Source organism: Delftia sp. (assembly GCF_059499305.1).
On sequence record NZ_JCABYI010000022.1, the window covers coordinates 280,765 to 332,265 of the forward strand.

The window sequence follows — 51,501 nt, forward strand, 5'->3', positions numbered from 1 at the left end:
CAAAAGCGCAGCGAGAGCGAGGCCTTCTACGGGCCGCGCAGCCAGCGCAGCTACACGGCAGGGCTGTCGGCCAGCTGGGAGATCGACGTGTTCGGCCGCGTGCGGCGCAACATCGAGGCGCGGCGTGCCGACCTGCGCGCCGACGCGGCCGATCTTGCGGCGCTGCAGGTGGCCATCGCGGCCCAGGTCGCGGGCAGCTATGCCGACCTGCGCGGCTGGCAGCAGCGCCTGGCCCTGGCCCAGGCCAACGCGGCCAACCAGCAGGACACGCTGCGCCTGGTGCAGCTGCGCCTCACACACGGCAGCGGCACCGAGTTCGACCTGGCGCGCGCCCAGGCCCAGCTGGAGGCCACGCGCTCGCGCATCCCGGCACTGCAGGCGCAGATCGCCATGGCCCAGCACCGGCTGGCCGTGCTCACGGGCCAGGTGCCCGAGGCGCTGATCGCCGCGCTGGATGTGCCTGCCGCCCTGCCGCAGCTGCCGCCGGCCATCGACCCCGGCACGCCGGCCGGCCTGCTGCGCCGCCGTCCGGACGTGGCCGTGGCCGAGGCACGGCTGCATGCGGCCACGGCGCGCATCGGCGTGGCCACGGCCGACCTGTTCCCGCGCCTGTCGCTGGGCGGGCTGCTGGGCAGCACGGCGCTGCACGGCGGCGCGCTGTTCGAGGGCGGCAGCGCCACCAGCAGCGTGTTCCTGGGCGTGGACTGGTCCTTCCTCGACGTGGGCCGCGTGCGTGCGCGCATCGCGGCCAGCGAGGCCGGCGCCCAGGCCGCGCTGGCCCAGTACCAGCAGACCGTGCTGCTGGCGCTGGAGGACGCCGAGAACGCCCTGGTGCGCCTGCAGCGCACGCGCACCGAGGATGCCCACCTGGCCCAGGCCGCCGAGCAGCGCCAGCGCGCAGAACAGCTGGCGCTGCGCCGCTACCACCTGGGCAGCGTGGGCCTGTACGAAGTGCTGGATGCGCAGCGCGACCTCTACGCGGCCCAGGACGCCGCCGCCGACAGCCGCGCACGCGGCCTGCGCGCTGCCGTGGCGCTGTACCAGGCCCTGGCCGGTGGCTGGGACGGGAAGCTGCCGCCAGCCTGAGCACAAGGCGTGCGTTGCAAAAAGGGACGGCCAGGCGCCGTCCCTTTTTTTTGCTTGTGCGGACCCCCGGTGAAAACCAGGAGTCAGAAGGGCTTGCCTCATTTTTTTCTTATCGGATAATTTTCTCATTGGAAAAAAATGGAGCGATGGATGATGGAAAGCCAGGTTCTGGATTTCGCCGTGATCGGTGCCGGCATGGCCGGCGCCTCCGTGGCCTGGCGGCTGGCCGGTGCGGGCGCCTCGGTGCTGGTGCTCGAGCGCGAGCCGCAGCCCGGCTACCACGCCACGGGCCGCTCGGCCGCCATGTTCATGGAAAGCTACGGCACCGCGCAGATACGCGCGCTGACACGCGCCAGCCGCGCCTTCTACAGCGCGCCGCCCGAAGGTTTTTGCGAGCACGCGCTGCTGCAGCCGCGCAGCGTGCTCTACATAGGCACGGCCGGCCAGGAGCCCCTGCTCGACGATGCCCTGGCCATGTACCGCCGCGACGGCCTGCGCGCCGAGCGCATCGACGCGCGCCAGGCCTGCACCCTGGTGCCCTGCCTGGACGAGAGCCAGCTGGTGGGTGCCGTGCATGACCTGGACGCCATGGACATCGACGTGGCCGAACTGCACCAGGGCTTTCTGCGCGGCATGGCGCGTGCCGGTGCGCGGCTGCGCTGCGGCGCCGAACTTTCCGGCGCCGAGCGCGAGGTGGATGGTGATGGCCAGGGCCTGTGGACCCTGGTGCTGCAGGACGGGTCGCAGGTCCGTGCCCGCGCCGTGGTCAATGCCGCAGGCGCCTGGGCCGATGCCGTGGCCCGGCTGTGCGGCGCGCGGCCGCTGGGCATCGAGCCCCGGCGCCGCTCGGCCTTCACCTTTGCCGCACCGGAGGGCGAGGACATCCACGGCTGGCCTGCCGTGATCGGCGTGGACGAGAGCTTCTACTTCAAGCCCGATGCCGGCCAGCTGCTGGGCTCGCCCGCCAATGCCGATCCCGTGCCGCCGCATGACGTGGTGGCCGAGGAACTGGACGTGGCCATGGGCATAGACCGCATCGAGACACTGACCCGCCTGCGCATACGCCGGCCGCGCCATGTCTGGGCCGGGCTGCGCAGCTTTGCGCCCGACGACGACTTCGTGATCGGCTGGGACGCGCACCGTGAAGGATTCTTCTGGCTGGCAGGGCAGGGCGGCTACGGCATACAGACGGCCGCCGGCGCCTCGGCCGCCGCGGCCGCGCTGCTGATGCGCGAGCCGCTGCCCGCCGAGCTGCTGGCCCAGGGCGTCGATGCCCGGCGGCTGAGCCCGGAGCGCTTCGCGGCCTGAGACGCCTGCCTTTTCGCTTTTTCAGCCCCCGCAACACACAACAATCCAAGGAGACAGGCATGGGTGCATTCAAGGAAGTGAGCAGGATTGCCGGCGCCTTCGTCGGCGTCATCGTCGGGGCGGGCTTCGCCTCGGGGCAGGAGATACTGCAGTTCTTCGCGGGCTTTGGCGCCATCGGCCTGGCGGGCTGCCTGGTGGCGGCCCTGGCCTTCGTCTTTCTGTCCATGGCGTTCTCCACCATGGGCCAGCGCCTGCAGGCCGGCTCGCACAAGGAGGTGGTGCAGGCCCTGCTGGGCCGGCATGTGGGCATGGTGTTCGATGTGCTGATCACCTTCTTCCTCTTCGCCATCACGGTGGTCATGCTGGCGGGCGCGGGCTCGCTGCTGCACCAGTGGCTGGGCCTGCCCGAGGTCTGGGGCAGCGTGCTGGCCACCGTGGCCACGGTGCTCATCGTCTGCCTGGACGTGGGCCGGGTGATCGCCTTCATCGGCGCGGTCACGCCGCTGCTGGTGTTCATGACCGTGGTGGTCGCAGGCTACGTGCTGGTGACGCCCCAGGGCGAGCCGGCCGCGCTGGAGGCCGCCACCGCCGCCCAGCCCCGGGGTGCGGGGCACTGGCTGGTGGCGGCGCTGCTCTATGTCTCCTACAACGTGGTGGCGGGCATGCCCTTCCTGGTGATCATGGGCGGCCAGGCCAGCTCGCGCCGAGTGGCGCTGTGGGGCGGCGTGGCCGGCGGGCTGCTGCTGGGCCTGCTGATGCTGCTGATCGCGGCCGCCATGGTCTGGCGCATGGACACGCTGGGCGGCCTGTCCATGCCCATGCTGGCGCTGGCCACGCAGATCTCGCCCTGGCTGGGGCACCTGATGTCGCTGGTCATCTTCGGCATGATCCTCAACACCGCCGTGGGCATGCTCTATGCCTTCGTGGCCCGCATCCTGCCGGCCGGCACGCCGCGTTTTCGCTGGGGCACGGGCGTGGCGGGCGTGGTGGCACTGGGCGGCAGCTTCGCGGGTTTCATCACGCTGGTGGGCATGGTGTACCCGGTCTATGGCTACATCGGCTTCGCGCTCATGGCCTGCGCGCTGGCAGGCTGGCTGCGCATGGGCCGCAGGCCGGCGCCCCAGGCCGATCTGCGCGGCACCTGAGGGGCCGGGCCTGACCCTAGAATCGGGCGGTCGCCAGCCCCGATCGCCCGCTTCATGCCCAGCCCCCGTCCTCGCACCAGTCCCGCCCCTGGTCCCGGCCCCAGCCCTCGTTCCAGTCCGCTTCCCACGGCAGACCAGGTCCTTGCCGCCGTGCTGCCGGGCGCCCGCACGGCCGCCGCCCTGCCCGCAGGCAAGCACGAAGTGGGGGCCAAGCTGCGCAAGGCCCGCAAGGAGCGCGGCCTGACGCTGCAGCAGGTGGCCGAAAGCAGCGGCCTGGCCGTGTCCACCATCTCCAAGGCCGAGCGCGGCCAGATCGCGCTGAGCTACGAGAAGGTGCTCATGCTGGGCAATGCGCTGGACATCGACATGACACGGCTGTTCATGGTCGGGGACGCCCAGCAGGCGGCCGGCGACACGCCCACCGTGGTCAAGGACCGTTTCGAGGACGTGCAGCGCTACGAGACCGACCAGTACCTCTACAGCGTGCTGTGCGGCGCCTTCCCGGGCAAGAAGATGCAGCCCCTGGTGGCCGTGATCAATGCGCGCGAGGCCGGGGAATTCTCGGAGACCATCCGCCATGCGGGCCAGGAGTTCGTGATGGTGCTCTCGGGCCGGGTGCGCATCCTGTTCGAGAACGGCGAATCGGTGGAGCTGGGCCGCCATGAGGCCGCGTATTTCGACAGCGGCGTGGGCCATGTGTATGTGAGCCTGAGCCGCCAGCCGGCTCAAGTCGTCTCTGTCTGCAGCTGAAATGGTTAGCACCCCCTGAGCGGCTGCGCCGCTTCCCCCGTGTGCACGGCGCCCTCTCTCGCTACGCGGGAGGGGGACGACACCCTCGGTGCGGGGCGGCGCGGCCGGCATAGGCCCTTCCTCGGTGTCTCTGGCGTGGGGGTGCGCTAGTTTCATAGGTCGCGCCTCTTGTTTGGGGCGCAGGCCGTTTTTCTGGGGGAATCCTCGTGCCCGGCACGGCCGCCCCGGAATTCCTACAATCGCTGCCCATGAGCCTGCCCCAGTACACCCGCGCCAAAGAGCTTCCCGCCATCCTTGCCAAGCGCCTCGTCATTCTTGACGGCGCCATGGGCACCATGATCCAGCGCTTCAAGCTGGGGGAGGCCCAGTACCGGGGCCAGGGCTACACGGGCCCGGGCAGCGTGGGCGACCGCTTCAAGGACTTCCCGCATGACGTCAAGGGCAACAACGAGCTGCTGTCGCTCACCCGCCCCGACGTGATCCGCGACATCCATGAGAAGTACCTGGCCGCCGGCGCCGACCTGATCGAGACCAATACCTTCGGCGCGACCACCATCGCGCAGGACGACTACCACATGGCCGATCTGGCGCGCGAGATGAATCTCGAGAGCGCCCGGCTGGCCCGCGCGGCCTGCGACAAGTACAGCACGCCCGGCCATCCGCGCTACGTGGCCGGCGCCCTGGGCCCCACGCCCAAGACGGCCAGCATCAGCCCCGACGTGAACGATCCGGGCGCGCGCAACGTGAATTTCGAGCAGCTGCGCCAGGCCTACCTGGAGCAGACGCTGGCGCTGATCGAGGGCGGCGCCGACGTCATCCTGGTCGAGACCATCTTCGACACGCTCAACGCCAAGGCCGCGCTGTTCGCGGTGGACGAGGCCTTCGAGCAAAGCGGCGAATGCCTGCCCATCATGATCAGCGGCACGGTGACCGATGCCTCGGGCCGCATCCTGTCCGGGCAGACGGTGACGGCCTTCTGGCACAGCGTGCGCCATGCCAACCCGCTGTCCATCGGCCTGAACTGCGCGCTGGGCGCGGCGCTGATGCGCCCCTACGTCCAGGAACTGAACAAGGCCGCGCCCGAGACCTTCATCAGCTGCTACCCCAACGCCGGCCTGCCCAATCCCATGAGCGACACGGGCTTTGACGAAACGCCCGAAGTCACCAGCCGCCTGGTGCATGAGTTCGCGGCCGAAGGCCTGGTCAACATCGTGGGCGGCTGCTGCGGCACCACGCCGGACCACATCGGCGCCATCGCCAAGGCCGTGGGCAGCACGCCCACGCGCCGCCTGTTCTACCCGGAATCGGCCTGATCGCGCGGGCGGAGCCTCTGACATGAGTTCGCCGCTGCCGCCCGTTCCGTCTCCAGCCGCAGGGCTGCCGCAGCCCGTGGCGGCGCCTGTGCCCGGCCCGGCCGCTGGTGCGCCGGTGGCGCCGGCTTCACCCGCGTCATCCGCCTCGCCATCCGTTCCCGTCACGCCGCCGGCGGCCACGGCCGTGCGCTGGTCGCCCGAGATGCTGCAAAGCCTGCGCCTGCAGGCCTTCGAGCAATTGGTGGCCCAGCTGGCGCGCCAGGTGCAGGCCAGCCCCGGCGCGCCTGCGCCGCAGTGGCCGGCCAGCGGCGTGTCCGAGGCGCTGGGCCGGCTGCTGCAGGCCCTGCTGGCCCAGGTGGGCACCCAGCAGGGCCAGGCCCTGCAATTGCTGGCGGCCCAGCCGGGCTCGGCGGCATTGCTCCAGGCGCTGGCGGCAGGCACGACGGCGCCTGGCGGGCAGGATCCCCGGAGCGCTCCATCGGCCCAGGCCGGACCGCCCATCCCGTCTGCATCGACAACGCCTGCGGCCTCCATGCCGCCCGCCGCTGCCGCAGTGACGCTGGCCGTGGCGGCTGCCAAGGGCAAGGTGATGGATGCGCTGCTGGCCGGATCCGGGCTGGCGCCGCAGGCCGGGGCGCGCCCAGCAGGGGGCATTGCAGGCGGCGCTGCCGGGGGGGCCACACAGACCCTGCCCGCCCTGCAAAGCTGGTGGGTGCAGCAGGGCACGCTGCTGACGCCGCAGGGCGAGCGCGGCTTCACGCTGAGCCTGCAGGTGCCCCAGGCCTGGGCCCAGGCGCAGGGCGCGGCCATGGCGCTGGCGGCCGCATCGGCTTGCGCGCCGGGTGCGGCCCCTTTCACGGCGGCGGCCCTGCCTGCGGGCGCTGCGCTGCCCTTGGCGGGCGCGCAGGCCACGGAGCCGGGCCTGCGCCTGCCGCTGGATGCATCGCTGCAATCGCTGGCCTCGGGGCCGGTGGCCGTGGTGGTGCAGCCGCGCGGCGCCGATGCGCTGCGCACCAGCGCCCTGCTGCTGCTGGAGTTGCAGCCGCTGCGCCAGCCCGGTGGCGCCATGGCATCGCCGGCCGGGCTGGCCTCGGTGGCGTCGCTGTCGCCCGCGTTCGCGCAGGAGGTGCAGCAGATGCTGCAGCAGCGCAATGATCCCTGGCTGCACATGGCGGCGGCCCAGGCTTCGGGCGCCCTGCCGCGCGAGCGCCGGGCCTTCGAGCACCAGTCGCATTTCTGTACCACCGAAGGCTGCCAGTACGAGGGCCGCGCGCCCTGTGCCCAGCCCTTTTGCAGCGAGATGAACCGGCTCTGGGACGTGTCGCGCACCGAGCGCAGCCGCTGAGACCGGCCTTGCGAAACTGACCGGGCCTGACGGTGGCGTGGTCATCGCCGGCCCCTGCTTTCATAATGCCGCCTGTTGCCCGCCACCTGCGCGGTTGACGTCTTTGGCCGGGATGTTTGACGAATGTGCAGCGATCATGCTGCGATCTGCATCCTGGCTGCCTCCAAGTCGCGGCTGGCCACCAGCCCGCCGCGCACCTTTCCAGCCACCCCCGTTGTGGCAGCCCCCGTCGCCGTTCGCGCATGCCCCCGGGCCGCGCCGGTGTTGTGCCATCTTTCATTTCAGGAACCCGTTCAGGATGCGTTGTACCTCCCGCTTGACCCTTGCCTCTCTCGCCATCGCTGCCGCCCTGCCGGTGGCCGCCCAGTCATCTGGCGCCGGCTCCAACGTCACCATCAGTGGCTATCTGGACGCGGGTGTGTTCCGGGATTTCGACAAGACCAGCAAGCTGGGAACGATTCAGCGCAGCAACCTGGCCATTGCCGGCTTCGAGGACCTGGGCGGCGGCCTGAAGGCCACCTTCCGCCTGAGCACGCGCTTCGACCTGGACACGGGCCTGACCGAGGACTATCCGAAGAAGCCCTTCTGGCATGACGAGTCCACCGTGGGCCTGCAGGGCAACTGGGGCCACCTGCGACTGGGCCGTGCGCTCAGCGCCATGTGGAGCCAGGAGTGGCAGTTCGATCCCTGGGGCAACTTCAACCGCATCGCCTCGCCGGCCTGGCACATGGCCCACTACCTGACGCCCACCGACCGCGCCAGCAACAACGGCTCGCCCGAATACGGCCGCATGTCCAACGGCGTGTTCTACGACTCGCCCAAGTTCGGCGGCTTTTCCCTGCACCTGAGCGCCTCGCCCGAACGCACCCAGGCGCCCGGCCGCCAGGGCCGTGCGCGTTCGGTATCGGTCAACTACGACCAGGGCGCGGTGGCGGCCATGGTGGCGCACGAGCGCAACGGCAGCGGCGACACCGACCTGTACATGGGCGGCAAATACCGCATCGGCACGGCAGCGGTGATGCTGGCCTATGACCGCAGCAAGTCGGGCACGCCCGGCACCGGCCCCGACAAGTCGCGCATGGTCTCGCTGGGCGCCACCTACGGCATGGGCGCGACCACGCTCAAGGCCAGCTATGCGCGCCAGCGCCTGGACCGAGACACCAACAACATGCTGTCGCTGGGCGCCGAGTACGCGCTGTCCAAGCGCACCATGCTCTACACCAGCCTGGGACACCAGCGCTACGAGAACCAGAGCTCGCGCACGGCCTTCGGCGTGGGCATGGCCCATTCGTTCTGATCAATGCGCTTCCCAGCGGCCTGACTGGGCTGCGCTGGTGATCCTGGCCAGGTCTGGAGCCGGCATGGGCTGAGGGGTGGCGGGCAGGGCGGTGAGTTCCATGCCGCGCTCCAGCTTGAAGACGCTCACGGCCTGCTGCAGGCCGTAGGCCTGTTCCTGCAGGGACTGTGCTGCTGCGGCGGCTTGCTCGACCAGGGCCGCGTTCTGCTGGGTGACCTGGTCCATCTGGGAGATGGCCTGGTTGATCTGCTCCAGGCCCGCCGTCTGCTCCACGCTGGCAGCGGTGATCTCTCCCATGATGTCGGTCACGTTGCGCACGCTGCTGACGATGTTCTGCATGGTCTGCCCGGCCTGGGCGACCAGGGCAGAGCCGGTGCTGACCTTGCCGTTGGAGTCCTCGATGAGGAGCTTGATCTCCTTGGCTGCATCGGCGCAGCGCCGCGCCAGTGCGCGCACCTCGGCCGCCACCACGGCAAAGCCCCGGCCCTGCTCGCCCGCGCGCGCCGCCTCGACGGCGGCGTTGAGCGCGAGGATGTTGGTCTGGAAGGCGATGGCGTCGATCACGCCGATGATGTCGGCGATCTTGCGCGAGGAGGCATGGATGGCGTCCATGGTGTCCACCACCTGGGACACCACCTCGCCGCCTTGCTGGGCGACGGTCGAGGCCGAGGCTGCCAGCTGGTTGGCCTGGCGCGCGTTGTCGGTGTTCTGGCGCACGGTGACGGTGAGCTGCTCCATGGAGGCGGCCGTCTCCTGCAAAGAGCTGGCCTGGTGCTCGGTGCGCAGCGACAGGTCGTTGTTGCCCGAGGCGATCTGGCTGGAGGCCGTGGCGATCGAGTCCGTGCCGTTGCGCACCTGCCTGACGATGTGGATGAGGCTCTGGTCCATGCGGTGCAGCGCGTGCAGCAGCTGGCCTGTTTCGTCGGTGGTGGTGGCCTGGATGCGGCGCGTCAGGTCGCCTTCGGCCACGGCCTGGGCTACGCCCACGGCCTCGATCAGCGGCCGCGCCACGATGCGCGCCAGCGCCAGCGCCAGCGCCAGTCCCAGCGCGATGCTGGCGGCCAGCAGCCCCACCACCCAGGCGCGCGCGCTGCGGTACAGATCATTGGCGTGCCTGTTGGCCTCCTGGCCGGCATCGTGGTCGATCTGCACCATGCGGTCGATCTGGTCGTACAGGCGCCGGCTCAGCTCCAGCGATTCACCCTGCGCCAGCACCAAGGCTTCGTCCTTTCGGCCGTTGCGTGCCAGGGTCATGATCATGGCGTGCTCCCTGGCATATGCGCTGCGCAGCCGGCCCAGCTCGTCGTAGGACGCCCTTTCCTGCTCGGTTTGGATGAAGCTGGCGTAGTTGTCGTAGTTCGTCTGGATCTTGCTCCACAGGTCGCTCATGATGGCGTCGAAGGCCTTGATATCCTGGTCGCTGGTGGAGATCAGGTACTGAAGCTCGTTGGCGCGGTAGCGCGCCGTGGTGGCGCGGATGGTGAGCAGCATGCGCGACGAGGGCATCCAGCGTGTGGCGATGTCGACGGACGCCTGGTTGATCTGGCTGAGCCGCATCACGGCATACAGGCCCACGAAGGTGGTCAGCGCCAGCACGGCCAGGAAGGCCAGCAGCAGCTTGGAGGAGATCTTGAGGTTGCGAAAGGCTTGCATGGCGAAGTTCTGAAGTCGTATCCCTTGAACGGCAAGGGAGCAAAAAAAGGCGTGCAGCAGGGCACACCTGGCCTGCGGTGCAGAGCAAGGTGGAAAGGGATCAACGAAGGCAATGACGAGGGCCGGCGCGTGCGCTCAGGGGGGGAACCAGCCCGAGGTCCGGCAGATGCGGCCCTTGATGCGGGGTCTCATGGCGCAGGCCCTTCCAGGGCGGCAGGACTGCGGCTGGCCATGCGCGGGCCTGAGGCAGGGCAGGGGCGGTGGATGCGGAAGATGCCGAGCCGTCCGCCTACACCTTTTGGCGCCCGGACGCCAGCTGCGGCCCGGTGCTTGGCGGCGGCTGCCGCCTTCTGCGCCCAGGTGCTGCGGATGGGTGTCCTAGGGATTTCGGACAGGAAAGAATTGGCTATGTGCATCTGTGGTGGGGATTATTTCCGCACCGCCAGATGATGAGAATGCTTCCTATCTGATTTTCGATAGGACGTGTCCTAAAAGCGGTTTGCGGGCGCGCGACATGGCCGTCCGCACCGTCTTCGCACCGTCTTCGCACCGGCTTTCGCTCCGTCATTTGTGCCGTCATGTGCGCCGGTGCGACGGGCCGGCCCCCAGCCTTCAGGACGTCAAGACAGCCGCGCGACAGCGTGTGCCAGGTGCCTGCCTGTGCCGGTCGTTCAGACCACGCCCTGGTCGCGCAAGGCCTGCAGCTGCTGTGCATCCAGGCCCAGGCGCTGGCGCAGCACTTCGTCCGTGTGCTGGCCCAGGGCCGGCGGCGCATGGCGCAGCGTGGTGGGCGTGTCCGACAGGCGCAGCGGGCTGGCCGTGGTCACCACGCGGTTGATGGTCTCGCCGGCAGGCGGCGTGGCGCCCGGGTAACGCTCCTGCTCCACGCGCAGGCCGCGCGCACGCACCTGCGCATCGTCGAAGGCCTGGCCGATGTGGTTGATGGGGCCGCAGGGCACGGCCTTGTCCTCCAGCAGCGCGATCCATTCGGCCGTGGGCCGGCTGCGCGTGAGATCGGACATCAGCGGGATCAGCGCGTCGCGGTGGGTGACGCGGCCGGCATTGGTGGCAAAGCGCTCGTCGCTCGCCCAGTCCGTGCCGGCCGCCTCGCAAAAGCGCGCGAACTGGCCGTCGTTGCCGATGGCCAGCAGCATGCGGCCGTCGGCCGTGGGGAAGTCCTGGTAGGGCACGACGCTGGGGTGGGTGTTGCCCTGGCGGCCCGGCACATGGCCGGTGTTCAGGAAGCCCGCGCCCTGGTTGGCCAGCACGGCCATGGCCACGTCCAGCAGGGCCATGTCGATGTGCTGGCCGCGTCCCGTGCGGTGGCGGGCCTCCAGTGCGCCCAGGATGGCCGTGGTGGCATACATGCCCGTGAACAGGTCGATCACGGCCACGCCTACGCGCAGCGGCCCGCCGCCGGGCTCGCTGTCGGCGCGGCCCGTGATGCTCATGAGGCCGCTCATGGCCTGCACCAGCAGGTCGTAGCCGGCGCGTGGCGCATAGGGCCCGGTCTGGCCGAAGCCCGTGACCGAGCAATAGATCAGGCGCGGGTTCAGCGCGCTCAGCGAGGCGTAGTCCAGGCCGTAGCGCTTGAGGCCCCCGGTCTTGAAGTTCTCCACCACCACATCGCTTTGCATGGCCAGCTCGCGGATCAGCCGCTGGCCCTCGGCCGTGGCCATGTCCACGGTGACCGATCGCTTGTTGCGGTTGCAGGCCGCGAAGTACACGGCGTTGTCCGAGGGATTGCCTTGCGCATCGGGGAAGAAGGGCGGGCCCCAGTGGCGCGTGTCGTCGCCCTCGCCGGGCTTTTCGATCTTGATCACGTCGGCCCCCATGTCGGCCAGGTTCTGCGTGCACCAGGGGCCGGCCAGCACGCGAGAGAGGTCGAGCACGCGCAGATGGCCCAGCGCTCCTGCGGTCTGGGTGGCCGTGTTGTGGATGGGGCTGGGGGAGGGGGTTGCTGTGTGGTTCATGGGCTGAGGCGGCTATCCCGGGCAGATGGGCCATGCTACGGCGCGGGGGCCCGCCGTGGCTTCGCATTTGTGAAAGCGCGCGTTCGCGCCCGGCCGGCACTGCGGTTTGTACTGACGCGCAGGGCTCAGCCGGGGCCGCTGCGGCTTTCTACAATGCCGGATGGCCATGCATTTCGATCTTGTGGATCTGCGCCTCATGGTGCACATCGCCGACGCCAACAGCATGACGCGTGGCGCGGAACTTTCCTTCATCTCCCTGCCGGCGGCCAGCACCCGCATCAAGAACCTGGAAGAGAGCATCGGCACCAAGCTGCTGTACCGCACCAGCCAGGGCGTGACGCTGACGCCGCCGGGCCAGGCCTTTGTCACCCATGCGCGCATGGTGCTGGGCCAGATCGAGCACCTGCGCGGCGACATGCAGGAGTACGTGCGCGGCATCAAGGGCCATGTGCGGGTGTTTGCCAACACCACCTCGCTGGGCGAGTTCCTGCCGCCCGTGCTGCGCCACTACCTTCGCCGCAATCCCGACGTGAACATCGACCTGCGCGAGCGCCTGTCGCACGACATCGTGCGTGCCGTGACCGAGGGGCAGACCGACATCGGCATCGTCGCCGGCCTGGTGCGCACCGAGAACCTGGAGACCCTGCCCTACCGCCGCGACCGCCTGGTGCTGGTGGTGCCGCGCGGCCATGCGCTTGATGGCGAGATGCAGATGGCCTTTGCCGACACGCTGGACCTGGACCATGTGGGCCTGCACGAATCCAGCGCCATCCACGCCTTCCTGCGCCAGGCCAGCGACCAGCTGCACCGGCCCATCAAGCAGCGCATCCAGGTGGGCAACTTCGAGACGGCCTGCCGCATGATCGAGTCCGGCGTGGGCGTGGGCGTGCTGCCCGAATCGGCCGCCAGCCGCCACGCGCATTCCATGGACATCGCCATCGTGCCGCTGTCCGATGCCTGGTCGGTGCGCGAGATGCAGATCTGCGTGCGCAGCCTGGAGGCCCTGCCGTCCTTCGCCCAGGAGCTGGTGGAGCTGCTGGTGGCCGACGCACAGGGCCGGCTCACGCTGGAGTAGGGGCCCACCGACGGCTGCCCGCCGACCGCCGACCGTTCAGTCGGCCTGGGCCGTGCCCCGGTCCAGCGTGGTCGGTGCCAGCCAGTATTTGAAGGTGCCGGTGGCCGTGGCCACCAGCTTTCCGTCTTCATCGAGCAACTGCGCCGCGCAGCTGCACAGGCTGCGGCTGGAGTGCACCACCCAGCCTTCGGCCAGCAGCGCGCCCTTGCCCGGGCGGTGGAAGCGGCTGCTCATCTCCACCGTCACGGCGGTCTGCGATGGCGCACCGGGCAGCTCGCCGGCGGCGCGCGACATCACGGAGTCCAGCAGCGTCATGAGCACGCCGCCGTGCGCGGCGGGCAGCTGGTTGAGCAGTTCCTCGCGCATGTGGGGCAGGCGAACATGGACCTTGCCGGGCGGTGCTGGCACCTGAGAGGCGCCGATCAGCCGCATGAAGGCATTGCGGTCGGGGGCCGGTGCACTCATGTGGCTCATGCGGCGCGCGCCTCGCGCACCATGTTGCGCGCGATGATGACCTGCTGGATCTGGGTCGTGCCTTCGTACAGGCGGAACAGCCGCACGTCGCGGTAGAAGCGCTCGATGCCGAACTCGGCCAGGTAGCCCGAGCCGCCCAGGATCTGCACGGCGCGGTCGGCCACGCGGCCCACCATCTCGGTGGCGAACATCTTGCAGCACGAGGCCTCGGTGGAGACGTTGCGGCCCTCGTCGCGGCGGCGCGCTGCGTCGATCACCATGCACTCGGCCGCATACAGCTCGGCCTGGCTGTCGGCCAGCATGGCCTGCACCAGCTGGAACTCGCAGATGGGCTGGCCGAACTGCTTGCGCTCCAGCGCATAGTTCAGCGCGTCGCGCAGGATGCGCTGCGCCACGCCCACGCTCACGGCCGCGATGTGGATGCGGCCCTTGTCCAGCACCTTCATGGCGGTCTTGAAGCCCTGGCCTTCCTTCAGGCCGATGAGGTTGGCCGCCGGCACGCGCACGTTGTCGAAGAATACGTCGCAGGTGTGCGCGCCCTTCTGGCCCATCTTCACGTCGTTCTTGCCGAAGCTGATGCCCGGCGACTTCGCATCCACGATGAAGGCCGAGACGCCGCCCGCGCCCTTGTTGGCCGGGTCGGTGCGCGCCATCAGCGTGAACATGCCCGCATGCGGCGCATTGGTGATGAAGCGCTTGTTGCCGTTGACCACGTAGTGGTCCCCGTCCCTGATGGCGGTGGTGCGCAGCGAGGCCGCGTCCGAGCCCGCCTCGGGCTCGGTCAGCGCGAACGAGGCCATGATCTCGCCCGTGGCCAGCTTGGGCAGCCAGGCCGCCTGCTGCTCGGGCGTGCCGTCGATGAGGATGCCCTGCGAGCCTATGCCCACGGTCGTGCCGATCACCGAGCGGAAGGCCGGCGCGGTCTGGCACAGCTCGAAGAGCACGCGCACCTCTTCCTCCATGGTCAGCTCCAGCCCGCCGAACTGCTCGGGGATGGTCATGCCGAACAGGCCCAGGTTGCGCATCTCCTGCACGATGGACTCGGGAATCTCGTCGGTCTCGGCCACCTCGTTCTCGGCGGGCACCAGGCGCTCGCGCACAAAGCGGCGCACGCTGTACAGCAGGGCTTCGAGGGTTTCTTGGTCGCGGATCATTGCGGTGTGCTTCCTGTGCGGTTCAGAGGGTTTCGGCGGTTCCCAGCACCGCCGTGGATTGGCTGGACAGCGTGCCGCCGTTGCCGTGCACCACGGCCGTGCGGTGGCGGCCCAGCTGGCGCTGGCCGGCCTCGCCGCGCAGCTGGCGCACGGCCTCGATCAGCGCAAAGATGCCGTACATGCCCGGGTGCACGCAGGACAGGCCGCCGCCGTTGGTGTTGACGGCCAGCCGCCCGCCGGGCGCGATGCCGCCCCCGGACACGAAGGCGCCGCCCTCGCCCTTGGCGCAAAAGCCCAGGTCCTCCAGGAACAGCAGGGTGTTGATGGTGAAGGCGTCGTAGACCTGGGCCATGTCCATGTCGGCCGCGGTGAGCCCGGCCATGGCAAAGGCCTGGGCGCCCGACTGCGCGGCAGCCGTGGTGGTGAGGTCGGGCATGCAGGAGATCTGGCGGTTCCAGATGGCCGTGGCATTGCCCAGCACGTAGACGGGGGGTCGCGGCAGGTCGCGGGCACGCTCGCCGCGCACCAGCACGATGGCGCCCGCGCCGTCCGTCACCAGGCAGCAGTCGCGCACGCTCAAGGGGCTGGCGATGGGGCGGGCCGAGAGCACGTCCTCGATGGTCAGCGGGTCGCGCATGAAGGCTTCGGGGTTGAGCTGGGCCCAGGCGCGCGCGGCCACGGCCACCTCGGCCAGTTGCTCGCGCGTGGTGCCGAACTCGTGCATGTGGCGCGCGGCCGCCAGCGCATAGGCGGTCACGGGCAGCACGGGCTCGTAGGGGAACTCATAGGGCTGCGGGTCCAGGAAACGCCGCGCCGCCTGGCCTTCCTTGCGGCCGAAGGTGGCCGAGCGCTGGGCGCTGCCGTAGCACACCAGCACGGCCTTGCACTGGCCGGCCTCCAGCGCGCGGATGGCGGGCAGCAGGTGGGCGATGAAGCTGCTGCCGCCGATCATCGTGCCGTCCACGTAGGTGGGGTTGATGCCCAGGTGCTCGATCACGGGCATGGTCCACATGCTGGCGTTGACGCTGCAGGTGGCCAGGCCGTCGATGTCCTGCATGGTCAGGCCCGCATCGGCCACGGCCGCATGAGCGGCGCGCACCAGCAGGGTCATGTCGTCCATGCCGGGGGCCTCGCCGCAGCCATAGGTGGCGGCGCCGGCAATGGCCACGCGCCCGCGCAGCGGGCGGTTCACGGCGGCGGCGTCCAGGGTGGATTGGGGGATGCGGGTGTTCATGCTGCACCTCCATGGGAAGCCTGTGGAGCCGGTTGCAGCGCGGGCTGGAACAGCACCAGGCCGCGTCCGTCCTTGCTCGCCACATGGGCGCTCACGCGCTGGCCTATGCGCACGTCGGCCGGCGCAATGCCTTCGACGCGGCCCATCATGCGCACGCCTTCGTCCAGGTCGATCAGGGCCACGTTGTAGTCGCCGCCGGCATCGCTCTTGCGTGCGACGGTGGAGGTGGAGTAGACCGTGCCCTGGCCGCTGGCGCGCACCCAGCGCAGCGGGCTGGCACCGCAGTGCGGGCACAGCTCGCGCGGGGTGAAGACATGGCGCGTGCATTGCGGGCACTGCTGTATGCAGAAACGGCCGGCATCGAGTTCGGCCTGGTAGTGGGTCTGTGCGCTCAGGTGCATGGGCGGTGTTTCCATTCTTTGTGTTCTTGGCGCTGCGCCCGGCGGCATGCAGGGCAGCGGCTGTCCGCCAGCATGCCCGCATCGCGGGGCCGCTTCAATTCGCCAATCTGGAAGGGTGGCTTCACCAGCGCCGGCGTCCGGCTGTCAACCCAGGGTTGCTGCCTAGGCGGGCCGGCAGGCACGGCTGCTATGGTGTTTATGCATTCCCGGCCTTTTCTTCATACCCGCCCTGCGCCGCCTGCCGGCGCACCGAGGGCGCGCCGCCGCTTTGTCACGGCGTGGCGCCACAGGAAGGCCGGCAATGGCGTGCCGCACCCCGGCCCGTTCTCCGCTGTCGATCCCCACCCACCCAGGAGGTTTTTGCACATGACGGATACGCTGATCAAGGTGGACCTGAACCGCCCGCCCACCGACAACGAAAGGGTCCACAACCGCTGGCACCCGGACATTCCCATGGCCTGCTGGGTCCAGCCCGGCGACGACTTCATCCTGGAGACCTACGACTGGACCGGCGGCTTCATCAAGAACAACGACAGCGCCGACGATGTGCGCGACATCGACCTGACCACGGTGCACTACCTGTCCGGCCCCGTGGGCGTGAAGGGCGCCCAGCCCGGCGACCTGCTGGTGGTGGACCTGCTGGACATCGGCGCCAAGCCCGACAGCCTCTGGGGCTTCAACGGCTTTTTCTCCAAGAACAATGGCGGCGGCTTCCTGACCGACCATTTCCCCTCGGCCCAGAAATCGATCTGGGACTTCAAGGGCATGTTCACCAGCTCGCGCCACATACCAGGCGTGAACTTCCCCGGCCTCATCCATCCCGGCCTCATCGGCTGCCTGCCTGACCGGCCCATGCTGGAGATGTGGAACGAGCGCGAGCGCGCACTCATCGCCACCGACCCCGAACGTGTCCCAGGCCTGGCCAACCCGCCATCGGCCGGCACGGCCCACATGGGCCAGATGCGCGGCGAAGCGCGCGACAAGGCCGCCGCCGAAGGCGCACGCACCGTGCCGCCGCGCGAGCATGGCGGCAACTGCGACATCAAGGATCTGTCGCGCGGTGCCAAGGTGTTCTTCCCCGTCTATGTGGACGGCGCCGGTCTGAGCGTGGGCGACCTGCACTTCAGCCAGGGCGATGGCGAGATCACCTTCTGCGGCGCCATCGAGATGGCCGGCTGGGTGCACATGAAGGTCGGACTCATCAAGGGCGGCATGGCCAAGTACGGCATCAAGAACCCCATCTTCAAGCCCAGCCCCATCACGCCGCGCTATGACGACTACCTGATCTTCGAGGGCATCTCGGTGGACGAGAGCGGCAGGCAGCACTACCTGGATGTCAACGTGGCCTACCGCCAGGCCTGCCTGAACGCCATCGAATACCTGAAGAAGTTCGGCTACAGCGGCGCCCAGGCGTATTCCATCCTGGGCACGGCGCCCGTGCAGGGCCATATCAGCGGCGTGGTGGACGTGCCCAACTCCTGCGCCACGCTGTGGCTGCCCACGGGCATCTTCGACTTCGACATCAACCCCAACGCCGCAGGGCCTGTCGTCCAGTTCGACGGCAGCGTGGACATGCCCCTGTCCCCCGACCTGCGCTGACGCCAAGGAGCCCGCCCATGCCCACCTACGACTACGAATGCGCGCAATGCGGCGGCTTCGAGGCCCTGCGGCCGCTGCGCCTGCGCGACGAGCCTGCGGCCTGCCCCGGCTGCGGCACGGCGGCTGCGCGCGTGCTGGCCGCCGCGCCCCGGCTGGCGCTGATGGCCGACGGAACGCGCCGCGCCATGGCCACCAACGAGCGCGCGCGCCACGAGCCCGCCAGTTCGCGCGACTATGACTATGCGCGGCTCAGGCACCCGGCAGGCTGCGGCTGCTGCGGATCGGGGCGGCGCAGCGCCACGGTGACGGCGCCCAACGGCGCGAAGTCCGCGCCCTCGCGGCGGCCCTGGATGATCAGCCACTAGGCTGCATCGGAGTGGACCGCTTCCCAGGGTTTCCACCGCTTGGGAGCCCTGGAAGCGCGCCTTCCACATTCGCGAAACACGGCGCAGGGCGGCTTGCCCAGAATGGGCCGCGCGGCAAGCCGCCGCCCGTTGCCCGGAGTTTCGCCATGCCCCCATCTTCCTTCCTGCCTTCTGCCACTTCCTCCTTCTCTTCGCGCCGCCGCCGCCTGCTGTCCGCCGGTGGCGCGCTGGCGGCCGGCAGCCTCTTGCCTGCAGTCCGGCCGGCGTTTGCGGCCGATGCCTGGCCCACGCGGCCCGTGCGCTTCATCGTGCCCTTTCCGCCCGGCGGCCCGGTGGACACCACGGCACGCGCCTTCACCCAGAAGCTGGGCGAGATCTGGCCGCAGCCCTGCATCGTGGACAACCGCGCGGGCGCCGGCGGCATGGTGGGCGCGGCCCTCGCAGCCAAGGAGCCTGCCGACGGCTACACGCTGTTCGTGGGCTCCATCCACCATGCGGTCAACCCGGCGCTGCAGCCGAAGATGACCTACGACATAGAGCGTGACTTCGCGCCCGTGAGCTTTGCCGCCATGTTCCCGGTCTTCCTGGTGGCCCATCCCTCGGTGCCCGCCCGCAACGTGCGCGAGCTGATCGCGCTGGCCAAGTCCGGCAACGGGCTGAGCTTCGGCTCCTCGGGCAATGGCGGCGGCACGCACCTGGCCGGCGAGCTGTTCAACATGCATGCGGGCATCAAGCTGCAGCACATTCCCTACAAGGGCAGCGCGCCGGCCATGAACGACCTGCTGGGTGGCCAGGTGCAGCTGATGTTTGCCGATGCGCCCAGCGCGCTGCAGCACATCAAGTCGGGCCGCATCAAGGTGCTGGGCGTGGCCAGCCGCCAGCGCTCGGCCATGCTGCCCGAGGTGCCCACCATCGCCGAGTCGGGCCTGCCCGAGTACGAGGCCTATTCCTGGGCCGCGCTGTTTGCGCCGGCCCGCACGCCGCCCGCCGTGCTGGCGCGCATCAATGCCGACTTCAACACCGCGCTGCGCGATGCCGCCGTGCGCGAGCGCCTGCTGACGGCCGGCGCCGAGGCCGACCCCGGCACCCAGCAGCAGATGCGCGAGCGCCTGAGCAGCGAGCTGCGCAAATGGGCCCAGGTGGTCAAGGTGGCCGGCATCCAGGCGGACTGAGCACGGCGGCGTGCCCGTACCCGGGACAAACCCGGCTTCGCAGCGCTGCAACCCGGTCTTTCGCAATCGCGCATAGGCGGGCCGGGCCTGCCTGCTTAGGCTTGCCTCCGGTATCCAGAAAAACAACCCCGAGACAAGGAGACGGATATGCGGAAAGGCTTGATGCGAGGCGGCTTCACCAAGGTGCGCGCTGCCGGCTGCGCGCTGGGCGCCGGCCTGCTGTGGACGGCGGCGGCGCAGGCGCAGCAGATATCGGACGACGTGGTGCGCATCGGCGTGCTCAGCGACATGTCGGGCCTGTACGCGGACACGGCGGGGCGCGGCTCCGTCGAGGCCGCGAAGATGGCCGTGGCCGACTTCGGCGGCCAGGTGCTGGGCAGGAAGATCGAGGTGGTCTGGGCCGACCACCAGAACAAGGCCGACGTGGGCGCCACCCATGCGCGCACCTGGTTCGACCGCGACGGCGTGGACCTGATCGTGGACATCAACAACACGGCCGTCGCCATCGCCGTCAACAACCTGGCGCGCGAGCGCGGCAAGATGGTGATCAACACCGGCGGCGCCTCCGACATCCTCACCAACGAGCACTGCGCGCCCACGGCCATCCACTACACCTACGACAGCTATGCGCTGGCCAACGGCGCGGTGCGCGGCATCCTGGCCCAGGGCAAGAAGGAATGGTTCATCCTGGGCGTGGACTATGCCTTCGGCAAGGCCATGACGGCCAACGTGACCGACTTCCTGAAGGACGGCGGCGGCAAGCTGGTGGGCACCACCTTCCATCCGCTCAATGCCAGCGATTTCTCGTCCTTCCTGCTGCAGGCCCAGGCCTCCAAGGCCTCGGTGATCAACCTGGCCAATGCCACCAGCGACACGGTCAACGCCATCAAGGCCGCGCACGAGTTCGGCATCGCGCCCAGGCAGACCCTGGTGCCCAGCCTGCTGTTCATCAACGACGTGCATGCGCTGGGCCTGCGCTACGGCCAGGGCATGGTGCTGACCACGGGCTTTTACTGGGACCGCACCGAGGCCACGCGCGCCTGGTCGCGGCGCTTCTTCGAGAAGATGAAGAAGATGCCCTCCATGATCCATGCGGGCGCCTACTCGGCCGTCACCAACTACCTCAAGGCCGTGCAGGCCACCAGGGGCGACGACGGCAACGCGGTGGCGCGCCAGCTCAAGCAGATGCCCATCGAGGACTTCTTCGCCCAGAACGGCAAGGTGCGCGAGGACGGCCGCATGGTGCACGACATGTACCTGGTGCAGATCAAGAAGCCCGAGGAATCCAAATATCCCTGGGACTACTACAAGGTGCTCTCCACCATCCCCGGAGACGAAGCCTTCCGCCCGCTGTCCAGGAGCAGCTGCAAGCTGGTGAAGACATCATGAAGACACGCGCCGCCGTACTCACGAGAACGGGCGCAGCCGCGCCCTATGCCGACAGCCGCCCGCTGGAGATCTGGGAGGTGGACCTGGCGCCGCCCGGCCCCGGCGAGGTGCTGGTCAAGGTGGCCGCCGCAGGCGTGTGCCACTCCGACCTGTCCATCATCAACGGCGACCGTCCGCGCGACACGCCCATCGTGCTCGGCCATGAGGCCGCAGGCGTGATCCAGGCGCTGGGCGAGGGCGTGACCGACCTGGAGGTGGGCGACCACGTGGTCATGCTCTTCGTGCCCGGCTGCGGCAACTGCCAGCCCTGCGCCGAGGGCCGGCCCGTGCTGTGCGAGCCCGCAGGCCAGGCCGGCGTGGCGGGCACCCTGCTGTCGGGCGCCAGGCGCCTGTCGCGCAATGGCCAGCCCATCTCGCACTTCGTCGGCGTCTCGGCCTTTGCCGAGCATGCCGTGCTCTCGCGCCGCGGCGTGCACCGCATCGACAAGTCGGTGCCGCTGGAGCTGGCTGCGCTGTTCGGCTGCGCCGTGATGACCGGCGTGGGCGCGGTGGCCAATACCGCCAGGGTGAGCCCCGGCCAGAGCGTGGCCGTGGTGGGGCTGGGCGGCGTGGGCCTGTCCTCGGTGATGGGCGCGGCGGCGGCGGGTGCGGCCCGCGTGGTGGCCGTGGACCTCAATGCGGACAAGCTGGCCATGGCGCGCGATTTCGGCGCCACCGACACCGTCAACGCCGGAGACGAGGATGCCGTCAAGCAGGTGCGGGCGCTGACGGGCGGCGGCGTGGACCATGCCTTCGAGATGGTGGGCTCGGCCAAGGCACTGGAGATGGCCTACCGCATCACGCGGCGCGGCGGCCAGACCGTGACGGCGGGCCTGCCCTCCAGCGCCCAGGCCATCAGCCTGCCGGTCTGGCACCTGGTGGCCGAGGAGCGCACGCTCAAGGGCTGCTACATGGGCAGCTGCGTGCCGCGCCGCGACATCGACCGGTACCTGGCCCTGCATGCGGCCGGCAGGCTGCCGGTGGACCGCCTGGTCACCGGCCACCTGACGCTGGACCAGATCAACGAGGGCTTCGACCGCCTGGCGCGTGGCGAGGCCATACGCCAGATCATCCGCATGGAGGCCTGATAGGAGGTCAGGCTGATCAGCGAGGACCGGGGCTGCTGCTGCGGCTGTGTCCAAGCCAAGCACGGCGGTCAGGTGCCGTCGGGCAGCAGCTGGTTTTCCCAGCCGGTCAGCCGCTCGATGGCCCGGGCCACCTGCAGGATGCGGGCCTCGTCGAAGTAGCGTCCCACCACCTGCACGGCCAGCGGCAGGCCCTGGGGCGACAGGCCCACCGGCACGCTGACGGCCGGGTGCCCGGTCACGTTGAAGGCATGGGTCTGCACCGGCCAGTGGCGGAAATGCGGCATGGGGTCGAAGCGCGGCGCCGTATCCAGGGTGATGGCGGTCAGCAGCACGTCGCAGCGGTCCAGCGCAGCGTCCACGCGGGCCGCCAGCATGCGGCGCACACGCAGGGCGTTCAGGTAATCCTCCGAGGACACGGTGGCGCCCAGCAGCAGCCGCGCCGCCGTGAGTTCGCCATAGTCCAGCGGGCGCGAGCGCAGGTCCTGCGCATGGATGGTGAACATCTCGGCACTGAGGATGACGCGGCCGGCCGCCAGGAACTGCTGGCTGTGGGGCAGGCTCACGTGGATGGGACGGGCGCCGGCCTCGGCCAGCAGCGCGGCCGTGCGGTCGAAGGCCGACAGGAACGTGGGCGACGCCTGGGGCGACGACTGGAAGTGGTCCTGCGGCACGCCGATGGTCAGGCCTTTCACGCCCTGCTCCAGCCCCGTGCAGTAGTCGTCCACGGGTTCGGTGGAGCTGGCCGGGTCCAGCGGGTCGTGCCCGGCCAGCACCTGCAGCGCGATGGCCGCATCCTCCACGCTGCGCGACAGCGGGCCGCAGTGGTCCAGCGTCCAGGCCAGGGGGAACACGCCGTGCTTGGAGACGCGGCCGTAGGTGGGTTTCAGCCCCACGGCGCCGCACCAGGCGGCCGGTATGAGGATGGAGCCGCCCGTGCAGGTGCCCAGGGCCAGCCGCGTGAAGCCTGCCGCAATGGCGGCGCCCGAGCCCGACGACGATCCGCCCGGGATATGGGCCAGGTCCCAGGGGTTGCGGGCTGCGGGAAACGGCAGGTCGGGGCTGGGCGCGCCGATGGCGAACTCATGCGTGGCCAGCTTGCCCAGGATGACGGCGCCCGCATCGCGCAGGCGCCGCACCGGCGTGGAATCGTCTTCGGGCACATAGTCCAGGCTCAGCCAGGACTGGCAGGTGGTCGGCAGGCCGGCCACGTCGTAGACGTCCTTGATGGCCACGGGAATGCCGTGGAGCAGCGGCAGATCGGCGCTTTCTCCGCGCGCCATGTCTGCGTTGCGCGCAGCCTCCATGGCACCGCTGGCATCGAGATTGGTGAAGGCATGGATGTCGATGTCCATGGCGCGGATGCGTCCCAGCGCCGCCCGGGTCAGCATCTCCGAAGTGGTCTTGCCGGCGCGCAGCGCGCTGGCCATCTGTCGTATCGAAAGTTCAGGACTGCCGCTCATGCTTGCTCTGACGGGAGATGGTGGTGTGGATCTGCGAGGGTCCCGCCTCATGCGCCAGTTCGTTGACGAGGCCGCGGTGCTCCATCAGCAACTGGTGCTCCGCCAGGATGGGTCCCAGCCGCTCGAAGGGGATGTCGATGCCGTGCTTTTTCAGCGCATTGAGCAATTCGTGCAGCGCATTGACATCGGGCCCTGCCAGTTTCTGCGGCGAAGGGGGTATTTCAGATTTTCGCGATGCCGGCATCACTGACCACCTTTCTCCATTTTCTGGCGTCGTCGGATACGAATGCCTTGGTGCTGTCCACGGATTTCCAAAGGGGAATGCTGCCAAGCTCCATGAATTTCTTCTGCACCTTTTCGTCGGTCAGGATATTTTTCATCTGTGCATTGATGGCGTTCACTATCGCGGCCGGCGTGCCCTTGGGTGCCATGAGCACATTCCATGAGGTCTCGTTGAAATTGCCGAGCCGGGCCGGGCTTTGCTCGCTGAGCGTCTGCCAGTCGGGCATGAGGGGCGAGCGCTCGCGCGTGGCCACGCCCACGCGATTGACCTTGCCCTGGTGCACATACTGCTTGGCCGTGATCAGCAGGTCGAAGGCGATATCGACCTGGCCGCTCACCAGGTCGCTCATCATGGGCGCGGCGCCCTGGTAGGGGATGTGCAGCATGCGTATGTCGGCGGCCAGGCTCAGGGCCTCGGCCGCCATGTGGCCCGCGCTGCCGTAGCCCAGCGTGGCATAGGTCAGCTTGCCGGGGCTGCGCCGCGCCAGCTCGATCAGGTCCTGCACCGACGCCAGCTTCAGGCCCGGGCGTGTGATGAGCACCAGAGGACCGTCGTTGATGGTGGAGATGGCTTCGAGGTCGTTGACCACGTCATAGCCGGCCTGCGTGTACAGCGCGCCCGAGATGGTCTGGGCCGTGGAGCAGATCAGCAGCGTATATCCATCGGGACGGGCCTTGGAGACCTGGCGCGCACCGATGTTGCCCGAGGCGCCAGGGCGGTTTTCCACCACCACGTTGACGCGCAGGCGTTGTGCAAGCTCCTTGGCGATGATGCGCCCCACGATATCGGTGCCACCGCCTGCCGGGAAAGGTACAACCAGCGTGATCTGCCGGTCTGGCCAGGCCGCATGAACCAAGCTGGCAGCGATCAGGAAAATACCTCCGAAAATCAGATTGAGGATTTTTTTCATTCGCTTGATTCAAATGGTTGCGGAAATGGGGCTTGTCTTTTTGCAGACGTGAGCAGGCACATGGGATGTGCACCACTGCGGCTGCCTGCAGCCCGGGCCTGGCAAGCGTTCAGTTAATGAATCTTTTTAAACTATCGAGATATTAAGTTCCATAGTTTTACATCATGAAAGAAGGGGTGCAAGGCCTGTGCCACGCTTGGCGTAGGGGTGTTGCATCGATGCCGCAGATAAGGGTTTCCGACGGCGATGGCCTTGGCGCGCGTCGGGATTCAGGGCAGGGAGGGTGAAAGGTTGCACCGGCAGTGGCACCGGCGCAACGATTCAGCGGGCGTGTTGGCTCAAGCGCGCAGCGCCTGTTCCTGCAGCAGGCGCTTGAGCACCTTGCCGTTGGGGCTGGTGGGCAGCTCGGCCAGGGGCACGATGCGGGCGGGCAGCTTGTAGGGCGCCAGCCGTTCTCGCAGGTGGGCACGCGCGGCAGCGTTGTCCAGCGTGGCGCCGGGCTGCAGTTCGACGAAGGCGATGACCTCCTCGTTGCCATCGTTTTCGGGGCGGCCGACCACGGCGCTGCGCTGCACGCCGGGCAGCTCGTTGAGCGCCAGTTCCACCTCGGCCGGATACACGTTGAAGCCCGAGCGGATGATCATTTCCTTGAGCCGCCCCACCACGAAGAGCGCGCCGTCGGCATGCAGCTCGCCCAGGTCGCCGCTGGCGTACCAGCCGCCCTCGCGCATCACGGCGGCCGTGGCCTGGTCATCGCGGAAGTAGCCGTGCATCAGGCCGCGCCCGCGTATCCACAGCTCGCCGCGCTCGCCCACCGGCAGGGGCCGGCCCGTGGCCGGGTCCACGGCGCGCACCTCGGCGCCTTCCACCACGTAGCCGGCGCTGGTGTCGGGCCGCTGCTCGCCCTGTCGCGTGAGGTGGACCGACCCTGCGTATTCCGACAGGCCGTAGCCATGGTGCAGCGCCTGGCCGAAGGCGGCCTCCACGCGTTTCTTGAGCGTCAGGTCCAGCGGGCCTGCGCCTGTGTAGACATAGCGCAGCGCCGGCGCCTGAGGGTGTGCAATGCCCTGCTCCTGCAGATGGGCCAGCAGGCGCGCGTACAGCGCAGGCGGCCCCTGCAGTTGCGAGATGCCGTGGCGCGCCAGCGCATCCAGCAGGTCGGCCGGGTCGAACTGAGGGCGCATCACCATCTGCGCGCCCGCATGCAGCGAGGCCAGCAGCACCGTGCCCAGCCCGAAGATGTGGGTCATGGGCACGAAGGCGTAGCTGCGGTCCTGCGGGCCCAGCCCGCGCGATGCGGCCGAGACGCGCGCGAACAGCGTCAGCGCGTCATGCCCCACCATCACGCCCTTGGGCGTGCCCGTGGTGCCCGAGGTGAAGATCAGCGCCGCCACCTCGTCCTGCAGCGCGCCGGATTCGGCCACCGCCTCTGCGCGCACCGGGCTGTGCTGCATGCCGGCCAGGGCCGAGTCGCCTGCGCCAAAGCGCCGCGCGTGGCCGCTGGCGCTGTCCGATGCGGCCGAGGTGAAATACACCACGCGCGCATCGGCCTTGGCCGCAAAGGCATCGATCTCGCCGGGCGCCATGCGTGCGTTCACGCCGCAGGACCAGGCGCCCACGCGGCTGCAGGCCAGGATCAGCGCCGCATGCTCGGGGCAGTTCTCGGCCACGACCAGCACGCGGTCGCCGGGCCGCACCTGCAGCGCGCGCAGCTCAGCCTCGGCCGTGTCCGCCAGCGCGCCCAGGTCGGCAAAGCTCAGGCTGCTGCCGTCGGGCAGGTGGATGAAGGGACGCTGCGGCGCTTCGGCCAGCCAGCGGTCCAGCAGATGGTGTATTCGTTGATTCATGCTCCGCGTATCCCTCAGTCCACCACAATGCCTTGCGTGACGGTGGCCCACATCGCGCGTTCTTTTGCACCGCGCTCGGCCAGTTTCTGGGGTGCGCCGGTCCACTCTTCGTAGCCCAGTTCCTTGAGGCGCTTGCGCAGCTCCGGCTGGGCCAGGGCGGCGTTGATGGACTTGTTCAGGCGGGCCACGAGTTCGGGCGACATGCCCTTGGGCCCATAGACGCCATACCAGCCGCCCACGTCGAAGCCCTTGAGGCCTTCGATGCCGGACTCGGCAAAGGTGGGCACATCGGGCAGGGACGCATTGCGCTGCGGCGAGGTGACGGCGATGGCCCGCACCTTGCCGCCCTGGATGTAGCTGCTGGCGGTGCTGATGATGTCCAGCATCATGCTCAGCTGGCCGCCGATCACGTCGGTCATGGCCGGTGCGTTGCCCTTGTAGGGGATGTGGTTCATCTCGATGCCGCTGCGCCGCGCGAACAGCAGCGCGCCCAGGTGGTTGGAGCCGCCCACGCCGGCCGAGCCGTAGTTGAGCTTTTGCGGATGGGCCTTGGCATAGGCCACGAGCTCGGCCGTGGTCCTGTAGGGCTCGTTGTTGTTGACCACCAGCACGTTGTAGTAGCTGAGCACGGGCGCCACGGGCGTGAGGTCACGGGCCGGGTCGAAGGACATCTTGCTCATCACGTTGGGGCTGATGGTGATGGTGGGGCTGGCCGCGAACCACAGCGTGAGGCCGTCGGGCCTGGCGCGCACGACCTCGCTGCCGGCCATGGTGGCGTTGGCGCCGGGCTTGTTCTCCACCACCACCGAGGCGCCCAGCTCCTTGGTCAGCGCCACGCTGAGCAGGCGGGCGCCCTGGTCCACGGGGCCACCGGCCGAGTAGCCCACGATGAGGCGCACGGGCTGCGCGTCCTGCGCGGCGGCGGGGAGGGCGGTCAGGGTGGCTAGGGCGGTCACCAGGGACGCCAGAAGCGGGGCATGGGCCAGGGTGGCCAGGGCCTTGCGGCGGTGTTGGGCGGGCATGTGCATGTCTCCTGCAAAAGATGAATGAAGCGCTGCCGTGGCCTGCACGGCGGCGCGCCCGGTCTGCGCCGGACATGCAGGCAATGGTGCGCAGGCGGGCGCGTCTTGGGAATCTGCTTTTGCCTAAGCCGGGGTTTGCCGGCTGTTAGGACGTCCTAGGAAGACAGGTCCGCGCCCGCCTCCTCGGCGCCCGCCTGCCAGCTGGGCGCGGCGGTGACGATGGCCTCGCGCAGGAACTGCTGGAAGGCGCGGGCCGCCATGGTGGGCTGGCGGTCGGGCATGCGCACCAGGTACATGGCATTGCCCAGGCCGGAGAACACCACCTGGTCCAGCACGGCCACCAGGGTGCCGCCGGCCAGCGCGGCCGAGGTCACGTAGTCCGGGAGCAGGGCCAGGCCCAGGCCGTCCAGCACGGCGTCGTACAGCAGGCGGTAGTCGCCCGATTGCAGCGAGGGCAGCACATCGAGGGCAGCGGCGACGCCATCGTCGCCGCTACCGGCCAGCCAGGCCAGCCTGCCGCCCATGGCCAGCGGCAGGATGAGGCGGGCCTGCAGCAGGTCGGCAGGCGCGCGCAGGGGCCGGCCCAGCGACTGCTCCAGCGCCTGCAGGCAGGCGGGCGTGGCCACGAAGTTCCAGCGCACATCGCACAGCCGCGTGGCCACCAGATCGTCCAGCGGCGCGGAGGTGATCTGCACCGCCAGATCGACCTTGGAGGCCACGAGGTCGGCCATCTGGTCGTTGATCAGCAGGCGCAGGCGGATGTCGGGATGCTCGCGGCAAAAGCCCAGGATCAGCGGCTTGAGATAGAAATGCCCGAAGCCGGTGGGCACGCGCACGCCCACCTCGCCGCTCACGGTGGAGCGCAACTGGTGGATGGCATCGCGGGCGCGCTGCAGCTCCTCCATCATGGCCAGGCAGCGCCGGTACAGCAGCTGGCCAGCCTGGGTGAGCTCCACATTGCGCGTGGTGCGGCGCAGCAGCTGCGCGCCCATCTCGGTCTCCAGCGCACGCAGCCGGCGCGAGACGTTGGAGCGCGTCATGCCGCCGCGCTCGGCCGCCCGCGTGAGGCTCTTGGCCTCGGCGATGTCGATGAAGACGCGGCACAGGTTCAGGTCCATCTCGGCATTTTTTGCAGGGCCGGGGCCGGCCATTGTTGATCGGGAGTCACCAGGCCTGGCCTGCTGGCGAGGATTGTGGCGCCTGCCCTGCCTCCCTAGCATGGAGGAAACCATGGCGAAAGGCCGCAGACCGTGAACCAAGAAGCTTTGCAAACCGCGCCGCCGGCGCCCCTGGCGCACTACCGTGTGCTCGATCTGAGCCAGGGCGTGGCCGGCCCCTACTGCACCCACCTGCTGTCGCGCCAGGGCGCCGAGGTGATCAAGGTCGATCCGCCCGAAGGCGACTGGGCGCGCCACGTGGGCATCTCGCGAAACGGGCACAGCAGCCTGTCGGCCACCTACAACGCGGGCAAGCGCAGCATTGCCGTCGATGCGCGCCAGGCCCAGGGGCGCGCGCTGCTGCTGCGGCTGGCGCGCGAGGCCGACATCGTGGTGCAGAACTTCCGCCCCCAGGTCGTGCAGCGCATGGGCGTGGACTACGACAGCCTGCGCGCGGCCGGCCTGGACCCGGTGTACGTCTCCATCAGCGGCTACGGACCCACGGGGCCGTATGCGGACCGGCCCGCCACCGACTCCGTCATGCAGGCGGACACGGGCTTGATGACCAGCAACCGCGACGCGCAGGGCCAGCCCCAGCGCGTGGGCCTGCTGCTGGCCGACATCGCGGCCGGTGTCTACGCGGCACAGGCCTGCACGGCGGCCCTGCTGGGCAAGGCGCGCAGCGGGCGCGGGCGCCATGTGGAGCTGAACCTGTTCGAGGTCTGCTGCGCCCTGCAATCCACGGTGCTGGCCGAAGACACGCTGCGCGGCGGCCTGCCCGCCGAAGGCGTGAGCGCCCCCAACGGCGTGTTCGCCACGGCCGATGGCTTCATCACCGTGCTGGCCCTGAACAACGACCAGTTCGAGCGGCTGTGCCGCGCGCTGGACCTGCCGCACTGGCTGCAGGACGCGCGCTTTGCCTCCAATGCGGGCCGCATGGCCCACCGCCATGTCCTGCATGCCGGGCTGCAGGCCTTGCTGGCGCAGCAGCCGCGCGCCCACTGGGAGCAGCGCCTGGCGGCGCAGGGCGCCCTGCATGCGGGCGTGCGCACGCTGGCCGATGTGGTGGCGCATCCCCAGGCCGTGCACCGCGCATCGTTCGCCACGCTGGCGCAGCCCGGGTTCGGGCCGCTGCTGTATGCGGCATCACCCTGGCCGGCAGACGCAGCAGCCTGCGGTGCATCCCTTGGCGCCGCGCCGCGCACGGGCGAGCACACGCGCCAGATCCTGGCCGAGGCCGGCTGCACGCCGCAGGAGATGGAGCAATGGATGGCCAGCGGCGTGGTGCACCAGTGCGCGCAGGAGGTCATGGCATGAGCGCTTCCACATCCACGTTCACACCCGCCTCCCCGGACACCTGCCCGGACACCTCCATGCAGGCCCTGGTCTGCCATCAATTCGGCGCGCCGCACGAGGTGGTCCGCCTGCAGTCCATGGATCGGCCCGGCCAGCCCCTGGGCGCGCACCAGGCGCGGATTGCCGTGGCCTACGCCAACGTCAGCCACGCCACGGGCCTGCTGATCGAGGGCCGCTACCAGCGGCGCCCGCCGCTGCCCTTCGTGCCCGGCACCGAAGGCGTGGGGCGCGTGCTGGAATGCGGCAGCGCGGTGCAGCACCTGCAGCCCGGCGATGCCGTGGCCTTCATTGCCGACTGGGGTGCCTTTGCGCAGGAGACGGTGGTGCATGCATCCACCGTCTACCGCCTGCCTGCGGGCATGCCCTGGCTGCAGGCCCTGCCCATTGCCCTGTCCTACGGCACGGCCTACACGGCCCTGCACTGGCGCGCGCGCCTGCAGGAAGGCGATGTGGTGCTGGTGCTGGGCGCCGGTTCGGGCGTGGGCGCCGCGGCGGTGGAAGTGGCCCGGCAGACGCCCGGCGTGCAGGTCATCGCCTGCGCCAGCACCGAGGCCAAGCGCGCCGATGCGCTGCGCCGCGGCGCGCACCAGGCAGTCACCCCGCAGGACCTGGCCGCCCAGGTCAAGCAGGCCACGCAGGGCCGGGGCGCCTCCCTGGTCTTCGACCCCGTGGGGGGCGATCTCTTGCTGCAGGCACTGCGCGCGGCCGCGCAGAACGCGCAGCTGCTGAGCGTGGGCTTCGCCAGCGGCGCCATTCCCGCCGTGCCCATGAACCTGGCCCTGGTCAAGAACCTCACGCTGCACGGCTTCTTCTACGGCCGCTACATCGGCTGGACGCCGGCCGATGAACGCCAGGCCTTCGCGGCGCAGCTGCAGCCCGTCATTGCCACGCTGCTCGACTGGGCTGCCCGGGGATGCATCCATCCCCAGGTCAGCCAGGTCTTCGCCATGCATGAACTGCCGGCTGCGCTGGATGCGCTGCACGGCCGCAACGTGACCGGCAAGCTCGCACTCGCCATTCAAGGAGACAAGGTATGACAACGCAACGCACAGGCTCTGCGCTTTCCCGCCGCACCCTGCTGGGCGCCGCTGCGGCGCTGGCCGCATGGAGAACGGCAGGCGCGCAGCCATCCACCGGGGCCCAGGGCTATCCCAAGGCGCCCATCCGCGTCGTCGTGCCCTATCCACCGGGCGGGCCTACCGACGTGGTCGGGCGCGTGGTCACCACGCGGCTGGGCGAGGCGCTGGGCCAGCCGCTGGTCGTGGACAACAAGGCCGGCGCCAGCGGCATGGTCGGCGCGGCCCTGGTGGCCAAGGCGCCGGCCGATGGCTACACGCTGCTGGTCAACGCCTCCATCCACGTCATCAACCCCTACGTCTATGCCAGCGCGCCCTATGACGCCTTCCGCGATTTCGAGCCGGTCACGCAGCTGGTCGATGTCCCGCTGGTGCTGGTCGTGGGCAGCCAGCTTCCGGTGCGCAATGTGCAGGAGCTGATCGCCTGGGCCAAGGCCCATCCGGGACAGGTGAACTTCGGCTCGGCCGGCAATGCGTCGTCACAGCACCTGTCGGGCGAGCTGTTCCGCCTGAAAACCGGCGCGCAGATGCAGCATGTGCCCTACAAGGGCAGCTCGCCGGCCCTGACCGACCTGATGGGCGGGCAGATCCAGCTCATGTTCGACTCCATGCCCTCGGCCATGCCCTTCATCGCCTCGGGCCGGCTGCGTGCGCTGGCCGTCACCTCGGCCAGTCGCTCGCCCTCCCTGACCGATGTGCCCACCATGGAAGAGGCCGGCATGCCGGGCTTTCGCACCAGCACCTGGTACGGACTGTGGGCGCCGAAGAACACGCCCCAGGACGTGGTGCAGAAACTGTGGACCGAGTCCCGCCGCGTGCTTGCCGAACCCCAGATCGCCGCGCAATACCGCCGCCTGGGCGCCGAGCCCGTGGGCTCCACGCCCGCCGAGTTCGCGCGCTACATCCAGGCCGAGGCCCGCAAGTGGGAAGAGATCGTGAAGGCGTCGGGCGCGCGGGCGGATTGAGGCGGGAGCGTGACCGGCTTCAACCCTCGTCCCATGGCGAGTCGGAGGCCAAGTGCCGCTCCAGCTCCATGGCATCGTGCAGCACGCGGCCGATGACCAGTTGTTCGCCATGCATTCGGTAGATCAGGAAATGCCTGGGGTGGCGCACGATGCCGGTGGCTGTGCGTGCCCGGTCACGGCTCAGACGCAAATGCCATGAGCGCACGCCGTCTCCCAACTCGGGCCGCTCCATGCTGCCCGCTCGGCAGGGCTGGGCAGCAAGATCGCGCAATGCAGTCGCAATCAGGGCTTGATAGCGCATGCGGGCTGGCACGCCAAAGCGCTGTTGAGACCAAGAGAGGATGTCGACAAGGTCTGCTTGCGCTGCCGTGGAAAGGCGGTATTGCGCCATCAGGCCTTCGTCTGGGTGCGGCTGGAAGCTTCCTGTCCCAGGCTTGCGATGAAGCTGTCGAGTTGGTTGTCCGACAGATCGATGTAGCGGCCAGCGGCGATATCGGTCCAGCCTTGCCGCGCCGCCTCCTGAAGGGCCTTGAGCTTGGCAGCTTCGAGGGACTCTCGCTGCTCGACCAGGCGAAGGCCTTCACGCAGCACCTCGCTGGCGTTCTGATAGCGGCCTGACTGCACCAGTTCTTCGACAAGTTCGTGCTGGTGGTCGCTGAGCACCACATTGCGTGTCGGCATGGTCGTCTGCTCCTGCGGTGAATAGGGCTTCAGTCTAGAAGGATTGGCATAGTATGCCAATCCTTGGGAGCATCCAGCGGATACTCCCCAGACCTCACACCCGCTCGAACACCGCCGCAATCCCTTGGCCGCCGCCTATGCACATGGTCTCCAGCCCATAGCGGCCCTTGCGGCGCTCCAGCTCGTGCAGCAGGGTGGCCAGGATGCGCACGCCGGTGGCGCCTATGGGGTGGCCCAGGGAGATGCCGGAGCCGTTGACGTTGAGCTTGTGGTCTATGGCGCCCTGGTCGTTCCACTCCCAGCCCTTGAGCACGGACAGCACCTGGCAGGCAAAGGCTTCGTTGAGTTCGACCAGGTCCATCTGGTCCAGCGTGAGGTTCAGGCGCGCCAGCAGCTTCTTGACGGCGGGCACGGGGCCTATGCCCATGTGCGATGGCTCGCAGCCTGCGGCGGCCCAGCCCACCAGGGTGGCCATGGGGGTGAGGCCCAGCTCGGCCAGCCTGTCCTCGGCCACGATCAGGCAGGCGGCGCTGGCGTCATTCTGCTGGCTGGCGTTGCCGGCCGTGACCGTTCCATTGGGCATGAGCACGCGCAGCTTGCCCATGCTGTCGGTGGTGGCGTCGGCACGAAAGCCTTCGTCGCGCGTGAACAGCACGGGGTCGCCCTTGCGCTGGGGCACCTTGACGGGGACGATCTCGTCGGCGAAGCGGCCCGCCTCCCAGGCGGCGGCGGCGCGCTGGTGGCTGCGCACGGCATAGGCGTCGGCTGCCTCGCGGCTGATGCCGTAGTCGCGCGCCAGGTTCTCGGCGGTCTCGATCATTCCCGAGATCTTGCCGAAGCGCTCCACGGGCTGGGAGCGCTCGCGGCCGCGGTCCAGCCGGTCGTAGAAGCGCACATTGCCCGAGCGCGCGCCCCAGCGCATGTCGGTGCTGTAGTACTCGATGTTGCTCATGCTCTCCACGCCGCCTGCGATCACCACGTCGGCGGCGCCGCTTTGCACCATCATGGCCGCCGTGGCCACGGCCTGCAGGCCGCCGCCGCAGCGCCGGTCCAGCTGCATGCCCGGCACCGTCACCGGCAGGCCGGCCTGCAGCGCGGCCCAGCGGCCCACGCAGGGCGTCTCGCTGCTGGCGTAGGACTGGGCGAAGACCACGTCGTCGATGCGTGCGGGGTCGATGCCGCTTTTCTCGACCACGGCGCGCACCGTGGTGGCGGCCAGCTCCTCGACCGATACCGGCCGCAGGCTGCCCCCGAAGGTGCCCACGGGCGTGCGAAGGGGGGTGACGATGGCGGCTCTGCGCATGGTGTTGTCTCCTTGGGAATCAGTGGATCAGTGGATCAGTGGATCAGTGGATCGGGAAAAGGCTGCGCCGCATTGGCGCAGCAGGGTATGTGCCTGTTGTTCCAGGTCGGCGCGGTGCTCCGGCGCCGCGATGTCGATCAGCCGTTTCACGCGGCGCGACAGCGTCTGGCCGCGCAGGTCGGCCACGCCGTGTTCGGTGACGATGAGGCCGGCATCGCTGCGCGGCGTGCTGACGGGGCCGGACAGCCGCGCGACGATGCGCGTGGCCCCCCTGGCCGTGGCGGGCAGGGCGATGATGGGCAGGCCGCCGCGGCTGCGTGCCGCGCCGCGCAGAAAGTCCACGGCGCCCCCCACGGCGCCCACGTAGACGCCGCCTGCCACCTCGGAGTTGATCTGGCCCGTGAGGTCCACCTCCACCGCCGAATTGATGGCGGCCAGCCTGTGGCTGGCGGCCAGCACCTCGGGGTCGTGCGTGTAGCGCGTCTCGCGCAGTTGCAGGGCGGGGTTGCGGTGGGCCCAGCGCCTGAGCGATTCGCCGCCCATGAGGATGCCGCCGATGCCCACGCCGCGGTCCTGGCTCTTGCGCGCGTGGGTCAGCACGCCGGCTTCGGCCAGGGCTGCAATGCCGTCGCCCACGGCGCCGCTGTGCAGGCCCAGGTCGCGGTGGCCGTGCAGCGCGGCGAGCACGGCCTCGGGCAGGTTGCCCACGCCCACCTGCAGCGTGGCGCCGTCTTCGATGAGGGCGGCCACATGGCCGGCAATGGCCTGCTCGGCAGGGCCGGGCGCGCTGCGCGCCTGGTCCAGCGGAGGGTGTTCGGCATCGACCAGCAGGGCGAAGTCGCCGGCCTGCAGGTGCAGGCTGCCGTGCGTCCACGGAATGGCGGGGTTGACCTCGCCGATCAGCACGCGCGCCTTGCGTATGGCGGCCGGCAGGTACTCATGGACCAGGCCCAGGCTGTAGCGGCCTTGTGCATCGGGTGGCGAGACCTGGAGCAGCACCACGTCGGCAGGCAGCAGGCCCTCGTCGATCAGGCCGGGCAGGTGGGAGTAGTGGCTGGGCAGGATGTCCAGCACGCCGGCCTGGGCCAGCGCGCGGTGGGGGCCGCCGGCCGCGTAGCCGAAGAAGTCGATGGCGTCGGCATGCGCCGGCTGCAGCGTGTCTGATGCGCCCATGCCCACGAAGACGCGCAGCCGGCCCTGGCCACCGTGCCGGGCCAGTGCATGGCGCTGCGCGACCACGGCACGCGTGAGCGTCAGCGGCTCGGCCGTGGCCTGGCCCCACCACAGGGTGTCGCCGGGGCGGATCAGGGCCTGCAGCCTTTCTTGCAGGGCGTCCGGCGACAGCACGCTCATGGCGCGCGGTCCCAGTCGAAGCGCGTGGGCTGCTTGTCCTTGAAGCGCTGCACCGCCTCCTGGTGGTAGTCCGAGCCACGGCACATCGTCTGGGCATAGGCTTCCAGCTCGCCCATGGCGCGTGCGTCCAGCTCGAAGGCCTGGTTCATGGCCGTCTTGGCCATGCCGATGGCGGCTGTGGATGCCTCGCCGAAGCGCCGCGCCAGTGCCAAGGCGGCGGCCTGCAGGGCCTCGCCGTCTTCCACGATCTCGTAGACCATGCCCAGCGACCTGGCTTCCTCGGCCTGCACGGTGCGCGCGGTGAAGACCAGCTCCTTGGCCTTTTGCAGGCCCACGATGCGCGGCAGCATGTGCATGGCGCCCAGGTCGGGCACCAGGCCGATGCGGCCGAACACGGCGCAGAATTTCGCGCGCCGCGTGCACAGCACGAAGTCGGCGGCCAGCGCCAGGCTCAGGCCCGCGCCGAAGGCCGGGCCGTCCACGGCGGCGATCACGGGTTTTTCGAGGTTGACCAGCTCGGGGAACCACTGGTGCAGGCTGCGCATGCGCTGGCGCCAGGGCAGGCCGGCCTGGCTGGCATCCATCATCTGGCTGATATCGCCGCCCGAGCAGAAGGCGCCGCCTGCGCCCGTGAGGATGACGGTGTGCACCTGCGCGTCATCGCGCATCTGCGCCACGGCGGCGGCCAGGGCCGGGCGCATGGCCTGGTTGAGCGCGTTGCGGGCCTCGGGCCGGTTCAGCGTGATCGTGCCTATGCCGTCCTGGACGGAGGTCAATACGGGGGAGGTGTTCATGGGAACTCCAGGGCAGGGGGAAGGAGCGGCCTCTTGCGAGGCCGCCGTGCATCAGGCGAGTTCGGCGTAGCCGTGGCTCAGCACGACCTTGTCGCGTTCGAGCACGCGGGCGCGCAGTTGCAGCTGGCAGGGCTGGTCGGGCGTGCGCCAGATCTCGGTGACCAGGGTTTCGCCGGGATAGACGGGCGCGGTGAAGCGCACATCCAGTGCCTTCAGGCGCGCGGGATTGCGGTCGCCGCATTGGCGCAGCACGGCATGGGCCACCAGGCCGTAGCTGGCCAGGCCATGCAGGATGGGCCGCTCGAAGCCGGCCTTGCGCGCCACGGCCGGGTCGGCATGCAGCGGGTTGTAGTCGCCCATCAGGCGGTACAGCAGCGCGGCCTCGGGGCGTATGGCCTGGGTGTCGGTGAAGTCGGGCGCGCGGTCCTCCGGCGTGGGGCGCAGCGGCGCCAGGGGCGCGTCGCTGGGCTGGCCGCCGTCCAGCAGGCTGTAGCCGCCATCGCCGCGCAGAAAGCTGACCTGCTGCACGGTGGCCAGCAGCTCGCCCCCGGCGGTCTCCAGGCGCCGCTCGGTGACCATGATGGCGCCCTTGCCTTCGCCCTTGTCCGTCAGGTGCGTGATGCGGTTGTGGCCCACCACGTCGGCGCTGGCCGGCAGCGGGCGGTGCAGCCGCATGCGCTGCTCGCCATGCAGCAGCTTCACCCAGTCGATGCCCGTATCGGCCTCGCGCGCCCAGAAGCCCGGGTAGCCCAGCACCACGGCCTGCGAGGGCAGGGCGCGCAGCCCGCCCGGCGCCCCTTCGTAGAAAAAGGGCAGGGCGTCGGCGCACAGCGGATCGCTGCCCAGGCCCAGGCTCAATGCATAGAGCATGGTGTCGCGTTCGCCATAGTGCTGGCGCACGGGCTCGAAGGGGCGCTGTTTCAGGTGGTCGTAGCGAATGGTCATGGAACGGGTCATCTCGGTAATTGATTGCGCTGGCGCAATACCAACAGCCTTCAAAACCGGCGCACCCCAACCCAGGGGCGCCGAGCAAGAGCCGCCTCGCGGCGAGGGCGCCGTCCCCCTCCCGCGAAGCGAGAGAGGGGGAAGCGGCGCAGCCGCTCAGGGGGTGCTTTTCTAGACAGGATCCCAGCTGAACACGTCGGCGGACCGGTCCAGCGGCACGAACGACGCCTTGAGCGCAGGCATGCCGTGCTCGGCAATGAACTGGGGCGACCAGCCTTCGCTGCGGTGCACCGAGCGCAGCGGGCGCGGCTGGCTCATGACGAAGATCTCGTTGTTGCGCACGGCGAAGACCTGGGCGTTCACGTCGCTGGCCGCGTCGGACAGCAGGTAGACGGCCAGCGGGGCGATCTTGTTGGGCGTCATCTGCTGGATCTTGGCCACGCGCGCCTGCTGCTCGGGCGTGTCGGTGGGGATGGAGCCGATCATGCGGCTCCAGGCGAACGGCGCGATGCAGTTGGAGCGCACGTTGAACTTCTGCATGTCCAGCGCGATGGACTTGGACAGGGCCGTCAGCCCCAGCTTGGCCGCGCTGTAGTTGGCCTGGCCCAGGTTGCCGATCAGGCCCGAGGTCGAGGTCATGTGCACGAAGGCGCCGCTTTCCTGCTCCTTGAAATGGTTGGCGGCCGCGCGGCTCATGTAGTAGCTGCCGTACAGGTGGACCTTGATGACGGCGTCCCACTCGTCCAGGCTCATCTTGTGGAAGAACCGGTCGCGCAGGATGCCGGCGTTGTTGACCACGCCGTCGATGCGGCCGAAGCTGTCCACGGCGCACTGCACGATGCGGCCCGCGCTGGCGGCCTCGGCCACGCTGTCGGTGTTGGCCACGGCCTGGCCGCCTGCGGCCTTGATCTCATCGACCACCTTCTGCGCCGGGCCGGCGTCCGTGCCCTCGCCCGTGGTGGAGGTGCCTATGTCGTTGACCACCACCTTGGCGCCCTCGGCCGCCATGGCCAGCGCCATGTCGCGCCCGATGCCGCCGCCGGCACCCGTCACCACCACTACCTTGTCCTGCATCATTTTCTGCGCCATGGCCTGTCGTCCCCGTTCAGTGTTCGTTGGAAAGAAGTCGGGACCAAGGATGCCGGCAAACGCCGCACCGCGCCATTCGCCAATCACAAGGGCGGACTTCGCGGGAATGAAAGCAGGGGCGGGCAGGCCGCGCCGGCCCAGCCTTCAGCGCGGCCAAAGGCTTGCTTAAGAAAACGCGGATTGCGGGCCGCCGCGCTTGCACCGACCATGGCGGCCATGACAGACAAGCAAGTTACCGACACCCTCGACGCCGCCGCGCTGGCGCATCTTCAGTCCTGGCAGGGCCGCAGCGAAACCCTGGCAGACAGCATCACGGCCGCGCCCGTGGCCGCGCTGTCGGCCACGCTGGACCGGGAAGACCCTGAGCCCGCCGACGGCACGGCGCTGCCGCCGCTGTGGCACTGGATGTACTTCCTGCCCCATGCACGCCAAAGCGAGCTGGGCCCCGACGGCCACCCGCGCCGTGGCGGCTTTCTGCCGCCCGTGCCGCTGCCGCGCCGCATGTGGGCCGGCGGGCGCCTGCGCTGGGAGGCAGGCAACGCGCTGCAGGTGGGCCAGAAGGTGCAGCGCCGCTCCACCATCGGCTCGGTCAGCCACAAGAGCGGCCGCTCGGGCGAGCTGCTGTTCGTGCTGGTCGAGCATGCCTACAGCAATGAACAGGGCCTGGCGCTGACCGAGGAGCACGACATCGTCTACCGCGCCGCTGCCCAGCCCGGCGATCCCGCACCCACGCCGCAGAAGCCGCCGCTGGACGGCCAGCAAACCTGGTCGCGCACCATCGTTCCCGACGACGTGCTGCTGTTCCGCTACTCGGCCCTGACCTTCAACGGCCACCGCATCCACTACGACCGCCGCTACGTCACGGGCGTGGAGGGCTATCCGGGCCTGATCGTGCACGGCCCGCTGATCGCCACCCTGCTGCTGGACCTGCTGCGCCGCGAGCTGCCCCAGGCGCGCGTGCTGTCCTTCGAGTTCAAGGCCGTGCGCCCCACCTTCGACCTGCATGCCTTCAGCGTGCACGGCAAGCCTTCTGCGGACGGCAAGACCATTGAACTCTGGGCCCAGGACCACGAAGGCTGGCTGACCATGACCGGAAAAGCCACCCTGGCCTGAGACCCCTGAACACCGAGCCTTGAGACCACCATGATCGAACAAACGCTTTCCAACAATTTCCCCGAAATCCGCGACGCCATCCGTGCGCTGTGCGCCGAGTTCCCTGACGAGTATTTCCGCAAGATCGACGAGCAGCGCGCCTATCCCGAGACCTTCGTGGACGCGCTGACCAAGGCCGGCTGGCTGGCCGCGCTGATCCCGCAGGAGTACGGCGGCTCGGGCCTGGGCCTGACCGAGGCCAGCGTGATCATGGAAGAGATCAACCGCTGCGGCGGCAACTCGGGCGCCTGCCATGGCCAGATGTACAACATGGGCACGCTGCTGCGCCACGGCTCGCAGGCGCAAAAGGAGAAATACCTGCCGCGCATCGCCTCGGGCGAATGGCGCCTGCAGTCCATGGGCGTGACCGAGCCCACCACGGGCACGGACACCACCAAGATCAAGACCAGCGCCGTCAAGAAGGATGGCCGCTACGTGGTCAACGGCCAGAAGGTCTGGATCAGCCGCGTGCAGCACAGCGACTGGATGATCCTGCTGGCGCGTACCACGCCGCTGGCCGAGGTGAAGAAAAAGAGCGAGGGCATGTCCATCTTCATGGTGGACCTGGCCGAGGCGCAAAAGAGCGGCCTGACCGTGCGCCCCATCCCCAACATGGTCAACCACGAGACCAACGAACTGTTCTTCGAGAACCTGGAAATCCCCGAGGAGAACCTGATCGGCGAGGAAGGCAAGGGCTTCAAGTACATCCTGGACGGCCTCAACGCCGAGCGCACGCTGATTGCGGCCGAATGCATTGGCGACGGCTACTGGTTCCTGGACCGCGTGACCAACTATGTGCGCGACCGCAACGTGTTCGGCCGCCCCATCGGGCAGAACCAGGGCGTGCAGTTCCCGATTGCCGATGCCTTCATCGAGGTCGAGGCCGCCAACCTCATGCGCTGGAAGGCCTGCGAGATGTTCGACGCCAACCAGGCCATGGGCGCCCAGGCCAACATGGCCAAGTACCTGGCGGCCAAGGCCAGCTGGGAGGCGGCCAATGCCTGCATCCAGTTCCACGGCGGCTTCGGCTTTGCCTGCGAATACGACGTGGAGCGCAAGTTCCGCGAGACGCGCCTGTACCAGGTGGCGCCGATCTCCACGAACCTGATCTATTCCTACGTGGCCGAGCACATCCTCGGTCTGCCGCGTTCTTTCTGAAGGCACTGCGCATGACACAGCAACGCCTGAGGCCCCTGGACGGCACCACCGTAGTCTCGCTGGAACATGCGGTGGCCGCACCGTTTTGCACGCGCCAGCTGGCCGACCTGGGCGCGCGCGTGATCAAGGTCGAGCGGCCCGGCAGCGGCGACTTTGCGCGCGGCTATGACCAGCGCGTGCAGGGCCAGTCCTCGCACTTCACCTGGATCAACCGCAGCAAGCAGAGCCTGGCGCTGGACCTCAAGCAGGACGAGGCCATGCAGGCGCTGCTGCAGCTGCTGGAGGGTGCCGACGTGCTGGTGCAGAACCTGGCGCCCGGCGCGGCCGCGCGCATGGGCCTGTCCTATGCGGCGCTGCGCGAGCGCTTTCCGCGCCTCATCGTCTGCGACATCAGCGGCTACGGCGCAGACGGCCCCTACCGCGACAAGAAGGCCTACGACCTGCTGATCCAGAGCGAGGCGGGCTTTCTCTCGGTCACGGGCACGCCCGAGGTGCCGTCCAAGGCCGGCATCTCGGTGGCCGACATCGCGGCCGGCATGTATGCGTACACCAATATCCTGTCGGCCCTGCTGCTGCGCGGGCGCACGGGCGAGGGCAGCCACATCGACGTGTCCATGCTGGAGGCGCTGGGCGAGTGGATGGGTTACCCCATGTACTACGCCTTCGACGGCGCGCCGCCGCCGCCGCGCACCGGCGCCTCGCACGCCAGCATCTATCCCTACGGGCCGTTCGAGGCCGGTGACGGCGGGACGGTGATGCTGGGCCTGCAAAACGAACGCGAGTGGAAGCTCTTTTGCGAACAGGTGCTGCTGCAGCCCGCGCTGGCCACGGATGCGCGCTTTGACAGCAATGCGCGCCGCAACGCCAACCGCGAGGAGCTGCGTGCGCTGATCCTGGGCGTGTTCAACGCGCTCGATGCTGCCCAGGTCGTGCAGCGTCTGGATGCGGCCGGCATTGCCAATGCGCGCGTCAACGACATGGCCGGCCTGTGGGCCCATCCGCAGCTGGCCGCACGCCAGCGCTGGTGCAGCGTGGACACGCCGGCCGGTCCGGTGCAAGCGCTGCTGCCGCCCGGCGCCAACAGCGCCTTCGACTACCGCATGGAGGCCGTGCCCGCCGTGGGCGAGCACAGCGCCGCCATCCTGGCCGAGCTGGGCTGGAGCGCAGAGCGCATCCAGGCTTTGTGCCCGCAATCTGGAAAACCCACTCCCTGAAACCTGGGCGCATGCGCAGAATGCGCCGGAGACCCCCTCATGAAACATGATCCGCAAGTGAGCATCCATCCGCTGGCCCAGTTCGCCGCCACGCTGCGCTGGGACGACGTTCCCGCCGCCGTTCAGCAGCGCGCCGAAGACCTCTGGGTGGACTGGTTCGGCTCCGTGCTCGCAGGCCAGGGCGCGCGCCCCGTGCAGAGCATCACGCGCTTTGCGCTGTCCCAGGGACCGGCGCAGGGGCCTAGCGAGATCCTGGGCAGTGCCGACACCACCTCGCCCATGATGGCGGCCCTGGCCAATGCCGCGGCCTCGCATGTGGCCGAGCAGGACGATGTGCACAACGGCTCGGTCTTCCACCCCGCCGCCGTGGTCTTCCCGCCCGCGCTGGCCGTGGCACAGAGCATCGGCGCCAGCGGCGCCGAGCTCATGGCCGCCTGCGTGGCCGGCTATGAGGTCGGCATCCGCGTGGGCGAGTTCCTGGGCCGCAGCCACTACCGCATCTTCCACACCACGGCCACGGCCGGCACCCTGGCCGCCGCGGCCGCCGTGGGCCGGCTGCTGGGCCTCACGCCCGCGCAGATGCAGCATGCCTTCGGCTCGGCCGGCACGCAGTCGGCAGGGCTGTGGGAGTTCCTGCGCACGGGCGCCGACAGCAAGCAGCTGCACACGGCCCATGCGGCCGCTGCGGGCCTGATGTCGGCCTATCTGGCCCGGGACGGATTCACCGGTGCGCAGGACATCTTCACCGGGCCGCAGGGCCTGGCGGCAGGCATGTCCACGGACGCCGATCCCACGCGCCTCACGGACGGTATCGGCACGCGCTGGGCCACGGCCGAGACCTCGTTCAAATGGCATGCCTCCTGCCGCCACACGCACCCGGCCGCCGACGCGCTGCTGCAGGTCATGCAGGACCACGGCCTGGCCCCCGCCGACCTGGCGCAGGTCACCTGCCACGTGCACCAGGGCGCCATCGACGTGCTGGGCCCCGTGGTCGATCCCGGCACGGTGCACCAGAGCAAGTTCTCCATGGGCACGGTGCTGGCGCTGGCCGCGCGCCACGGCCATGCGGGCCTGGACGAGTTCGACAACGAATACCTGGCCGCCACCACGGTGGCCCTGCGCGAGAAGGTGGGCATGGTGCTGGACCCCGAGGTCGATGCCGCCTACCCGCAGCGCTGGATCGGCAAGGTCACCGTGCTCACCACCGATGGCCGCACGCTGCACGGCCGTGTGGAAGAGCCCAAGGGCGATCCGGGCAACACACTGTCGCGCGAGGAGATCACGGCCAAGGCGTTGCGACTGATCGCCTATGGCGGTGCCCTGCAGGACGACCCCGCCCAGGCCGCTGTAGCGCGGCTGTGGCAGATCGCGCACTGGCCGCGCGTGCAGCGCCTGCTTGACTGAGTTCTTGACTGAGTTTTCGCGCCGGCCCCGGCCGGCGAATCCATGGGAAAGGCGCCACCACAGAGCGCCTCCCGCTTCCACCCAAGTGCACAGGAGACAAACCATGCAACGCACCACTTCTTTCCGCCGCCGCCTCGTTTACGCAGCGGCCGCCGCCTGCGCCCTTGCCGCCGGCGGGACGACCACCGGCGCCCTGGCCGCGGCCTGGCCCGACAAGCCCGTCGTCCTCGTCGTGCCCTACAGCGCTGGCGGCCCCACCGATGTGGTGGCGCGCCTGCTGGCCGTGCCCATGGGCCAGGTGCTGGGCCAGAGCGTGCTGGTCGAGAACACCGTGGGAGCGGGCGGCACCATTGCGCCCAACCGCGTGGCCAAGGCCAAGGCCGACGGCTACACCATCCTCATCCACCACATGGGCATGGCCACGGCGCCTGCGCTGTACAAGAAGCTGCCCTATGACCCGCTCAAGGACTTCGAGTACATCGGCCAGGTGCTGGACGTGCCCATGACCCTGCTGTCGCGCAAGGACTTCCCGGCCAACAACTTTGCCGAGCTGCTGGACTACGTGAAGAAGAACCAGGACAAGGTCTCGCTGGCCAATGCCGGCATCGGCGCCGTCTCCCAGCTGTGCGGCATGCTGTTCATGCACCAGGCGGGCGTCAAGCTCACCACCGTGCCCTACAAGGGCGCAGGCCCGGCCATGAACGACCTCATGGGCGGCCAGGTGGACCTGCTGTGCGACCAGACCACGCAGACCGTGCCCGTGATCAAGGACGGCCAGCGCGCCAAGGTCTTCGGTGTGACCACGCCCAAGCGCCTGTCCTCGCTGCCCGACATCCCCACGCTGGACGAGCAGGGCCTCAAGGGCTTCGACGTCAAGGTCTGGCACGGCATGTACGCGCCCAAGGGCACGCCCAAGGAGGTGGTCATGGCCATCAACAAGGCGCTGAACGTGGCCATCAAGGACGAGAACGTCAAAAAGCGCATCGCCGAACTCAGCTCCGACCTGGTCACGCCCGACAAGGCCACGCCGGAAGGCCTGCGCACCCACCTGCAGGCCGAGGTGGCGCGCTGGGACAAGGTCATCAAGGCCGCAGGCGTCTCGGCCGAATAAACCGCTCTCCCAAGGACATCCGCATGCACGATCTGGCGCGACAGGCCACTTCCTTTCTCTTCGTCCCCGCCACGCGGCCCGAGCGCCTGGGCAAGGCCCTGGACAGCGGCGCCGACATGGTCATCGCCGACTGGGAGGATGCCGTGGCCCCGGCCGACAAGGACGGCGCCCGCCAGGCGCTGGCCCAGGCCGTGGGTGCGCTGGAAGGCCCGGCCCGTGCCCGCCTGCTGGTGCGCATCAACGCCGAAGGCACGCCCTGGCATGCGGATGACCTGCGCGCGCTGGCGCAGCTGGTGGAGCAGGGCGTGGCCGGCGCCATGGTCTCCAAGGCCGAGCGCGCCCAGACACTGCATGCGGTGGCCCAGGCTGCGGGCGCACGGGCGGCCGTGCTGCCCCTCATCGAAAGCGTGGCCGGCCTGGACGCGGCCGACGCCCTGGCTGCCGCGCCCCAGGTGGTGCGCCTGGCCTTCGGCCACCTGGACTTCCAGGTCGATGCGGGCATGGCATGCGACCAGGGCGAGGAAGAGCTGCTGCCCATGCGCATGGCCCTGGTCCTGGCCTCGCGCCGCGCCGGCATTGGCGCGGCCGTGGACGGCGTGACGGTGGACACGCGCAACCCCGAGCGGCTGGCCCAGGACGCGGCACGCGCGCGGCGCATGGGCTTTGGCGGCAAGCTGTGCATCCACCCGGCCCAGGTCCAGCCCCTGCACGCCGTCTTCGACCCCGATGCAGCGGCCGTGGCCCACGCGCAGCGCCTGCGTCAGGCCCTGGCCGAGGCCGGAGGCGGCGTCTGCGTGCTGGACGGCCGCATGGTCGATGCGCCCGTGCTCAAGCAGGCCGAACAGGTGCTGCTGCGCCATGCCTGGGCGCAACAGAGATCTCCAGCACGATCTTGATGAAAATGAGACTGAAAGGCCGTTTTACACTCAGAGTTTTCTGATTCTGGTGCAAGCAGTCCAATGATTTCCCTGATGGTGAATCCATCTGCCTCGAATACGCTTGGCCAACTCGATTGATTTCGAGACGTCGGTTTCTTGATCCGGTATCTCCACCCATGGAGGCACCCAGGCAAAGGAGCGTGTGATGGCAGTGATCTCGGGGACGACATCGAACAGCGGATTCAACGGCCAATTGAATGACCGACTTGAAGACCGAATGGATGACCGACTGGATAACCGATTGAATCGGCGCCAGGCGCTGGCCCTGGCGGCCGGCGCCGTGGCGGCAGGGCCCGCCAGCGTGCTGGCGCAGGCCGGCTTTGCCACGCGGCCCGTGCGCATCGTCGTGCCCTTTGCGGCGGGCGGCGCCACCGACGTGATTGCGCGCATCCTGGGCGAGCGCATGGCCCAGCAGCTGGGCCAGACCGTGGTGGTGGACAACAAGCCCGGCGCGGCCGGACTGATCGGCGGCGAGATGGTGGTCCGCTCCGCGCCCGACGGGCTCACCCTGTTGCTGGGCACCACCTCCACCATGCTCACCAACAAATACCTCTACAAGAAGACCGCCTACGACCCGTTGACCGACCTCACGCCCCTGTCGCGCGTGTGCATGGCGCCCATCGCCCTGGTGGTCACGGCCGACGTGCCCGCCTCCAACCTGCGCGAATTCATGGCCTGGGCCCAGGCCAACGCGGGCAAGCTCTCGTATGGCTCCTACGGCATAGGCTCGCACGGCCACCTGGCCTGCGCCGTGCTCAGCGACATGGCCGGTGCCGGCATGGCGCATGCCGCCTACCGGGGCGAGGCGCTGATGGTGCAGGACATGCTGGGCGGGCGCATCCCCATCGGCATGGGCAGCCTGCTCACGCTCAAGCCCCACATCGATGCAGGCAAGCTGCGCGCCCTGGCCGTCACCGGCACGCGCCGCGTGCCCCTGCTGCCCGAGGTGCCCACCTTTGCCGAGGCCGGCTACCGCCACGAGGCCATGGAACTGTCCGGCTGGCTGGCCATCGCCGGCCCCAGGGGCCTGCCGGCCGACCTCACGCGGCAATGGGGCGAAATCTCCAACCGCGCCGTGGCCAGCCGCGAAGGCACGGCCCGCATCATCGCGGCCGGCTTCGTCCCTGTCGATGACGACAGCCCTCAGCGCTTCGGCAAGGCCTGGGCGCAAGAGGCTCCGGTCTGGGGGCGGCTGCTGCAGTCGGCGGGGGTGCAACCCGGTTGATGGCGCACAGCGGCCCTGGTTGCCCAAGGCTGCACTCATGCCCTGTGCTGTAATCGCCCCTCCTCAGGCGGCCCCGGTGGTGCAATGCCATGACGGGACAGCCCGTGGTTTCTCAAACATTCAAGAGAGGGTATTACCGTGAGTGCATTGGTCATCAAGGCCTGGAAGGCCAGCGAGCAACCCATAGACGACAAGGGCAACCACATTGCCATCACAGGCCGCGAAGGCGGCCTGGTCGCCTGGATCCTGTCCAAGGTCAACATCGATCCCACCACCACCATCCGCGTGGGCAGCGAGCGCCTGGAGTTCAGCAGCGCCTCGCTGTCGGGCACCCAGTCGCGCCTGATCCCGCTGCAGGGCATCTGCTCCACCTACTACGGCTATCACAAGCCCTGGAAGACGGCGCTGGGCATCGGTGCCCTGTCCCTGTTCATGGGCGGGTCCATGATGGCCCAGAGCTTCTTTGCAGGCCTGGTGGTCATGCTGATCGGCTGGGGCATCGCGGCCATCATCTACTTCCTGAACCGCACCCTGACGCTGGGCTTCATCGAGAACAGCGGCGCAGTCAACGGCATCCAGTTCAAGCGCTCGGTGATCGAGAACATCGACATCACCCAGGAGCAGGCCAGGCAGGTCTGCGAACTGATGCAAAAGCTGATCGAGGCCAAGGAAAAGCGGCTCTGACGACGCGGCGGCACGCAAGTGCCGTCCGGCGCCATCCGGCGCCGCGCGTGCCCTGCGCTCAGGCCTGTGCCGGGCTGCGCGCCATCAGCTTGAAGGTGCCGGTGGCCAGGGCCACCAGGGTGCCGTCCTCGGAACGCACTTCGCCGCGCGCGAAGCTGATGGAGCGGCCGCGCCGCTCGCAGTGGGCGGTGGCGATGAGATCGCCGCTGCCGGCCGAGACGTAGTGCAGCGTGAGATCGATGGTGGCCACGCCGAAGGCCGTGGGGTCATGCGAGCGGCAGGCCGAGGCCAGGGCGCAGTCCAGCAGCGAGGCGATGGCGCCGCCGTGCACGTCGCCGCGGCTGTTGGCCTGGTCCGGTTGAAAGCCCATGCGGATCTGGGCGCGGTCATCGCCGATGCGTTCACCGCTGAGCTTCATGGCGCGGGCCATGGGCATGGGCAGGCCGAAGAGGATGCCGGGCGCCTCGCCTTCGAAGGGGTTGGCCGGGTGGTCTTTGATGGGTGTATTCATGGACATGATCATCGCATTGGGCGCGGCGCTCGAGACTGGCGTGTACCGACTCCGGGGCACCGAGGAAGGGCCTACGCCGGCCGCGCCGCCCCGCACCGAGGGTGCCGCCGGTTGCCCGGATGCCCCCCTCCCGCGAAGCGAGAGAGGGCGCCGTGCACACGGGGGAAGCGGCGCAGCCGCTCAGGGGGTGACTTTCAATCCACACGTGCACCTGTCGATTTGACGACAGTGGCCCAGCGCGTGATTTCCTTGTCGATATGCGCCTGCAGCGCCTCGGGCGTGGAGCCCACGGGCTCGTAGCCGCCGGCGGCCAGCTGGGCCTGCAGCGCGGGCTGGCGCAGGGCGGAGGCGATCTCGCGGCTCAGGCGCTGGGTGGCTTCGGCGGGCGTGCCGGCCGGCGCGATGACGGCGTACCAGCCGGTCACGTCGAAGCCTGCGATGCCCTGCTCCTGGATGGTGGGCACCTCGGGCGCCAGCGCCGAGCGCTGCGGGCTGGTGACGGCCAGCGCGTGCATGCGCCCGCTGCGGATATGGGGCATGGAGGTGGAGATGCTGTCGAAGGTCAGGTCGATGTCGCCGGCCAGCATGGCGTTGACCACGCCCGCGCTGCCCTTGTAGGGCACATGGGTCATGCGCACGCCTGCCATGGAGCCGAAGTACTCGGCCGCCAGATGCCCCGTGTTGCCGTTGCCCGCCGAGCCGAAGGTGAGCTTGCCGGGGTTGGCCTTGGCGGCCTGGATGAGTTCCTGGATGTTCCTGGCCGGCAGCTTGCTGCTGGCCGCAACCACCATGGGCAGGTTGGCCACCAAAGACACGGGCGCGAAGTCGCGGCGGGTGTCGTAGGGCAGCTTGGGATAGAGGCTGTCGTTGATGGCATGGGCGGCCAGCACCATGAGCACGGTGTAGCCATCGGGCCTGGCGCGCGCCACGTATTGCGAGGCCAGCGTGCCGCCTGCGCCGGGCTTGTACTCCAGCACCACGGGCTGGCCCAGCTGCTGCTGCAGCTGCACGGCCAGAGGGCGGCCCAGCAGGTCGGCACTGCCGCCGGGTGGATAGGGAATGACCAGCTGGATGGGCTTGGCAGGCCAGGCCTCGGCAGCATGGGCGGCCGGGGCCAGCAGGGCGCAGGTCGCCAGGGCCAGGCAGGACAGCAGGCGGCGGCGCGGGAGTGGGTGCATGGGCATGGGCATGGGGGGACTCCGTTTCATGAAGTGGACAGGGCGTCGACTTGGTACTGCTCGCGCAGCGCGCGCTTGAGCACTTTGCCGATCTCGCTGCGCGGCAGGCTGGCGGCCAGCCGCAGCTCGGCCACGCGCTGGGTCTTGCCCACGCGGGCGTTGAGCCATTCGCGCAGCTCGGCGGCCGAGGGCGTGGCATCGGGGCGCGCCACGGCGTAGGCCACGGGGGTCTCGCCCCAAGCGTCGGAGGGCACGCCGATCACTGCGCATTCGGCCACCTGCGGGTGCTGCAGCAGCACGGACTCGATGTCGCTCGGGTAGACGTTGAAGCCACCCGTGATGATCATGTCCTTCTTGCGGTCACCCAGCACGATGAAGCCGTCCTCGTCCAGGCGCCCCACGTCGCCGCTGCGGATGAAGCGCAGGCCCTGGGCATCGAACCATTCGGCCTCCTGCGTCTTGTCGGGCAGGCGGTGGTAGCCGCTCATCATCCCGGCCGAGCGGCCCACGATCTCGCCCTGCTCGCCGGGCGGCAGTTCGCGGCCCTGTTCATCGATGAAGCGGATGTCGGCGCCCGGCCCTGGCCTGCCCACGGTGTGCAGCTTATCGGGGAAGTCATGGCAGTGCAGCTCGCAGCGCACGCCGCCTTCGGTCATGCCGTAGTACTCGATGAGCCGTCCGGGCCAGCGGCGCAGCACCTCGGCCTTGAGCGCGGGATGGAACGGCGCGCTGGTGCAGAACTTGTGCCGCAGGCGGCTCAGGTCGGCGCCGTCGAACCCCGGGCACTGCATCAGCCGCTGGTACTGCACGGGCACGAGCATGGTGTGGGTGGCATGGTGGCGCTCGGCCAGTTCCAGGTAGTGCGCCGCGTCGAACTTGCGCATCAGCACCAGGGTGCCGCCCAGCCCCAGGGTGGGCAGGGCCGCGACCAGGGTGGTGTTGGAGTACAGCGGCGTGGCGCACAGCGAGACGGCATCGGGCCCGTAGCCGTTGTGGATGGCGCGCTGCACATGGGCCCAGCGCATGGCCCAGGACTGGACGATGCCCTTGGGCACGCCCGTGGTGCCCGAGGAGTAGATGACGTTGAAGGGCCAGTCGGGCTGGGGGTGGATGGGCGTGGGTGCCGTGCCATGGTCCGCTTCGTCCGCAGCCAGCCATTGCGACCACGGCATGCCGGCTTCGACAGCGCCGTCCAGGGCCACGCATTGCAGATCCTGTCCGGCCTGCAGCGGCCATTGCGCGGCGGTTTCCGCATCGCGCAGCACCAGCCGGGCGCCGCAGTTGTCCAGCATGGCGCTCAGGTGGCCGGCCGTGGCCGACGGGGCCAGCGGCGCCACGGCCACGCCCGCGCGCAACGCACCCAGGAAGGCCAGCACGTACTCGGGCGAGCTGCCCGCGCAGATGGCCACCACGTCGCCGGGGCCCAGGCCCTGGCGTTGCAGGCGCAGGGCCACGCGGTCCATGCCCAGGCGCAGCGCGGCGTAGTCGAGGCTGCGGCGGTCCATGGCCAGTGCGGTGTGGCGGGGGCGCTGGCTGGCCTGCAGCGCGACGAGTTCGGGCAGCGAGCCAAAGGACTGGCGCAGCAGGGCGGCGATGTCTTCTTGCATGGGAGGGGCGGGAGGGACGGGAGGGGAGAACTATTCCAGCGACAGGCCTGCGGCCTTGACGATCTGGGCCCAGCTCTTGCGTTCCTGGGCGATGAAGGCGTCGTACTCGGCCGGTGTCTCGCCACCGGGCACGCCGCCCAGGTCGGCAAAGCGCTGGTGCACCTCGGCCGTCTGCATGGCGCGCCGGGCCGACTGCTGGATGCGCTCGACCACGGCATCGGGCGTGCCGGCCGGTGCCAGCAGCCCGAACCAGGCCGTGACCTGCATGGGCACGCCGGCCTCGGTCATGGTGGGCACCTCGGGCAACTGGGCCGAGCGCGTGGCGCTGGTGATGGCCAGCGCGCGGAACTTGCCGCTCCTGATGTGCGGCATGGAGCTGGGCAGGTTGTCGATCATGTAGTCCACCTGCTGGCCCAGCAGCGCCGTGACCGCAGGCGCGGCCCCGGGAAAGGGCACGAGCGTGACCTCGATGCCGGCCTTCTGGCGGAACATCTCAGAGGACATGTGCGGCGACTGGCCCACGCCCGACGTGGACACGTTCAGGCGCCGGGTCCTGGCCAGCTCCACCAGCTCGCGCACGCTGCGCACGGGCGAATCGGCATGGACCACGAGGATGTTGGGCACGGAGATCACATTGGTGATGCCGCGCAGGTCGCTTTCCTTGTAGCTGAGCTGCTTGTACAGGCTGAAATTGATGGCCACCGGGCCGATGTTGCCCATGAGCAGCGTGTAGCCATCGGGCCTGGCGCGCGCCACCTGGGCCGTGCCGATGCTGCCGCCGCCCCCGCCCTTGTTCTCCACCACCACCGAGGTGCCCAGGTCCTTGCCCATCTTCTCGGCCAGCACGCGCGCGGCAATGTCCGTGGTGCCGCCAGCGGCGGCCGGCACCACGATGGTGATGGGGCGTTCAGGCCAGGCCGCCGCCAGCGCGGCGGCAGGAGCCAGGGAGAAAAAAGGCAAAGCGGCCAGCAGGGCCTGCAGGCTGCGGCGGACGGTCATGGGCAGTCTCCAGTTCACTGCCCGCAACGATAGAAAACCCTGGGCCACAGGGCACCAGGGTTTGACTGGAGATCCGCTTCGCCATTCGGAAACCCGCGCTTAGGCCCACTGGAACGGGTGCTAACCCCTTGCCAGCACCAGAAAAGAGCCCAAGAAAAAAGGCGCCGGTACGACTCACACTCATAGGTGACACATCAGTACAAGGACATGGGTAACAGA

The 51,501-nt window shown here is 69.4% G+C and carries 47 protein-coding genes (1 of these 47 only partly in view); 24 read left to right on the top strand and 23 right to left on the bottom strand.

The window, feature by feature from the left end; translation table 11 throughout:
• The 7 genes from AC5I49_RS13845 to AC5I49_RS13875 all read left to right on the top strand — a co-directional run.
• Positions 1–1,086: the 3' portion of an efflux transporter outer membrane subunit gene (locus AC5I49_RS13845; protein WP_046982621.1), read on the top strand. 348 nt of this gene lie to the left of the window's left edge; only the last 1,086 of its 1,434 coding nucleotides appear in the window; the start codon falls outside the window, past its left edge; it ends in the stop codon at positions 1,084–1,086.
• 153 nt (positions 1,087–1,239) lie between these two features.
• Positions 1,240–2,394 carry an NAD(P)/FAD-dependent oxidoreductase gene (locus AC5I49_RS13850; RefSeq protein WP_495789515.1) on the top strand — a complete coding sequence of 385 codons (1,155 nt, stop codon included), beginning with the start codon at positions 1,240–1,242 and terminating at the stop codon, positions 2,392–2,394.
• A gap of 59 nt (positions 2,395–2,453) precedes the next feature.
• A complete protein-coding gene (locus AC5I49_RS13855) occupies positions 2,454–3,539 on the top strand; it encodes a YkvI family membrane protein (protein WP_016452210.1) in 1,086 nt (361 codons plus the stop codon).
• 54 nt (positions 3,540–3,593) lie between these two features.
• Positions 3,594–4,289 (top strand): helix-turn-helix domain-containing protein, encoded by a 696-nt coding sequence (locus tag AC5I49_RS13860; RefSeq protein ID WP_016447398.1) that lies wholly within the window; start codon positions 3,594–3,596, stop codon positions 4,287–4,289.
• Positions 4,290–4,537: 248 nt separating this feature from the next.
• A complete protein-coding gene (locus AC5I49_RS13865; RefSeq protein ID WP_017406622.1) occupies positions 4,538–5,602 on the top strand; it encodes a homocysteine S-methyltransferase family protein in 1,065 nt (354 codons plus the stop codon).
• A gap of 22 nt (positions 5,603–5,624) precedes the next feature.
• Positions 5,625–6,947 carry a hypothetical protein gene (locus tag AC5I49_RS13870; RefSeq protein WP_016452208.1) on the top strand — a complete coding sequence of 441 codons (1,323 nt, stop codon included), beginning with the start codon at positions 5,625–5,627 and terminating at the stop codon, positions 6,945–6,947.
• A 298-nt stretch (positions 6,948–7,245) separates the two neighbouring features.
• Entirely contained in the window at positions 7,246–8,244 is a 999-nt protein-coding gene (locus AC5I49_RS13875) for a porin (RefSeq protein WP_026062702.1), read from the top strand.
• On the opposite strand, the gene AC5I49_RS13880 is transcribed toward AC5I49_RS13875, so the two are convergent.
• On the bottom strand, positions 8,245–9,897 hold the full coding sequence (locus AC5I49_RS13880; protein ID WP_034365601.1) for a methyl-accepting chemotaxis protein: 1,653 nt from the start codon (positions 9,895–9,897) through the stop codon (positions 8,245–8,247). It lies immediately after the preceding gene.
• 671 nt (positions 9,898–10,568) lie between these two features.
• A complete protein-coding gene (locus AC5I49_RS13885; protein WP_338499324.1) occupies positions 10,569–11,870 on the bottom strand; it encodes a CaiB/BaiF CoA transferase family protein in 1,302 nt (433 codons plus the stop codon).
• A 160-nt stretch (positions 11,871–12,030) separates the two neighbouring features.
• Between AC5I49_RS13885 and AC5I49_RS13890 the strand changes: the two genes are divergently transcribed.
• On the top strand, positions 12,031–12,945 hold the full coding sequence (locus tag AC5I49_RS13890; protein ID WP_012202113.1) for a LysR family transcriptional regulator: 915 nt from the start codon (positions 12,031–12,033) through the stop codon (positions 12,943–12,945).
• Positions 12,946–12,981: 36 nt separating this feature from the next.
• Here AC5I49_RS13890 and AC5I49_RS13895 read toward each other — a convergent pair whose 3' ends face one another.
• Genes AC5I49_RS13895 through AC5I49_RS13910 form a run of 4 tightly spaced genes read right to left on the bottom strand, consistent with a single transcriptional unit; the run spans position 12,982 to position 16,208 of the window.
• Complete coding sequence (locus AC5I49_RS13895; RefSeq protein WP_047219879.1) at positions 12,982–13,410, bottom strand: PaaI family thioesterase; 429 nt, start codon at positions 13,408–13,410, stop codon at positions 12,982–12,984.
• A 5-nt stretch (positions 13,411–13,415) separates the two neighbouring features.
• Positions 13,416–14,573 (bottom strand): acyl-CoA dehydrogenase family protein, encoded by a 1,158-nt coding sequence (locus AC5I49_RS13900; protein ID WP_495789516.1) that lies wholly within the window; start codon positions 14,571–14,573, stop codon positions 13,416–13,418.
• A 22-nt stretch (positions 14,574–14,595) separates the two neighbouring features.
• Positions 14,596–15,807, bottom strand: coding sequence for a thiolase family protein (locus AC5I49_RS13905; protein WP_017406617.1), 1,212 nt, complete (start codon positions 15,805–15,807; stop codon positions 14,596–14,598).
• Positions 15,804–16,208, bottom strand: coding sequence for a Zn-ribbon domain-containing OB-fold protein (locus tag AC5I49_RS13910; RefSeq protein WP_034365598.1), 405 nt, complete (start codon positions 16,206–16,208; stop codon positions 15,804–15,806). The genes AC5I49_RS13905 and AC5I49_RS13910 overlap by 4 nt, the downstream gene beginning before the upstream one ends.
• Positions 16,209–16,574: 366 nt before the next feature.
• Here AC5I49_RS13910 and fmdA point away from each other — a divergent pair, with 366 nt between their 5' ends.
• The 5 genes from fmdA (at position 16,575) to AC5I49_RS13935 (ending at position 21,860) form a co-directional block, all read left to right on the top strand.
• Entirely contained in the window at positions 16,575–17,807 is a 1,233-nt protein-coding gene (gene fmdA, locus AC5I49_RS13915) for a formamidase (RefSeq protein WP_046241120.1), read from the top strand.
• A gap of 17 nt (positions 17,808–17,824) precedes the next feature.
• Positions 17,825–18,172 carry an FmdB family zinc ribbon protein gene (locus AC5I49_RS13920; RefSeq protein ID WP_070080788.1) on the top strand — a complete coding sequence of 116 codons (348 nt, stop codon included), beginning with the start codon at positions 17,825–17,827 and terminating at the stop codon, positions 18,170–18,172.
• Between the two features lie 146 nt (positions 18,173–18,318).
• Positions 18,319–19,344: a tripartite tricarboxylate transporter substrate binding protein gene (locus tag AC5I49_RS13925; RefSeq protein WP_016450260.1), complete on the top strand. Its 1,026-nt coding sequence runs from the start codon at positions 18,319–18,321 to the stop codon at positions 19,342–19,344.
• A 147-nt stretch (positions 19,345–19,491) separates the two neighbouring features.
• Complete coding sequence (locus AC5I49_RS13930; protein WP_026062709.1) at positions 19,492–20,733, top strand: ABC transporter substrate-binding protein; 1,242 nt, start codon at positions 19,492–19,494, stop codon at positions 20,731–20,733.
• The gene (locus AC5I49_RS13935; RefSeq protein ID WP_016450258.1) at positions 20,730–21,860 is read left to right on the top strand and encodes a zinc-dependent alcohol dehydrogenase family protein; all 1,131 of its coding nucleotides are present in this window, start codon (positions 20,730–20,732) and stop codon (positions 21,858–21,860) included. The genes AC5I49_RS13930 and AC5I49_RS13935 overlap by 4 nt, the downstream gene beginning before the upstream one ends.
• A 68-nt stretch (positions 21,861–21,928) precedes the next feature.
• On the opposite strand, the gene AC5I49_RS13940 is transcribed toward AC5I49_RS13935, so the two are convergent.
• The 6 genes from AC5I49_RS13940 to AC5I49_RS13965 form a co-directional block, all read right to left on the bottom strand.
• Entirely contained in the window at positions 21,929–23,320 is a 1,392-nt protein-coding gene (locus tag AC5I49_RS13940; RefSeq protein WP_016450257.1) for an amidase, read from the bottom strand.
• Positions 23,304–23,564 (bottom strand): hypothetical protein, encoded by a 261-nt coding sequence (locus tag AC5I49_RS13945; RefSeq protein ID WP_016450256.1) that lies wholly within the window; start codon positions 23,562–23,564, stop codon positions 23,304–23,306. The genes AC5I49_RS13940 and AC5I49_RS13945 overlap by 17 nt, the downstream gene beginning before the upstream one ends.
• The gene (locus AC5I49_RS13950; protein WP_495789517.1) at positions 23,542–24,513 is read right to left on the bottom strand and encodes a tripartite tricarboxylate transporter substrate binding protein; all 972 of its coding nucleotides are present in this window, start codon (positions 24,511–24,513) and stop codon (positions 23,542–23,544) included. Before AC5I49_RS13950 ends, AC5I49_RS13945 begins: the two co-directional genes overlap by 23 nt.
• Before the next feature lie 338 nt (positions 24,514–24,851).
• Positions 24,852–26,360, bottom strand: coding sequence for a class I adenylate-forming enzyme family protein (locus AC5I49_RS13955; RefSeq protein WP_495789518.1), 1,509 nt, complete (start codon positions 26,358–26,360; stop codon positions 24,852–24,854).
• 14 nt (positions 26,361–26,374) lie between these two features.
• Positions 26,375–27,382 carry a Bug family tripartite tricarboxylate transporter substrate binding protein gene (locus tag AC5I49_RS13960; protein ID WP_495789519.1) on the bottom strand — a complete coding sequence of 336 codons (1,008 nt, stop codon included), beginning with the start codon at positions 27,380–27,382 and terminating at the stop codon, positions 26,375–26,377.
• A gap of 155 nt (positions 27,383–27,537) precedes the next feature.
• Positions 27,538–28,533, bottom strand: a complete 996-nt coding sequence (locus tag AC5I49_RS13965) for a LysR family transcriptional regulator (protein WP_013800081.1) — start codon at positions 28,531–28,533, stop codon at positions 27,538–27,540.
• A gap of 99 nt (positions 28,534–28,632) precedes the next feature.
• Between AC5I49_RS13965 and AC5I49_RS13970 the strand changes: the two genes are divergently transcribed.
• From AC5I49_RS13970 to AC5I49_RS13980, 3 genes are read left to right on the top strand one after another with little or no spacing between them, the layout of a single operon-like run.
• Positions 28,633–29,856 (top strand): CaiB/BaiF CoA transferase family protein, encoded by a 1,224-nt coding sequence (locus AC5I49_RS13970; protein ID WP_373789516.1) that lies wholly within the window; start codon positions 28,633–28,635, stop codon positions 29,854–29,856.
• 56 nt (positions 29,857–29,912) lie between these two features.
• Positions 29,913–30,932 (top strand): NADPH:quinone oxidoreductase family protein, encoded by a 1,020-nt coding sequence (locus tag AC5I49_RS13975; RefSeq protein ID WP_495789529.1) that lies wholly within the window; start codon positions 29,913–29,915, stop codon positions 30,930–30,932.
• Positions 30,929–31,936 (top strand): Bug family tripartite tricarboxylate transporter substrate binding protein, encoded by a 1,008-nt coding sequence (locus AC5I49_RS13980; protein ID WP_495789520.1) that lies wholly within the window; start codon positions 30,929–30,931, stop codon positions 31,934–31,936. Before AC5I49_RS13975 ends, AC5I49_RS13980 begins: the two co-directional genes overlap by 4 nt.
• A 19-nt stretch (positions 31,937–31,955) precedes the next feature.
• On the opposite strand, the gene AC5I49_RS13985 is transcribed toward AC5I49_RS13980, so the two are convergent.
• The 7 genes from AC5I49_RS13985 to AC5I49_RS14015 all read right to left on the bottom strand — a co-directional run bounded on the left by AC5I49_RS13985 (position 31,956) and on the right by AC5I49_RS14015 (position 38,101).
• Positions 31,956–32,327 carry a type II toxin-antitoxin system RelE/ParE family toxin gene (locus tag AC5I49_RS13985; protein ID WP_445609798.1) on the bottom strand — a complete coding sequence of 124 codons (372 nt, stop codon included), beginning with the start codon at positions 32,325–32,327 and terminating at the stop codon, positions 31,956–31,958.
• Positions 32,327–32,617: a type II toxin-antitoxin system ParD family antitoxin gene (locus AC5I49_RS13990; RefSeq protein WP_016452191.1), complete on the bottom strand. Its 291-nt coding sequence runs from the start codon at positions 32,615–32,617 to the stop codon at positions 32,327–32,329. The genes AC5I49_RS13985 and AC5I49_RS13990 overlap by 1 nt, the downstream gene beginning before the upstream one ends.
• 94 nt (positions 32,618–32,711) lie before the next feature.
• Complete coding sequence (locus AC5I49_RS13995) at positions 32,712–33,920, bottom strand: acetyl-CoA C-acetyltransferase (RefSeq protein ID WP_013800084.1); 1,209 nt, start codon at positions 33,918–33,920, stop codon at positions 32,712–32,714.
• Between the two features lie 27 nt (positions 33,921–33,947).
• A complete protein-coding gene (locus tag AC5I49_RS14000) occupies positions 33,948–35,273 on the bottom strand; it encodes an acetyl-CoA hydrolase/transferase family protein (protein WP_016452189.1) in 1,326 nt (441 codons plus the stop codon).
• Positions 35,270–36,067, bottom strand: coding sequence for an enoyl-CoA hydratase/isomerase family protein (locus AC5I49_RS14005; protein ID WP_495789521.1), 798 nt, complete (start codon positions 36,065–36,067; stop codon positions 35,270–35,272). The genes AC5I49_RS14000 and AC5I49_RS14005 overlap by 4 nt, the downstream gene beginning before the upstream one ends.
• A 51-nt stretch (positions 36,068–36,118) precedes the next feature.
• A complete protein-coding gene (locus AC5I49_RS14010) occupies positions 36,119–37,012 on the bottom strand; it encodes a MaoC family dehydratase (protein ID WP_043783102.1) in 894 nt (297 codons plus the stop codon).
• A 171-nt stretch (positions 37,013–37,183) separates the two neighbouring features.
• Complete coding sequence (locus AC5I49_RS14015) at positions 37,184–38,101, bottom strand: SDR family NAD(P)-dependent oxidoreductase (RefSeq protein ID WP_016450244.1); 918 nt, start codon at positions 38,099–38,101, stop codon at positions 37,184–37,186.
• Between the two features lie 207 nt (positions 38,102–38,308).
• On the opposite strand from AC5I49_RS14015, the gene AC5I49_RS14020 reads away from it, so the two are divergent.
• The 8 genes from AC5I49_RS14020 (at position 38,309) to AC5I49_RS14055 (ending at position 46,987) form a co-directional block, all read left to right on the top strand.
• Complete coding sequence (locus tag AC5I49_RS14020; protein ID WP_495789522.1) at positions 38,309–39,214, top strand: HTD2 family dehydratase; 906 nt, start codon at positions 38,309–38,311, stop codon at positions 39,212–39,214.
• Positions 39,215–39,244: 30 nt separating this feature from the next.
• The gene (locus AC5I49_RS14025) at positions 39,245–40,411 is read left to right on the top strand and encodes an acyl-CoA dehydrogenase family protein (RefSeq protein WP_016450242.1); all 1,167 of its coding nucleotides are present in this window, start codon (positions 39,245–39,247) and stop codon (positions 40,409–40,411) included.
• 11 nt (positions 40,412–40,422) lie between these two features.
• Positions 40,423–41,625, top strand: coding sequence for a CaiB/BaiF CoA transferase family protein (locus AC5I49_RS14030; protein ID WP_016450241.1), 1,203 nt, complete (start codon positions 40,423–40,425; stop codon positions 41,623–41,625).
• Positions 41,626–41,664: 39 nt separating this feature from the next.
• The gene (locus AC5I49_RS14035) at positions 41,665–43,029 is read left to right on the top strand and encodes an MmgE/PrpD family protein (protein ID WP_495789523.1); all 1,365 of its coding nucleotides are present in this window, start codon (positions 41,665–41,667) and stop codon (positions 43,027–43,029) included.
• Positions 43,030–43,132: 103 nt separating this feature from the next.
• A complete protein-coding gene (locus AC5I49_RS14040; RefSeq protein ID WP_154833075.1) occupies positions 43,133–44,140 on the top strand; it encodes a tripartite tricarboxylate transporter substrate binding protein BugD in 1,008 nt (335 codons plus the stop codon).
• Between the two features lie 23 nt (positions 44,141–44,163).
• On the top strand, positions 44,164–45,036 hold the full coding sequence (locus tag AC5I49_RS14045; RefSeq protein WP_495789524.1) for an HpcH/HpaI aldolase/citrate lyase family protein: 873 nt from the start codon (positions 44,164–44,166) through the stop codon (positions 45,034–45,036).
• A gap of 187 nt (positions 45,037–45,223) precedes the next feature.
• Positions 45,224–46,303, top strand: coding sequence for a Bug family tripartite tricarboxylate transporter substrate binding protein (locus tag AC5I49_RS14050; protein WP_026062768.1), 1,080 nt, complete (start codon positions 45,224–45,226; stop codon positions 46,301–46,303).
• A gap of 138 nt (positions 46,304–46,441) precedes the next feature.
• Positions 46,442–46,987, top strand: a complete 546-nt coding sequence (locus tag AC5I49_RS14055; RefSeq protein WP_046242087.1) for a hypothetical protein — start codon at positions 46,442–46,444, stop codon at positions 46,985–46,987.
• Positions 46,988–47,045: 58 nt separating this feature from the next.
• On the opposite strand, the gene AC5I49_RS14060 is transcribed toward AC5I49_RS14055, so the two are convergent.
• The 4 genes from AC5I49_RS14060 to AC5I49_RS14075 all read right to left on the bottom strand — a co-directional run bounded on the left by AC5I49_RS14060 (position 47,046) and on the right by AC5I49_RS14075 (position 51,282).
• Positions 47,046–47,498 carry a PaaI family thioesterase gene (locus tag AC5I49_RS14060; protein WP_017406880.1) on the bottom strand — a complete coding sequence of 151 codons (453 nt, stop codon included), beginning with the start codon at positions 47,496–47,498 and terminating at the stop codon, positions 47,046–47,048.
• A gap of 194 nt (positions 47,499–47,692) precedes the next feature.
• Positions 47,693–48,682, bottom strand: a complete 990-nt coding sequence (locus AC5I49_RS14065) for a tripartite tricarboxylate transporter substrate binding protein (protein ID WP_154833082.1) — start codon at positions 48,680–48,682, stop codon at positions 47,693–47,695.
• A 20-nt stretch (positions 48,683–48,702) separates the two neighbouring features.
• On the bottom strand, positions 48,703–50,283 hold the full coding sequence (locus tag AC5I49_RS14070; RefSeq protein WP_495789525.1) for a class I adenylate-forming enzyme family protein: 1,581 nt from the start codon (positions 50,281–50,283) through the stop codon (positions 48,703–48,705).
• A gap of 30 nt (positions 50,284–50,313) precedes the next feature.
• Positions 50,314–51,282, bottom strand: a complete 969-nt coding sequence (locus tag AC5I49_RS14075; protein ID WP_495789526.1) for a Bug family tripartite tricarboxylate transporter substrate binding protein — start codon at positions 51,280–51,282, stop codon at positions 50,314–50,316.
• Positions 51,283–51,501: the final 219 nt, after the last annotated feature.

Coding starts and splice junctions, on each gene's coding strand:
- AC5I49_RS14030 (WP_016450241.1), top strand. CDS start 40,423: ATGACACAGCAACGCCTGAGGCCCCTGGACGGCACCACCGTAGTCTCG.
- AC5I49_RS13880 (WP_034365601.1), bottom strand. CDS start 9,897: ATGCAAGCCTTTCGCAACCTCAAGATCTCCTCCAAGCTGCTGCTGGCC.
- AC5I49_RS13850 (WP_495789515.1), top strand. CDS start 1,240: ATGGAAAGCCAGGTTCTGGATTTCGCCGTGATCGGTGCCGGCATGGCC.
- AC5I49_RS14040 (WP_154833075.1), top strand. CDS start 43,133: ATGCAACGCACCACTTCTTTCCGCCGCCGCCTCGTTTACGCAGCGGCC.
- AC5I49_RS14000 (WP_016452189.1), bottom strand. CDS start 35,273: ATGAGCGTGCTGTCGCCGGACGCCCTGCAAGAAAGGCTGCAGGCCCTG.
- AC5I49_RS13940 (WP_016450257.1), bottom strand. CDS start 23,320: ATGAGCGGCAGTCCTGAACTTTCGATACGACAGATGGCCAGCGCGCTG.
- AC5I49_RS13995 (WP_013800084.1), bottom strand. CDS start 33,920: ATGCGCAGAGCCGCCATCGTCACCCCCCTTCGCACGCCCGTGGGCACC.
- AC5I49_RS13855 (WP_016452210.1), top strand. CDS start 2,454: ATGGGTGCATTCAAGGAAGTGAGCAGGATTGCCGGCGCCTTCGTCGGC.
- AC5I49_RS13905 (WP_017406617.1), bottom strand. CDS start 15,807: ATGAACACCCGCATCCCCCAATCCACCCTGGACGCCGCCGCCGTGAAC.
- AC5I49_RS14050 (WP_026062768.1), top strand. CDS start 45,224: ATGGCAGTGATCTCGGGGACGACATCGAACAGCGGATTCAACGGCCAA.
- AC5I49_RS13895 (WP_047219879.1), bottom strand. CDS start 13,410: ATGAGTGCACCGGCCCCCGACCGCAATGCCTTCATGCGGCTGATCGGC.
- AC5I49_RS13860 (WP_016447398.1), top strand. CDS start 3,594: ATGCCCAGCCCCCGTCCTCGCACCAGTCCCGCCCCTGGTCCCGGCCCC.
- AC5I49_RS14025 (WP_016450242.1), top strand. CDS start 39,245: ATGATCGAACAAACGCTTTCCAACAATTTCCCCGAAATCCGCGACGCC.
- AC5I49_RS13910 (WP_034365598.1), bottom strand. CDS start 16,208: ATGCACCTGAGCGCACAGACCCACTACCAGGCCGAACTCGATGCCGGC.
- AC5I49_RS14020 (WP_495789522.1), top strand. CDS start 38,309: ATGGCGGCCATGACAGACAAGCAAGTTACCGACACCCTCGACGCCGCC.
- AC5I49_RS13920 (WP_070080788.1), top strand. CDS start 17,825: ATGCCCACCTACGACTACGAATGCGCGCAATGCGGCGGCTTCGAGGCC.
- AC5I49_RS13975 (WP_495789529.1), top strand. CDS start 29,913: ATGCAGGCCCTGGTCTGCCATCAATTCGGCGCGCCGCACGAGGTGGTC.
- AC5I49_RS14075 (WP_495789526.1), bottom strand. CDS start 51,282: ATGACCGTCCGCCGCAGCCTGCAGGCCCTGCTGGCCGCTTTGCCTTTT.
- AC5I49_RS14010 (WP_043783102.1), bottom strand. CDS start 37,012: ATGACCATTCGCTACGACCACCTGAAACAGCGCCCCTTCGAGCCCGTG.
- AC5I49_RS14005 (WP_495789521.1), bottom strand. CDS start 36,067: ATGAACACCTCCCCCGTATTGACCTCCGTCCAGGACGGCATAGGCACG.
- AC5I49_RS13935 (WP_016450258.1), top strand. CDS start 20,730: ATGAAGACACGCGCCGCCGTACTCACGAGAACGGGCGCAGCCGCGCCC.
- AC5I49_RS13965 (WP_013800081.1), bottom strand. CDS start 28,533: ATGGCCGGCCCCGGCCCTGCAAAAAATGCCGAGATGGACCTGAACCTG.
- AC5I49_RS14060 (WP_017406880.1), bottom strand. CDS start 47,498: ATGAATACACCCATCAAAGACCACCCGGCCAACCCCTTCGAAGGCGAG.
- AC5I49_RS13900 (WP_495789516.1), bottom strand. CDS start 14,573: ATGATCCGCGACCAAGAAACCCTCGAAGCCCTGCTGTACAGCGTGCGC.
- AC5I49_RS13865 (WP_017406622.1), top strand. CDS start 4,538: ATGAGCCTGCCCCAGTACACCCGCGCCAAAGAGCTTCCCGCCATCCTT.
- AC5I49_RS13950 (WP_495789517.1), bottom strand. CDS start 24,513: ATGAAAAAAATCCTCAATCTGATTTTCGGAGGTATTTTCCTGATCGCT.
- AC5I49_RS13890 (WP_012202113.1), top strand. CDS start 12,031: ATGGCCATGCATTTCGATCTTGTGGATCTGCGCCTCATGGTGCACATC.
- AC5I49_RS14015 (WP_016450244.1), bottom strand. CDS start 38,101: ATGGCGCAGAAAATGATGCAGGACAAGGTAGTGGTGGTGACGGGTGCC.
- AC5I49_RS13925 (WP_016450260.1), top strand. CDS start 18,319: ATGCCCCCATCTTCCTTCCTGCCTTCTGCCACTTCCTCCTTCTCTTCG.
- AC5I49_RS13960 (WP_495789519.1), bottom strand. CDS start 27,382: ATGCCCGCCCAACACCGCCGCAAGGCCCTGGCCACCCTGGCCCATGCC.
- AC5I49_RS13990 (WP_016452191.1), bottom strand. CDS start 32,617: ATGCCGACACGCAATGTGGTGCTCAGCGACCACCAGCACGAACTTGTC.
- AC5I49_RS13875 (WP_026062702.1), top strand. CDS start 7,246: ATGCGTTGTACCTCCCGCTTGACCCTTGCCTCTCTCGCCATCGCTGCC.
- AC5I49_RS13985 (WP_445609798.1), bottom strand. CDS start 32,327: ATGGCGCAATACCGCCTTTCCACGGCAGCGCAAGCAGACCTTGTCGAC.
- AC5I49_RS14035 (WP_495789523.1), top strand. CDS start 41,665: ATGAAACATGATCCGCAAGTGAGCATCCATCCGCTGGCCCAGTTCGCC.
- AC5I49_RS13980 (WP_495789520.1), top strand. CDS start 30,929: ATGACAACGCAACGCACAGGCTCTGCGCTTTCCCGCCGCACCCTGCTG.
- AC5I49_RS14070 (WP_495789525.1), bottom strand. CDS start 50,283: ATGCAAGAAGACATCGCCGCCCTGCTGCGCCAGTCCTTTGGCTCGCTG.
- AC5I49_RS13870 (WP_016452208.1), top strand. CDS start 5,625: ATGAGTTCGCCGCTGCCGCCCGTTCCGTCTCCAGCCGCAGGGCTGCCG.
- AC5I49_RS13955 (WP_495789518.1), bottom strand. CDS start 26,360: ATGAATCAACGAATACACCATCTGCTGGACCGCTGGCTGGCCGAAGCG.
- AC5I49_RS13945 (WP_016450256.1), bottom strand. CDS start 23,564: ATGCCGGCATCGCGAAAATCTGAAATACCCCCTTCGCCGCAGAAACTG.
- AC5I49_RS13930 (WP_026062709.1), top strand. CDS start 19,492: ATGCGGAAAGGCTTGATGCGAGGCGGCTTCACCAAGGTGCGCGCTGCC.
- AC5I49_RS14045 (WP_495789524.1), top strand. CDS start 44,164: ATGCACGATCTGGCGCGACAGGCCACTTCCTTTCTCTTCGTCCCCGCC.
- AC5I49_RS14065 (WP_154833082.1), bottom strand. CDS start 48,682: ATGCCCATGCACCCACTCCCGCGCCGCCGCCTGCTGTCCTGCCTGGCC.
- AC5I49_RS13885 (WP_338499324.1), bottom strand. CDS start 11,870: ATGAACCACACAGCAACCCCCTCCCCCAGCCCCATCCACAACACGGCC.
- fmdA (WP_046241120.1), top strand. CDS start 16,575: ATGACGGATACGCTGATCAAGGTGGACCTGAACCGCCCGCCCACCGAC.